Annotated in this window: 59 protein-coding genes and 1 tRNA gene (1 of these 60 cut by a window edge); 23 read left to right on the top strand and 37 right to left on the bottom strand. The window is 46.2% G+C overall.

Annotated elements, in window-relative coordinates; translation table 11 throughout:
• Positions 1 to 809, bottom strand: the 5' portion of a protein-coding gene (locus tag G548_RS0103045) for an NAD(P)/FAD-dependent oxidoreductase (protein WP_022792671.1). It extends 181 nt beyond the left edge of the window; only the first 809 of its 990 coding nucleotides appear in the window; it begins with the start codon at positions 807 to 809; the stop codon falls past the left edge of the window.
• Positions 810 to 899: 90 nt separating this feature from the next.
• Here G548_RS0103045 and G548_RS0103040 point away from each other — a divergent pair, with 90 nt between their 5' ends.
• Positions 900 to 1,709 carry an ion transporter gene (locus G548_RS0103040; protein ID WP_022792670.1) on the top strand — a complete coding sequence of 270 codons (810 nt, stop codon included), beginning with the start codon at positions 900 to 902 and terminating at the stop codon, positions 1,707 to 1,709.
• Between the two features lie 48 nt (positions 1,710 to 1,757).
• Here the strand turns inward: G548_RS0103040 and G548_RS0103035 are convergent, their stop codons facing one another.
• Positions 1,758 to 3,125: an aspartate kinase gene (locus G548_RS0103035; RefSeq protein WP_022792669.1), complete on the bottom strand. Its 1,368-nt coding sequence runs from the start codon at positions 3,123 to 3,125 to the stop codon at positions 1,758 to 1,760.
• A gap of 400 nt (positions 3,126 to 3,525) precedes the next feature.
• On the opposite strand from G548_RS0103035, the gene G548_RS0103030 reads away from it, so the two are divergent.
• Positions 3,526 to 3,834 carry a MerR family transcriptional regulator gene (locus G548_RS0103030; RefSeq protein WP_022792668.1) on the top strand — a complete coding sequence of 103 codons (309 nt, stop codon included), beginning with the start codon at positions 3,526 to 3,528 and terminating at the stop codon, positions 3,832 to 3,834.
• A gap of 205 nt (positions 3,835 to 4,039) precedes the next feature.
• Positions 4,040 to 4,486 carry a cyclic-di-AMP-binding protein CbpB gene (cbpB, locus tag G548_RS0103025; protein ID WP_022792667.1) on the top strand — a complete coding sequence of 149 codons (447 nt, stop codon included), beginning with the start codon at positions 4,040 to 4,042 and terminating at the stop codon, positions 4,484 to 4,486.
• A gap of 19 nt (positions 4,487 to 4,505) precedes the next feature.
• Here the strand turns inward: cbpB and G548_RS0103020 are convergent, their stop codons facing one another.
• Positions 4,506 to 4,961, bottom strand: coding sequence for an SRPBCC family protein (locus G548_RS0103020; protein WP_022792666.1), 456 nt, complete (start codon positions 4,959 to 4,961; stop codon positions 4,506 to 4,508).
• A gap of 56 nt (positions 4,962 to 5,017) precedes the next feature.
• The gene (locus tag G548_RS0103015; protein WP_022792665.1) at positions 5,018 to 5,458 is read right to left on the bottom strand and encodes a YlbF/YmcA family competence regulator; all 441 of its coding nucleotides are present in this window, start codon (positions 5,456 to 5,458) and stop codon (positions 5,018 to 5,020) included.
• Positions 5,459 to 5,586: 128 nt separating this feature from the next.
• Between G548_RS0103015 and G548_RS18685 the strand changes: the two genes are divergently transcribed.
• Both G548_RS18685 and ytvI read left to right on the top strand, forming a co-directional pair.
• Positions 5,587 to 6,099 carry a PaaI family thioesterase gene (locus G548_RS18685; RefSeq protein ID WP_022792664.1) on the top strand — a complete coding sequence of 171 codons (513 nt, stop codon included), beginning with the start codon at positions 5,587 to 5,589 and terminating at the stop codon, positions 6,097 to 6,099.
• A gap of 96 nt (positions 6,100 to 6,195) precedes the next feature.
• Positions 6,196 to 7,260, top strand: a complete 1,065-nt coding sequence (ytvI, locus tag G548_RS0103005; protein ID WP_022792663.1) for a sporulation integral membrane protein YtvI — start codon at positions 6,196 to 6,198, stop codon at positions 7,258 to 7,260.
• 31 nt (positions 7,261 to 7,291) lie between these two features.
• On the opposite strand, the gene G548_RS0103000 is transcribed toward ytvI, so the two are convergent.
• Complete coding sequence (locus G548_RS0103000) at positions 7,292 to 7,846, bottom strand: DUF420 domain-containing protein (RefSeq protein WP_022792662.1); 555 nt, start codon at positions 7,844 to 7,846, stop codon at positions 7,292 to 7,294.
• 253 nt (positions 7,847 to 8,099) lie between these two features.
• Here G548_RS0103000 and G548_RS17190 point away from each other — a divergent pair, with 253 nt between their 5' ends.
• Entirely contained in the window at positions 8,100 to 8,999 is a 900-nt protein-coding gene (locus G548_RS17190; RefSeq protein WP_022792661.1) for a COX15/CtaA family protein, read from the top strand.
• 18 nt (positions 9,000 to 9,017) lie between these two features.
• On the opposite strand, the gene G548_RS0102990 is transcribed toward G548_RS17190, so the two are convergent.
• From G548_RS0102990 to G548_RS0102975, 4 genes are all read right to left on the bottom strand, one after another.
• Entirely contained in the window at positions 9,018 to 10,187 is a 1,170-nt protein-coding gene (locus G548_RS0102990) for a GNAT family N-acetyltransferase (RefSeq protein WP_022792660.1), read from the bottom strand.
• A gap of 3 nt (positions 10,188 to 10,190) precedes the next feature.
• The gene (locus G548_RS0102985; protein ID WP_022792659.1) at positions 10,191 to 11,618 is read right to left on the bottom strand and encodes a cryptochrome/photolyase family protein; all 1,428 of its coding nucleotides are present in this window, start codon (positions 11,616 to 11,618) and stop codon (positions 10,191 to 10,193) included.
• A gap of 204 nt (positions 11,619 to 11,822) precedes the next feature.
• On the bottom strand, positions 11,823 to 15,269 hold the full coding sequence (pyc, locus tag G548_RS0102980) for a pyruvate carboxylase (protein ID WP_022792658.1): 3,447 nt from the start codon (positions 15,267 to 15,269) through the stop codon (positions 11,823 to 11,825).
• A gap of 283 nt (positions 15,270 to 15,552) precedes the next feature.
• Positions 15,553 to 15,828: an Fpa/YlaN family protein gene (locus tag G548_RS0102975; protein WP_094907905.1), complete on the bottom strand. Its 276-nt coding sequence runs from the start codon at positions 15,826 to 15,828 to the stop codon at positions 15,553 to 15,555.
• Positions 15,829 to 16,044: 216 nt separating this feature from the next.
• On the opposite strand from G548_RS0102975, the gene G548_RS0102970 reads away from it, so the two are divergent.
• Positions 16,045 to 16,557 (top strand): molybdopterin-binding protein, encoded by a 513-nt coding sequence (locus tag G548_RS0102970; RefSeq protein ID WP_022792656.1) that lies wholly within the window; start codon positions 16,045 to 16,047, stop codon positions 16,555 to 16,557.
• A gap of 39 nt (positions 16,558 to 16,596) precedes the next feature.
• Here G548_RS0102970 and G548_RS0102965 read toward each other — a convergent pair whose 3' ends face one another.
• Both G548_RS0102965 and G548_RS0102960 read right to left on the bottom strand, forming a co-directional pair.
• Positions 16,597 to 17,919, bottom strand: a complete 1,323-nt coding sequence (locus G548_RS0102965; RefSeq protein ID WP_022792655.1) for a PhoH family protein — start codon at positions 17,917 to 17,919, stop codon at positions 16,597 to 16,599.
• A 44-nt stretch (positions 17,920 to 17,963) separates the two neighbouring features.
• Positions 17,964 to 18,422 carry a pyridoxamine 5'-phosphate oxidase family protein gene (locus tag G548_RS0102960; RefSeq protein ID WP_022792654.1) on the bottom strand — a complete coding sequence of 153 codons (459 nt, stop codon included), beginning with the start codon at positions 18,420 to 18,422 and terminating at the stop codon, positions 17,964 to 17,966.
• A gap of 184 nt (positions 18,423 to 18,606) precedes the next feature.
• Between G548_RS0102960 and G548_RS0102955 the strand changes: the two genes are divergently transcribed.
• Complete coding sequence (locus G548_RS0102955) at positions 18,607 to 18,807, top strand: YlaI family protein (protein WP_027847163.1); 201 nt, start codon at positions 18,607 to 18,609, stop codon at positions 18,805 to 18,807.
• A gap of 83 nt (positions 18,808 to 18,890) precedes the next feature.
• On the opposite strand, the gene typA is transcribed toward G548_RS0102955, so the two are convergent.
• Positions 18,891 to 20,726, bottom strand: coding sequence for a translational GTPase TypA (gene typA / locus G548_RS0102950; RefSeq protein WP_022792652.1), 1,836 nt, complete (start codon positions 20,724 to 20,726; stop codon positions 18,891 to 18,893).
• A gap of 309 nt (positions 20,727 to 21,035) precedes the next feature.
• Between typA and G548_RS19440 the strand changes: the two genes are divergently transcribed.
• Positions 21,036 to 21,209, top strand: coding sequence for a DUF5325 family protein (locus tag G548_RS19440; protein ID WP_022792651.1), 174 nt, complete (start codon positions 21,036 to 21,038; stop codon positions 21,207 to 21,209).
• 20 nt (positions 21,210 to 21,229) lie between these two features.
• Here the strand turns inward: G548_RS19440 and G548_RS0102940 are convergent, their stop codons facing one another.
• Entirely contained in the window at positions 21,230 to 22,021 is a 792-nt protein-coding gene (locus tag G548_RS0102940; protein WP_022792650.1) for an inositol monophosphatase family protein, read from the bottom strand.
• Between the two features lie 128 nt (positions 22,022 to 22,149).
• Positions 22,150 to 22,338, bottom strand: coding sequence for a hypothetical protein (locus G548_RS0102935; protein WP_022792649.1), 189 nt, complete (start codon positions 22,336 to 22,338; stop codon positions 22,150 to 22,152).
• Positions 22,339 to 22,709: 371 nt separating this feature from the next.
• Between G548_RS0102935 and G548_RS0102930 the strand changes: the two genes are divergently transcribed.
• Positions 22,710 to 23,336, top strand: a complete 627-nt coding sequence (locus tag G548_RS0102930; protein WP_022792648.1) for a DUF1054 domain-containing protein — start codon at positions 22,710 to 22,712, stop codon at positions 23,334 to 23,336.
• Between the two features lie 14 nt (positions 23,337 to 23,350).
• Here the strand turns inward: G548_RS0102930 and G548_RS0102925 are convergent, their stop codons facing one another.
• The gene (locus tag G548_RS0102925; RefSeq protein WP_022792647.1) at positions 23,351 to 23,641 is read right to left on the bottom strand and encodes a UPF0223 family protein; all 291 of its coding nucleotides are present in this window, start codon (positions 23,639 to 23,641) and stop codon (positions 23,351 to 23,353) included.
• A 122-nt stretch (positions 23,642 to 23,763) separates the two neighbouring features.
• Here G548_RS0102925 and G548_RS0102920 point away from each other — a divergent pair, with 122 nt between their 5' ends.
• Complete coding sequence (locus tag G548_RS0102920) at positions 23,764 to 25,239, top strand: aminotransferase class I/II-fold pyridoxal phosphate-dependent enzyme (RefSeq protein WP_022792646.1); 1,476 nt, start codon at positions 23,764 to 23,766, stop codon at positions 25,237 to 25,239.
• Between the two features lie 37 nt (positions 25,240 to 25,276).
• Here the strand turns inward: G548_RS0102920 and G548_RS0102915 are convergent, their stop codons facing one another.
• Together G548_RS0102915 and G548_RS0102910 are read right to left on the bottom strand one after the other, a co-directional pair.
• Complete coding sequence (locus tag G548_RS0102915; protein WP_022792645.1) at positions 25,277 to 25,714, bottom strand: hypothetical protein; 438 nt, start codon at positions 25,712 to 25,714, stop codon at positions 25,277 to 25,279.
• A 117-nt stretch (positions 25,715 to 25,831) separates the two neighbouring features.
• Complete coding sequence (locus G548_RS0102910) at positions 25,832 to 26,647, bottom strand: polysaccharide deacetylase family protein (protein WP_040880600.1); 816 nt, start codon at positions 26,645 to 26,647, stop codon at positions 25,832 to 25,834.
• Between the two features lie 386 nt (positions 26,648 to 27,033).
• Here G548_RS0102910 and G548_RS0102905 point away from each other — a divergent pair, with 386 nt between their 5' ends.
• Positions 27,034 to 28,635: a glycine betaine uptake BCCT transporter gene (locus tag G548_RS0102905; RefSeq protein ID WP_022792643.1), complete on the top strand. Its 1,602-nt coding sequence runs from the start codon at positions 27,034 to 27,036 to the stop codon at positions 28,633 to 28,635.
• A 129-nt stretch (positions 28,636 to 28,764) separates the two neighbouring features.
• On the opposite strand, the gene lpdA is transcribed toward G548_RS0102905, so the two are convergent.
• The 5 genes from lpdA to G548_RS0102875 form a co-directional block, all read right to left on the bottom strand.
• Entirely contained in the window at positions 28,765 to 30,180 is a 1,416-nt protein-coding gene (gene lpdA / locus G548_RS0102895) for a dihydrolipoyl dehydrogenase (RefSeq protein ID WP_022792642.1), read from the bottom strand.
• A gap of 3 nt (positions 30,181 to 30,183) precedes the next feature.
• Entirely contained in the window at positions 30,184 to 31,542 is a 1,359-nt protein-coding gene (locus tag G548_RS0102890) for a dihydrolipoamide acetyltransferase family protein (protein WP_022792641.1), read from the bottom strand.
• A gap of 88 nt (positions 31,543 to 31,630) precedes the next feature.
• Positions 31,631 to 32,608 carry an alpha-ketoacid dehydrogenase subunit beta gene (locus tag G548_RS0102885; RefSeq protein WP_022792640.1) on the bottom strand — a complete coding sequence of 326 codons (978 nt, stop codon included), beginning with the start codon at positions 32,606 to 32,608 and terminating at the stop codon, positions 31,631 to 31,633.
• Between the two features lie 3 nt (positions 32,609 to 32,611).
• Positions 32,612 to 33,652 carry a pyruvate dehydrogenase (acetyl-transferring) E1 component subunit alpha gene (gene pdhA / locus G548_RS0102880; protein WP_211218996.1) on the bottom strand — a complete coding sequence of 347 codons (1,041 nt, stop codon included), beginning with the start codon at positions 33,650 to 33,652 and terminating at the stop codon, positions 32,612 to 32,614.
• 483 nt (positions 33,653 to 34,135) lie between these two features.
• On the bottom strand, positions 34,136 to 34,786 hold the full coding sequence (locus G548_RS0102875) for a YkyA family protein (RefSeq protein ID WP_022792638.1): 651 nt from the start codon (positions 34,784 to 34,786) through the stop codon (positions 34,136 to 34,138).
• A gap of 132 nt (positions 34,787 to 34,918) precedes the next feature.
• On the opposite strand from G548_RS0102875, the gene def reads away from it, so the two are divergent.
• The 4 genes from def (at position 34,919) to G548_RS0102855 (ending at position 38,933) form a co-directional block, all read left to right on the top strand.
• Positions 34,919 to 35,464: a peptide deformylase gene (def, locus tag G548_RS0102870; protein WP_022792637.1), complete on the top strand. Its 546-nt coding sequence runs from the start codon at positions 34,919 to 34,921 to the stop codon at positions 35,462 to 35,464.
• A gap of 525 nt (positions 35,465 to 35,989) precedes the next feature.
• On the top strand, positions 35,990 to 36,199 hold the full coding sequence (locus tag G548_RS19530; protein ID WP_022792636.1) for a DNA-dependent RNA polymerase subunit epsilon: 210 nt from the start codon (positions 35,990 to 35,992) through the stop codon (positions 36,197 to 36,199).
• A gap of 3 nt (positions 36,200 to 36,202) precedes the next feature.
• Positions 36,203 to 37,870, top strand: a complete 1,668-nt coding sequence (rnjA, locus tag G548_RS0102860; protein ID WP_022792635.1) for a ribonuclease J1 — start codon at positions 36,203 to 36,205, stop codon at positions 37,868 to 37,870.
• Positions 37,871 to 37,988: 118 nt separating this feature from the next.
• Positions 37,989 to 38,933: an ABC transporter substrate-binding protein gene (locus tag G548_RS0102855; RefSeq protein ID WP_022792634.1), complete on the top strand. Its 945-nt coding sequence runs from the start codon at positions 37,989 to 37,991 to the stop codon at positions 38,931 to 38,933.
• Between the two features lie 54 nt (positions 38,934 to 38,987).
• On the opposite strand, the gene G548_RS0102850 is transcribed toward G548_RS0102855, so the two are convergent.
• Positions 38,988 to 40,061: an undecaprenyldiphospho-muramoylpentapeptide beta-N-acetylglucosaminyltransferase gene (locus G548_RS0102850; protein WP_027847161.1), complete on the bottom strand. Its 1,074-nt coding sequence runs from the start codon at positions 40,059 to 40,061 to the stop codon at positions 38,988 to 38,990.
• Positions 40,062 to 40,123: 62 nt separating this feature from the next.
• Positions 40,124 to 40,609, bottom strand: a complete 486-nt coding sequence (locus tag G548_RS0102845; RefSeq protein ID WP_022792632.1) for an SRPBCC family protein — start codon at positions 40,607 to 40,609, stop codon at positions 40,124 to 40,126.
• Between the two features lie 147 nt (positions 40,610 to 40,756).
• Between G548_RS0102845 and G548_RS0102840 the strand changes: the two genes are divergently transcribed.
• Positions 40,757 to 41,194 (top strand): OsmC family protein, encoded by a 438-nt coding sequence (locus G548_RS0102840; RefSeq protein ID WP_022792631.1) that lies wholly within the window; start codon positions 40,757 to 40,759, stop codon positions 41,192 to 41,194.
• A 92-nt stretch (positions 41,195 to 41,286) separates the two neighbouring features.
• Here the strand turns inward: G548_RS0102840 and G548_RS0102835 are convergent, their stop codons facing one another.
• The 3 genes from G548_RS0102835 to G548_RS0102825 all read right to left on the bottom strand — a co-directional run bounded on the left by G548_RS0102835 (position 41,287) and on the right by G548_RS0102825 (position 43,883).
• Positions 41,287 to 42,480 (bottom strand): cation:proton antiporter, encoded by a 1,194-nt coding sequence (locus G548_RS0102835; RefSeq protein ID WP_022792630.1) that lies wholly within the window; start codon positions 42,478 to 42,480, stop codon positions 41,287 to 41,289.
• Positions 42,481 to 42,594: 114 nt separating this feature from the next.
• Positions 42,595 to 43,260, bottom strand: coding sequence for a potassium channel family protein (locus tag G548_RS0102830; RefSeq protein ID WP_022792629.1), 666 nt, complete (start codon positions 43,258 to 43,260; stop codon positions 42,595 to 42,597).
• A 71-nt stretch (positions 43,261 to 43,331) separates the two neighbouring features.
• A complete protein-coding gene (locus G548_RS0102825) occupies positions 43,332 to 43,883 on the bottom strand; it encodes a peroxiredoxin (RefSeq protein WP_022792628.1) in 552 nt (183 codons plus the stop codon).
• Positions 43,884 to 44,086: 203 nt separating this feature from the next.
• Between G548_RS0102825 and G548_RS0102820 the strand changes: the two genes are divergently transcribed.
• Positions 44,087 to 44,911, top strand: a complete 825-nt coding sequence (locus G548_RS0102820; protein ID WP_027847159.1) for a mechanosensitive ion channel family protein — start codon at positions 44,087 to 44,089, stop codon at positions 44,909 to 44,911.
• 54 nt (positions 44,912 to 44,965) lie between these two features.
• Here the strand turns inward: G548_RS0102820 and G548_RS0102815 are convergent, their stop codons facing one another.
• The 3 genes from G548_RS0102815 to dapD all read right to left on the bottom strand — a co-directional run bounded on the left by G548_RS0102815 (position 44,966) and on the right by dapD (position 48,101).
• Complete coding sequence (locus G548_RS0102815; protein WP_022792626.1) at positions 44,966 to 46,084, bottom strand: N-acetyldiaminopimelate deacetylase; 1,119 nt, start codon at positions 46,082 to 46,084, stop codon at positions 44,966 to 44,968.
• Positions 46,081 to 47,295: an aspartate aminotransferase family protein gene (locus G548_RS0102810; protein WP_022792625.1), complete on the bottom strand. Its 1,215-nt coding sequence runs from the start codon at positions 47,293 to 47,295 to the stop codon at positions 46,081 to 46,083. Before G548_RS0102810 ends, G548_RS0102815 begins: the two co-directional genes overlap by 4 nt.
• A 92-nt stretch (positions 47,296 to 47,387) precedes the next feature.
• Positions 47,388 to 48,101: a 2,3,4,5-tetrahydropyridine-2,6-dicarboxylate N-acetyltransferase gene (gene dapD / locus G548_RS0102805; protein ID WP_022792624.1), complete on the bottom strand. Its 714-nt coding sequence runs from the start codon at positions 48,099 to 48,101 to the stop codon at positions 47,388 to 47,390.
• Between the two features lie 149 nt (positions 48,102 to 48,250).
• Between dapD and rraA the strand changes: the two genes are divergently transcribed.
• Entirely contained in the window at positions 48,251 to 48,724 is a 474-nt protein-coding gene (gene rraA, locus G548_RS0102800; protein ID WP_022792623.1) for a ribonuclease E activity regulator RraA, read from the top strand.
• Here rraA and G548_RS0102795 read toward each other — a convergent pair.
• From G548_RS0102795 to G548_RS17180, 3 genes are all read right to left on the bottom strand, one after another.
• Positions 48,721 to 49,899: an MFS transporter gene (locus G548_RS0102795; protein ID WP_022792622.1), complete on the bottom strand. Its 1,179-nt coding sequence runs from the start codon at positions 49,897 to 49,899 to the stop codon at positions 48,721 to 48,723. The two genes, rraA and G548_RS0102795, sit on opposite strands and share 4 nt — an antisense overlap.
• A gap of 185 nt (positions 49,900 to 50,084) precedes the next feature.
• A complete protein-coding gene (locus tag G548_RS17185) occupies positions 50,085 to 50,480 on the bottom strand; it encodes an HPr family phosphocarrier protein (protein ID WP_169435226.1) in 396 nt (131 codons plus the stop codon).
• A 93-nt stretch (positions 50,481 to 50,573) separates the two neighbouring features.
• On the bottom strand, positions 50,574 to 51,686 hold the full coding sequence (locus G548_RS17180) for a mechanosensitive ion channel family protein (protein ID WP_022792620.1): 1,113 nt from the start codon (positions 51,684 to 51,686) through the stop codon (positions 50,574 to 50,576).
• Positions 51,687 to 51,854: 168 nt separating this feature from the next.
• Between G548_RS17180 and G548_RS0102780 the strand changes: the two genes are divergently transcribed.
• The 3 genes from G548_RS0102780 to G548_RS0102770 all read left to right on the top strand — a co-directional run bounded on the left by G548_RS0102780 (position 51,855) and on the right by G548_RS0102770 (position 52,983).
• Positions 51,855 to 52,118, top strand: a complete 264-nt coding sequence (locus G548_RS0102780; protein ID WP_022792619.1) for a hypothetical protein — start codon at positions 51,855 to 51,857, stop codon at positions 52,116 to 52,118.
• Between the two features lie 235 nt (positions 52,119 to 52,353).
• Positions 52,354 to 52,429, top strand: a tRNA-Val gene (locus G548_RS0102775).
• A gap of 245 nt (positions 52,430 to 52,674) precedes the next feature.
• Positions 52,675 to 52,983 carry a hypothetical protein gene (locus G548_RS0102770; RefSeq protein ID WP_022792618.1) on the top strand — a complete coding sequence of 103 codons (309 nt, stop codon included), beginning with the start codon at positions 52,675 to 52,677 and terminating at the stop codon, positions 52,981 to 52,983.
• 37 nt (positions 52,984 to 53,020) lie between these two features.
• Here G548_RS0102770 and G548_RS0102765 read toward each other — a convergent pair whose 3' ends face one another.
• The 4 genes from G548_RS0102765 to G548_RS0102750 all read right to left on the bottom strand — a co-directional run bounded on the left by G548_RS0102765 (position 53,021) and on the right by G548_RS0102750 (position 54,435).
• Positions 53,021 to 53,242 carry a hypothetical protein gene (locus G548_RS0102765; protein WP_022792617.1) on the bottom strand — a complete coding sequence of 74 codons (222 nt, stop codon included), beginning with the start codon at positions 53,240 to 53,242 and terminating at the stop codon, positions 53,021 to 53,023.
• Between the two features lie 117 nt (positions 53,243 to 53,359).
• Positions 53,360 to 53,758: a DUF3942 family protein gene (locus G548_RS0102760; RefSeq protein WP_022792616.1), complete on the bottom strand. Its 399-nt coding sequence runs from the start codon at positions 53,756 to 53,758 to the stop codon at positions 53,360 to 53,362.
• A 139-nt stretch (positions 53,759 to 53,897) separates the two neighbouring features.
• Positions 53,898 to 54,134, bottom strand: a complete 237-nt coding sequence (locus tag G548_RS0102755) for a hypothetical protein (protein WP_022792615.1) — start codon at positions 54,132 to 54,134, stop codon at positions 53,898 to 53,900.
• Between the two features lie 76 nt (positions 54,135 to 54,210).
• The gene (locus G548_RS0102750; RefSeq protein WP_022792614.1) at positions 54,211 to 54,435 is read right to left on the bottom strand and encodes a hypothetical protein; all 225 of its coding nucleotides are present in this window, start codon (positions 54,433 to 54,435) and stop codon (positions 54,211 to 54,213) included.
• Between the two features lie 142 nt (positions 54,436 to 54,577).
• Here G548_RS0102750 and G548_RS0102745 point away from each other — a divergent pair, with 142 nt between their 5' ends.
• Positions 54,578 to 55,495: an aldo/keto reductase gene (locus G548_RS0102745; RefSeq protein ID WP_022792613.1), complete on the top strand. Its 918-nt coding sequence runs from the start codon at positions 54,578 to 54,580 to the stop codon at positions 55,493 to 55,495.
• The last annotated feature ends 120 nt before the right edge of the window (positions 55,496 to 55,615 follow it).

Genomic DNA, 55,615 nt, shown 5'->3' with positions numbered 1-55,615 from the left:
TTTATTATTTTTTTGTGGTCAAAGAGCGGCCCGGCAATCCGGCACAGTTCTTCGGTAAAAATTTCACCGCTGTCGTCCCAGTGCTCCCTTGACCATTCACCTTCTGCGTGTACGGTAAGAACGCAGGAATCGGAAATGCCTTTCTGATAATTACAACCGACAAACTGAATTCTCGGATCTTTGGTCTGGATGCCTCCTGGCTCCACGAGAGGACTTTCTCCTTCATATTCGATCATTACAGATAAGCACGGGTCGTAGCGGACGGAGGAAAGATCCTTTTCCCACCTGCGCTCCCCGGGAACCTCCTGCAGCATTTCGAGAGACTGTGGCACCGGGGAAGTTAAAAGTACCGCACGCGCTTCCATTTGATTAGTATCTGCATGAAGCAGCCAGCCTTCTTCTCCGGGCACAACTGTCGTAATTTTTGTTTCTTTTTCTATCGTTTTTCCCTTCCATAAATTCTTCATCAGCGGGGCCATACCGGTACGCCCAACGTATCTCGGGTGGCCGTCTCCCTGAAAATGCTGCTTTTGCTCAAGCTTTTCGAGCTGAATAAACCCATTGCTCCAATTGCGTATGTATCCCGCCGCTTCCCATTCTTTTACTGTCTCTTTCATCGATTGACTCCTGGCAGTGAAAAACTGGGCCCCGTGGTCTGCACGCCCGTCGTTCAATCTTCTTGTAGCCATTCTGCCGCCAAGCCCTCTGCTTTTTTCTACGACCGTAGTGCGCAGACCGTGCTTTTCAAGCTCCCGATTCGCACTCCAGCCGGCGAGGCCGGCACCGATAATCATCACATCCGGTTTCATATAATTCCTCCTTACAAAGCTATTTCTTTTCTTTACCTGTTATTTTTTGTACAATCAAAACGGTTCACATCTTTTTAAAGGAGTACACCTATGAGCGAGATATCTACCTTTACCCGTTTTCGGCAGCGTTTAGCTGTCATTTTGGATCAACCTGCCTTCACTGCTGTGGTAACGACACTGATTTTATTTAACGCCCTGCTCGTAGGACTTGAAACCTCTGAAGCCTTGTACAGCCGCTATGAAAATACGTTTTCTGTGTTAAATTACATACTTCTCTGGCTGTTTACCATCGAGGTTATCATCCGGTTTTTAGGTGTTTTCCCCTTCTATCATTTTTTTAAGTCTCCCTGGAACTGGTTTGATTTCTTCATTGTAGCAGCCGGGCACATCTTCGCCGGCTCAGCTTTTATTACCGTGCTGCGGATCCTCAGGGTTCTCCGGGTTCTCCGGGCTATTACCGTTGTTCCTTCTCTGCGGCGGCTCGTGGATGCCCTGCTCCGCACCATCCCTTCGCTAGGAAACATTATGATTCTGATGAGCATTATTTTTTACGTGTATGCAGTAATCGGCACCATGCTTTACCGCGACACGGCCCCTGAATATTTCGGGGACATCTTCCAGTCCCTACTGACGCTGTTTCAGGTCGTAACCCTCGAGTCGTGGGCAAGCGCCGTCATGCGGCCGATCGCAGAAACCAATCCATTAAGCTGGATTTATTTTGTCTCCTTTGTGCTCGTCGGAACGTTTGTGGTGTTCAACCTGTTTGTCGGTGTCATTGTCAGTAACGTTGAAAAAGCAGAAGCAGAAGAAAGCGAAGATAAGCTGCAGAAGCAGCTTGATCATATGGAGAGCGAGCTGAGCGATATTAAACAGCTTCTAAAAGACAAACAAAAGGATTAGCTTTTTTATGTACAAAAGAGGGCAGCCCCGGGGCCGCCCTCTTTATCTTTACTGCAGCACTTCTTTTGTGCTGAAAAATTCTTCATATAAACCACGGATGGCTTCATCCACGTGTTCTTCAGCAATCCCGAAACTGAGCGACACCTCAGATGAGCCCTGGTTGATCATTTCAATATTGATGCCTTTTTCAGAGAAAGCACGAGTCGCGCGGGCAGCTACACCCACTGTTTCATGCATGCCTTCGCCTACGAGCATAATCATCGCGTAGCCTTTTTCAATGTAGGCATCATCTGCATCAAGCTCGTTCATTATCCGTTCGATGATACGCTCTTCTTTTTCCTTGGACATCTGCCCTTCCTCGATAATGATGGAAGTGTCATCGATTCCTGATGGCATATGCTCGTACGAAACCCCTTCGTCTTCAATAATCGCAAGCAGACGGCGGCCAAAACCTACTTCCCGGTTCATTAAGTATTTGCGCACATAGATAGTTTCAAAACCTTTATCTGCCGCAATACCGATAATTGGGTTCAATGAATATTCCCGTTCAGAAATGATCATCGTGCCGCTTCCCTGCGGATTATTCGTATTTTTCACACATACTGGAATCTTTTTGCGAAAAGCCGGTATGAGTGCTTCATCGTGGAAAACAGCAAATCCAGCGTAGGAAAGCTCCCGCATCTCACGATAAGTCATCCGCTTAATCGCACACGGGCTGTCCACCACCGTCGGGTTGGCCGCAAATACCGAGTCCACATCTGTGAAGTTTTCATAAAGGTCAGCCTGTACTCCAGCAGCCAGAATAGAGCCGGTAATATCTGAACCTCCCCTGGAGAAGGTAACGAGGTCGCCTTCTTTTGAATAGCCGAAGAAGCCCGGGAATACTACCACTCCGTCGCGCTCGCGCAGCTTGTAAATGTGGTCATAGGACTCGTTTAGCACCTGGGCATTCCCAGGAGTGTCGCTTACAAACAGACCGGCATCATTGGGGTTAACATACTCGGCAACGGTGCCGATACTTTGAAGATACCTTGCCACTACCTTCGCGTTATTATCTTCACCGCCGGCTTTCATTTGATCAACAAAACGTCCTTCGTTACTTTTGGTGAACTGAATCCGGGCTTCAATATCGCTTTCAATGGTCGCAATAATGTCGTCTGATAAATTCAGTTCGGCTGTAATACTCCGGAAACGTTCCAGCACTCTGTTTTTGGCCTCTTCCACCCCGGAATTCTCCAGGCAGGCTTCTGCAAGGGAGATTAACAGATCTGTCACTTTTGTATCTTCACTGTTTCGTTTGCCCGGGGCAGAGACTACTACCACCCTGCGGTCTTCATCTGTCGCTACAATGTCTGCCACTTTTTTAATCTGCTCCGCACTTGCCAGAGAACTTCCGCCAAATTTAGCTACTTTCATTTTCCAGTCACTCCTGTCATTATTTCCAGTCTTTGTATGAATATCATTCGTGTATATTGCCTGCATGGTTATTAAGAGGTGAATTGTTCAAAAATTTCACAATTAATAGATTATCACATGTTTTATTTGTCAACAATCAGTAATATAAGTGGTTAAAGCCCGTTTGACCCGATTCTTATGTAAAAGAACCCGTGGTCCGATGTATCCTCGTAATCTATGGCAATTACTTTCAATTGATAAGCTATAGTCACTTGTTTATTCTTTCCCTTCTTCTCAAGGGTTCAAGCATTAATTTTATAAATTCACTCTCGTTTATGTAAGGTAATCTAACAAATAACCATACATCAAAAAGTTATTATGGTATATTAGCTTACAAAAGAGATGAAAAGGGGAGCAAACTATGTCGTCATACAAAGATAAAAAAGTAATTACGATTGGAGTTATGAGCGAATTAACCGGACTTTCCGAAAGAAAAATTCGTTACTATGAAGAGCGTAAACTGATTTACCCTGACCGCACCTCCGGCGGCACCAGGAAATATTCTTTTCTGGACGTAGAGCGGCTCCTCGATATTGCAGAAAAAATGGAAGACGGCATGCAGACGTTTGAAATCCGCCGCATGGAACAAAAGAAAATGAAAAACAAAGAGCTGCGGGAGAGAATGCTGCGTGGCCAGCTGAACGCAGCCTTCAATATGCGAAAAGGCTGACCCCATTTTCTTCCAAAAGACAGCTGTTGAGTCGATTTGAATCAACAGCTGTCTTTGGTCTGCCTAAAATCGCCCAGATCACCGTTAATTACGTTTTTTGGAACTTGACGAAAACTTGAAATCCTTTTATTATTCAACATGTCTTTATATCTCTCTGTTGTAGTTATCGTTCTTTTGCTCTAGGAGAAATCAATGAAAGTATGTGATGACAGTGCTTCATGAGTTAAAAAACACAAATATTATGAATCAGGAAATAGCTGAACTGATTATCGGCCACGAAAAAGTAGCCCATGTGCAGGCAGCCAATCCCCTCGATCATGCGCTTTTGATATTAATTAAATCCGGCTACACTGCGGTCCCGGTGTTAGATACGCATTACCGCGTACAGGGCCAGATCAGCAAAGCCCAGGTACTTGATACGATTCTTGGCACAGAGCGAATCGAAATGGACAAGCTTCACGAGCATACCGTGGAATCGGTCATGTCGGAGAAAGTTCCAAAAATGAACGTGGATGATAACTTTGGAAAGGCATTGACGCTCTCCATTAACCATCCATTTGTGTGTATTGAAGATGATGAAGGTGCTTTCGTCGGCCTCATTACACGGCGCGCTATTCTAGTCATGGTCCACCGCGAATTTCAATCTGACTAAAGGAAGTTCCGCTTTTCGATTAAAAAGCGGAACTTCCTTTATTTTTCTTATTGAATTGTTTTATGACAAAGGCTTTGCGGCTTTTAAACATCCCGCTTAAAAAGCACTTCACCATCCAGGCCGGCACCACCGACTCAAATTCGATATAATCATGAACTCCCGTGAGCGGCCCGAGCTCCTGGAAAGTATGAGTATGCTTCCATCCCGTAAATGGAAAAGGCAGTTTTTTTCCTTCATCCTGAAACGCGTTCGGCGCATCCATGTAAGTAATAACCGAGTCCCATACCGTTTTCCATATTCCAAAATAAAGGTACAGCCGGATCTCCGCCCCCGCTTCTGTTTTGCCGGAAGATTCTACCTCGACTTCGGGAAACTGCGTCATTTCTTCAAGCTGCACCGGGTCCTGGAAGTAATTCCAGACTTCTTCTCTGGATGCAGCCACTACAGTCTGGGCTTCAAACACACCTTTAAACATAGCAAAAACCTCCTCTTTAAAGGAGATATACCCTAAAAGAGGAGGTTTTATGTTTATCAGGAGCAGCCGCAGCTTCCCCCGGTCGAACAGCCGCACGACTGGTTATCATAAAACGGATTGCCCGTCGGCACTTTGATGGAAGATGAAACAGACTCTGCTATTAGCGTGGATATTTCTGTAAGTAAATTATCAAGCGCTTTTTCTGCCTGACGGTAGCGGATGACTGTCTCATGCATATCCATTTCCCGTTTTACGACTCTCACCTGCTTAGCGGTTGTCTTATAGTCCGGGTGATATGCTCCGAAGCGCTGCACTTCTTCGTACTGATCCTTCCAGCTTAAAAAATTATTAATTTTTTCCTGGGCTTCGGGATCTTCCTTCATCGCTTTTTTGGCTTCCCGGTATTCAATATATATATCAGACTCTACAACCATGTGTCCTAACTGTTCCGATTGCTCGAGGATATCTACAGACGTCGATGCTTCTATTACAGACATACATTCACCTCCGCTTTCATCTTATCACGGATTGCCTTATTCTATGAAGAACGAATCGTCATATTTGTTCGCTTTTTGTCTTATTGCTACAATATAAACAGAAGCGTACTACGGAGAGGATGACAAACATGACCGAAAAACATTCACCCCAGCTGACAGAACAGGAGATGCTTGAAAATATTATGGCTGATGGCTCCCCCGAAGCCAAAGAGCTGACTAAGCATTACCTCAAGCTGCTTTACGACTGGGACACTTCGGAGGCCAGAAGCGGCGTGGAGCATTTAATGCACACTTCTACCTACTGGGAGGATGAAGAAACGCTCTGCGCCCAGGTTCCCGTTCATTCCGGCCTGCATAATACGCACGGCATCGTCCACGGCGGCGTCCTGACGACGATCATGGATAATTCCATGGGGGTGCTTCTTTCGGAGCTGTCTCCTGTACCCGGCGATATTTTAACGATTGATATTCACGTACAATTCATCTCCGCGGGCACCGGCAGGCAGCTCACCTGTAAAGCGTCCCCGGTTACCGTCGGCCGCCGCATCTCTTACGCTGAAGCCGCAGTTTATGATGAAGAAAACCGGCTCATCGCAAAAGCAGACGGCACCTTTTATTTAAAACAGGCTTCCCGCTCCTGATTCAGCATCCATTAATTTAGTACTACTATCTGTCTAAATACATTATAATGATAAAGTACGTACATACTGCTTCATTTTGATGAAAGGAGTTTCCCTGTGACCGCCCTGCTGACAAAAAAAAATATTTTCCGATTTATCGGCATCGTTCTTGCCCTTGTCGCTCTTTACTTTATTCTTCCTGTTTCAGGCCCGATTATTCTTGCATGGCTGACGGCCCTGGCTCTTTCTCCGGCTGTGCGCCTCGCTATGCGTTCTCTTAAGATCAAACGGCCGTTTTCAGTCATGATCGTTTTCTCGGCTTTTCTTTTACTGTTAATTCTACTCGGTTATTTGTTGATTACGCAGGTGATCACGCAGTTGGTGGCTTTTTCCAAAAACCTACCTACATATATCAGCAATCTTGTGGAAACTGTAGAAAACATTCAAACCGGGCTGAACAATCGCTACGAACAGTGGAACCTTCCGCAGGACACTATTGATCAGATCAATAACCGGATTGCTGAGATGCTCACCGGCCTCCAGGAAAATATCGCAAACGACGATCTGCTGAACCAGGCGACGGCAGTCATTGCTTCTATTCCCGGCTATTTAATTATGTTTTTAGTGTATTTGATCGCTCTGTATTTGTTTATGATTGACCTCCCAAGACTGACGGATAAATTCTATTCTTTTTTAAAGCCTGAAACTACTGAGAAATTTCAATTCATGACCAGCCGGCTCGCTGAAGTCATTCTCGGCTTTTTCAAAGCCCAGTTTCTGGTCAGCTTAATTATACTGGCCGTTACGTTTATCGGGTTAATGATTTTCACCCCGGAAGTCGCGATTGTGATGAGTCTCATTATATGGGCTGTGGATTTCATTCCCATTATCGGCTCGATCGCCATCCTTGCCCCGTGGTCTATCTATATGTATATCAGCGGCGACCTTGTTCTTGGAACACAGCTGCTGGCGCTTGGTGTTGTTCTGCTCATTATTCGCCGTACTGTCGAACCAAAAGTAATGGGACACCATATCGGACTTTCCCCTCTTGCCACATTAATCAGCCTGTATCTCGGGCTTACCCTTCTTGGAGTGGTAGGCTTTATCGTCGGTCCGCTCGCAGTTATTGCTTTTACTTCTGCAAGGGAAGCAGGGCTCATCAAATTAAATTTCAGAGTATAAAAAAGGAAAGCCGCGGCGGCTTTCCTTTTTCTTAGTAATAAGGGGCAATCATAAAATACACCACTACGCCGGTAATACTTACATACAGCCATAGCGGCATCGTCCATCGTGCAATTTTACGGTGCTTCTGCACCTGATACGTAAAGCCCTTTAAAAAAGTATAGATTGAGAGCGGCACAATCAATGCTGCCAAAATAATATGAGAGATCAGAATAAAATAATACACGTACTGCATGACCCCTTCCCCGCCGTAGGATGTGCTCGAGGCAAGGCTGTGGTACGCCAGATACGTGACAAGAAAAAGAGCAGTGGTAGAGAATGCCCCGTATATAAACCGGCGGTGCATCTTAATATTTTTTCTTAAAATAAAGTATAGAGCCCCGAGTAAAAACACGGTCGTGAAGCTGTTAAATATTGCATTCATCATCGGCAGAATGGTCAGATCGAAACCGTTAAATGTCTGTCCGCCGCCTTCTACAAAAATCAAAATCGTTACAAGCCCGTTAATAATCACGCTGAGCAGAATCACGATCCACGTATGCGCACGATTAGTGCGCTTGTGTTCTTCGGCCTTTAATTGCGACACGTATATTCCTCCTCTTCTCTGGTAGCGGTTATATTATACTAAATCATGCAGCTTTTTGCAGAAGTATGAATTAACAATCCAGTGAACGTTTTTTCTTTACCATTCCTGCTTTCACACATTTTTCACATTTCAATATTTGTTCATGGGCGGACCAGGATTAAAAATTGACTTTTTTAGGCTGGAAATCTACGATTAATTATGTAAGAAAAACGTGAAATTTTTAATTGCATTTATATTGAAGGAGTGACTTATTTTGCACTGGGGATTACGCACATTCGGTGTCATTACTTCCATTGGCATGCTCATTGTACTGCTGCAGGGAGCTCTGGTGACTAACACAGGGTCCGGCGAAGGCTGCGGTGCCACATGGCCGCTTTGTTTCGGGGAAGTAGTACCTTCCAACCCTGCCGTCGCCACTATTATTGAATACAGCCACCGGCTCTGGTCGGGACTGATGGGCCTTTTTGTTATTATTCTTGCTATCTGGTCGTCTGTGAAGCTTTCCCATCTGCGGGAGACAAAATTCATGGCGCTGATGGCTGTATTGTTTATTATCTTTCAGGGATTAATGGGAGCCGGCGCTGTCATCTGGGGCAACTCGAGTCTCGTGCTCGCGCTTCATTTCGGCATCAGTGCCATCTCGCTTGCCACCGTTATCATGCTCACGATACTGGCATTTGAGGATAACGAGAAGCCGTCGCTGCAGCCAAAAGTAACGAAAGGCTACCGCAGTTACCTGATCGCTACTATCGTCTATTCCTATGCCGTCATCTATACTGGAGCCTACGTCAAGCACTCCGGCGGATCGGAGATGGCCGGGTGGATTCACCGCGGCGCCGCTGTCGCCCTCATGATTGTCGTTGCCGTTCTGATGATCTGGACGCTAAAACGATTCAAGGCCTATACTTCTCTCGCCGCTATGAGTGTGATGACATTCGTCTTGATACTCGTTCAGGCAGGTGCAGGGATCGCACTCATTTTCGGGGCCCCTCATTTAACATCGGTGCTTATTCACGCGCTGACGATCAGCATCATTTTCACTATCATGACTTATATGCTCGTGATCATTACGAGGCGGCCGGCCGTTTCATCAGCAGAGCTTGCCGGCACCTCCAACAGCATCCAGCAAAAAGAAGCAGGCCTTCATCATTAAAAGGCCTGCTTTTTTGTATCAGAAAAAGTCATACATAAATGGAGTGAATCCCGGGAGAACACGATCAAGCAGCTCCAGCTGCTGCTTATTTCCTTTCACAAGCGACGTGCGCTCAGCCTCCCGTACGGTAATATACCCCATAGCAAGAGCGGTCAATGTGTTAATGGACAGTTCAATACCAGTACGGTTTGAGAGAACCTCTTTGATTTCCGTCCGGCCCTCTTTCGATTTATACAGCTGCCAGCTCGTATTGTTCCAATCGCAGAAGTCATCCTCCACATGCAGCACTAAAGACTCCTCGACCGGCAGATTCAACGGGTACTGGTGCAAAAATGGATACACATCGACAATACGGGCCATGAAGTAGCTTTTTCTCGTTTCTTCAATTTTCGGCTCCGGCAGCATATAACGGCTGGGATCATCAATAACCGGAGAAATTTTAGCGGTTTCAATCATGGAATCATGATTTGCCAGAAACCGCCACAATTCCCTGCGTGCATCTTCATGCCAGGCTACAAATTCATGGACGGTCAGCTGCTGCTCCTTTACCTCATACAGCACATACCCGCTGTCAAAGCCATTCGCATCGGTGTAAACAGCCGCATTTCCTTTTTTCCGCTGGAGCGTCCGGTTTTTCCACCACTGCTCAGAACGTGCAATCATGCCAGCATACTGTTTCGCCCATTTCTGATAGATATAGTCGAGAATCTGCCAGTCCTGCTGATAGATTCGGCGGATGCTGCCCTTTTCAGGCTCTCCGGTTTCCGGAAGCTCGCTTTTCGTTACCGTCCAATGCTTCGTATCACAGAATACCTCCCAGCCGAATTTTCGGTAAAAGGAAGTCGAAAACGGGTAGAGCATAGAGATGGGGACTCCCCGGTCCCTCAAATCCACCAGCGCTTCTTTCAATAATGAACGCACCAGGCTGCCCCGGCGCTTTTCCGGCCACGTTGCCACACCGGAAATTCCTCCCATCGGCATTTTTACATCCCCAAGGTAAACCACCGTTGGAAAAATAGCTACCTTAGAAAGCACCTTCCCCCGTTCGACCGCCACCCAGTTATCCTGGGGAACGATAGTGCGTCTCCTTTCCCGGCGCTGTTCTTCTGTTAAATGAATTTGAAAAGCATATTGGGCCAGATCCAGACTCTGGTCGATTTCTGATTTTTTCATACGGCGAATGTCCATGGCTTACTCTCCTTTAAACATCTCAATTGCTTTCTTTCGCTGTACCGCGTGGTCTACATCGGGCTTTGGGCAGTCCCGGCCGAGGATGCAGCCATATTCCTCTTGTTCCTGTGCATTCATTTTCCACGGAGTGTGAATAAATTTTTTCGGCACTTTATGCAGCTCCGGCACATATTCACGAATATAGTCGCCCTGCGGATCAAAACGTTCACTCTGCCTCACTGGAGAAAAGACGCGGAAATACGGCACGGCATCTGTACCAGTGGACGCAGCCCACTGCCATCCGCCCGCATTCGAAGAAGGATCGTAATCGATCAGCCTTTCAGCAAAATACTTTTCCCCTTCTCTCCAGTCGATCAAATAATCCTTAGTTAAAAAGGAAGCAGCGATCATTCTTCCACGATTGTGCATCCATCCAATCTCATTTAACTGCCGCATACAGGCATCCACAATCGGATAGCCGGTACGGCCATCCTTCCATGTCTGAAGCCTCTTTTTATCGTACTCCCACGGCAGGTTTCGGTACGCCTCTTTCAGCTCTTTATTTTTCAGCTCAGGACGCGTGGCGTGAATCATATTATAATAATCTCTCCAGGCGAGTTCACTTACAAAAGCCTCGGCCCCCGGGTTCCCTTCTTCAAGCTGCTCTAACAGAGCCTGATAAATCGTACGCACTGACAGCCTGCCGGTCTTTAAATACGCAGAAAGCCGGCTCGTTCCATCACTGGAAAGAGCATTGTTCGTTTCATGATACTCCGGGGCGATTTCCTCCACAAACGTTTCCAGCCGTTTTCGTCCGTCCCTCTCTGCAGTACGGTCCCACGTCTTTTCGTTATTGTTCAAATACGAAGACAGCTTTTGATAAGCAGCCTTTTGCGGAAGCTCCAAACGGGCCTGCTGGCTGATTATGCGGTCGAGCCTGCATTCATACGGCTGTTCCTTTTCAAGCTGGCGCCAGGCACGATAATAGGGAGTGTAGACGGAATAAAACCCGCCGTCTTTTTTCTTCACTTCATCGGAGCGGTGGAAATGAGCATCTTTATAAACATGTGTTTCTACCCGGCTCTGCTGCATGTTTTTTAGTACCTGCTCGTCCCGGCGGGCGGCTTGAGGTGCCTCATCTTCATTAAAAAATAGATGCGTAAGCGCCGGGACTTTCTCTTTTAAGTAGGTGAAAGCTTCATCTGCCGAACCGTGCAGAAAATATAATTGTATATGTTGATCATCGCATTCTTTGCGAAATTTTTCTAGATTTTGAAAAAAATAATCATGATGAGGGCAAGAATATTCATAAAAGTTCGGGTCAAGATGAAAAACTAAGAACCACTGCCTGTCTTCTTCTGCTTCCGCCCACCGCTGCATTTCATGCATCGCCCGGTTATCTGTTAACCTCAAATCCCTTCGCATCCATAAAGCACTTACCTCCGTCATACACTCCGCTCCTTTTACACCGTGGTTCGTTCTCTTCAATTCTATACCTTTTTTCCGTTTATTTTACGCTTTTTCCTGAAGAAAACATTTTCCCCAAAAGATTTTTTCTTTCCAAAAGTATTCTTTAAAGCGCCGGGAAAGTTCACTTTCCTTTTTGTATTACCATAAAAAAAGACCGGCCCGCCGGCCGATCTTTTTTACCTGTTATTCAAATTCGAGAAGAAGATCTCCCGATTCGATCGGTTCATTATTTCCTACATACACGCCTTTGATTTTCCCATCAAACGGTGCCTGTACGGTCGTTTCCATTTTCATCGCTTCTGTAATCATGAGCTGATCGCCTTTAGCTACTTCATCTCCCTCTTTTACAGAGGTTTTCAGCACGGTTCCAGGCATCGTTGCTCCGATTTGGTTAGGATTTGATTTATCTACTTTCGGACGCACATTGGCATCCACCTTAGCATTTTTATCCTTAATAACCACTTCACGGGACTGCCCGTTCAATTCAAAGTACACATTTCTATGGCCGGTTTCATCCGGCTCCGATACGGAAATGAGCTTCACGATCAGTGTCTTTCCTTTTTCGATCTCCACTTCCACTGTTTCCCCGAGCTCGAGCCCGTAGAAAAACGTCGGTGTATCAAGCACAGATACATCACTGAAGCTTTGACGGAACTGTTCAAACTCCATGTATACCTTCGGATACATCGCGTAGGAAATCATATCATGGCTCGTCACTGGCCGGTCAAGCGTATTAAAGAGCTCTTCTTCAATAGCCTTGAAGTCGACCGGTTCGAGGTTTTCACCCGGACGGTTCGTAATCGGGGTACGGTCCTTCAAAATAATTTTTTGAAGTTTTTCCGGGAATCCCTGATGCGGCTGCCCTAAATACCCCTGGAAGAATTCCACCACGGAGTCCGGGAAGTCGAGGTTCTGGCCGTTATCGTAAACATCCTCTTCTGTCAGATCGTTCTGTACCATATACAGAGCCATATCCCCGACGATTTTGGACGACGGTGTTACTTTTACAACGTCCCCAAACATATCATTAACGCGGCGGTACATTTTCTTCACTTCGCGCCAGCGGTCGCCGAGGCCTACTGCTTTAGCCTGCTGCTGGAGATTGCTGTACTGACCGCCCGGCATTTCATGCTCATACACTTCAGGCGCAGGTGAACGCATACCGCTTTCAAAGCCCTGGTAATATTCACGCGTCGTATCCCAGAAGTCACTGAGCTCCTGCAGGGCACCAACATCAACGTTCGGCTGGCGCTTATTACCGGCCAGTGCATAGTACAGACCGTCTGCGCTTGGCTGTGAAGTGAGACCCGCCATGGAGCTTTCAGCTACGTCGACAATGTCTACTCCTGCTTCAACGGCCCGGGCATACGTGAAAATACCATTGCCGCTTGTATCATGCGTGTGCAGGTGAACCGGAATCGAAATCGAATCTTTAAGCTCAGAGACAAGCTGATACGCTGCTTCCGGCTTTAACAGCCCTGCCATATCTTTGATGCCCAGAATGTGGGCGCCTGCGTTTTCAAGCTCTTTTGCGAGATTTTTATAATATTTCAGGTCATATTTGTCGCGTTTTGGATCGAGAATGTCCCCTGTATAACACATCGCTGCCTCAGCAATTTTGTTTGTCTGACGCACTTCATCAATCGTAAGCGTCATCCCTTTAAGCCAGTTAAGAGAATCAAAGATACGGAAAACATCAATGCCGGCATACGCTGATTTATGAACAAATTCTTTGATCAGGTTATCCGGATAGTTTTTGTATCCGACAGCATTGGACGAACGGAAAAGCATCTGCAGAAGCGTGTTCGGCATACGCTCACGAAGTTCAAGCAGCCGGGTCCACGGATCTTCATGCAGAAAGCGCATCGCCACATCAAAGGTGGCCCCGCCCCACATCTCCGAGGAGAACAGGTTAGGGAGCATCCGCGAGGTCGGCTCTGCAATACGCTTCAGGTCATCACTGCGGACCCTCGTGGCAAGCAGCGACTGATGGGCGTCACGGAACGTGGTATCGGTCAAAAGCACTTCGTTTTGATCCTTCACCCAGTTCGCGAGACCCTCCGGCCCCTGTTCGTCGAGAATCTGCTTCGTCCCTCTCGGTATCGGCTTTTTCTTATCGATTTTTGGCACCACCGGCTTGTTGAGCGTCGGCTTTGGTGTATTTTCAAGCCCAGGGTACCCGTTTACAATCGTCTCACCGATAAATGTGAGCATCTTTGTACCACGGTCCTGGCGTACTGGAAATACAAACAGCTCCGGACTCGAATCAATAAACGAGGTGTCGTAGGTGCCCGTAATGAATTTTTCGTGCTGGACAACATTTTCGAGGAACGGAATGTTTGTACGAATACCGCGGATCCGGAACTCCCGCAGGTTTCGGAGCATTTTTTCAGAAGCCCCTTCAAATGTGCGTGCCCACGTGGATACTTTTACGAGCAGCGAATCGTAGTACGGGGAGATGATCGCTCCCTGGAAACCGTTACCGGCATCGAGTCTTACCCCGAAGCCGCCGCTTGAACGGTAAGCCATGATCCGTCCTGTATCCGGCATGAAATCATTCGCAGGATCCTCTGTGGTTACACGGGACTGGATAGCATATCCGAACGTTTTAATATCCTTTTGCTCCGGAATATCTATGGAAGCGTCGTGCAGCGTACCGCCGTCAGCAATTTTCAGCTGGGACTGCACGATGTCCACCCCGGTGATCATTTCTGTAATTGTATGCTCCACCTGAACACGCGGGTTCACTTCGATAAAGAAAAACTCGCCCTTGTCGTTTACAAGAAACTCTACTGTTCCCGCATTAACGTATTCAATATTTCTGGCCAGCTTCACAGCGGCATCGCAAATGCGTTCACGCAGCGACTCGTCGAGCGCAATACTCGGTGCTACCTCCACTACCTTCTGGTGACGGCGCTGAATGGAGCAGTCCCGCTCGTATAAATGTATAACATTTCCTGCTTTATCACCGAGCACCTGCACTTCAATATGCTTTGGATTTTCCACGAATTTTTCAACATAAACAATGTCGTTGCCAAAAGCAGATTTCGCTTCGGATTTCGCCCGGTCGTAAGCATCCTCGAGCGATTCCGCGTCGCGGACAATACGCATGCCGCGCCCGCCGCCGCCAAGGGAAGCTTTAATCATAATCGGAAAGCCGTGCTTGTCAGTGAAGTCTTTTACTTCCTCCACACTGTCTACCGGTCCGTCGCTTCCTGGAATAACCGGAAGATCGGCAGCGATAGCTGTTTCTCTTGCTTTAACTTTATCCCCGAACATTTCGAGGTGACGGGTTTCAGGCCCGATAAAGGTAATTCCTTCTTCGTCACACCGTCTGGCAAAGTCAATATTTTCAGAAAGAAAGCCGTAGCCCGGGTGTATAGCATCGACGCCATTTTCTTTTGCTGTACGGATAATATCTTCAATATCCAGATAAGCATCAATTGGCTTCTGCCCTTCCCCGACTAAGTATGCTTCGTCTGCTTTATAACGGTGAAACGCCCCTACATCTTCATTGGAATAAATAGCCACGGTGCGTATATGTAATTCGGTGCACGCCCGAAATATGCGTATAGCAATTTCACCGCGGTTTGCTACTAATACCTTTTTAATATTCTCTAGACCGTTCATCCTTCTCCTCCTCTTATCTAATACAGGATGTATCTATCTTATCCCGATAGGTTCAATCAGAATTATCTTCAATAACTGATAATTCTAAATATAAATTATCATACGCAAGAACCAGTCCGTCTGTCAAAGTAATATTCTCATTTTTTGAAAATTTGTGCCTATTTTGATTACGTGATGCTCATGCGTAACGTTTATTTACCCTGTTTTTCGCCTGCATAAAACTTTCAATTAAAAATAAGCCCGTTTGTAAAAAAACCAAGCTATTCAATTAGAATAGCTTGGCTCATCCACCGACTGTTGCTTCATGAAAAGCAGCAAGTTTCCGTTCGAGTTCAGAAAGAATTTGTTTACCGGTATGTTCGTCGATGAGATTCAAACGAATGGCAAAATCAATTTCTCTTGAAAGGCCAAACATTTGTGTATCAAGCACCTCTTCGTAAAGCGGGCATTGAGGCATTGTCAGGTTGTCCATCTGTACTTCAATAAGTTTTCTAATTTTCTCAGCATCTGCTTTTAACAAAGCATATGCTTTCTCACTATGTTCTGTTGCTGCCCTCATGCTCAAGGCAATCCCTCCTACAAGCTGACTCCTTCTATTCATCTTATCTGTTCATTTCAAAAAAAGCAAGATGGTTTGCGTATAAAATCTTGATTCTTCAGACTATATGCTACAATTTCCGGGGACAGCAATAGCTTCTGCTTTTTCTCTATTACCCGGTTGTGGTAGCATAAAAACCAGTTCCTATCAGCAGCTATTAAATTGGAGGAGTTCCTCATGAATTTCATTGTAATGATCCAGGGAAATGTGCATTTCCCTATCACTCTCGATCCGACTACATGGATCTTTGACGACCGTAAAATTGATCTCGACACGTATTTTGATACCGATCCCTCCGCTGAAGAGCAGCCTTCCACAGAAGCTGATCATACAGCCAGAAGGTTTGCAAGAGACCGCGAAGAAGGGTCAAATGCACCGGACCCGGACCCTGGGCGGGGCCGCACCAACAAGGTCCGAAACAAAAAAGAAGCGATCATAAATGGCTCATTTGGCATCAGATTCGAGCCATTTTTAGAAAATGCTGAGCCAAAGGATGACGCCGGCCATGTTGTGGTGGAAACTGAAGCACAAACTCATCTCGTTTCTCTTGAAGAAGCAAAAAATTTCATTGTAGCCTTTTCTCATAAAGGCAGTCCGTTGAAAGAAGACGGCCCGGTCCACATATACTACGGCGACGGCTCCAATAAAGACAATCCCATCCGTCACGTGACAGGATTCCGGGTAAAGTAAACAGAAACGACAGCTGGAAGGACTCCAGCCGTCGTTTTTTTATAGTATATCTGCCGCAAGCTGAGCCAGGCCCGAGCGTTCTCCTTTTTCCAGCTTAACATGACCACTGATGCCCTGATTTTTGAACATTTCAACCACGTAGGCCAGGCCATTGTTCAGTTCATCAAGATACGGATGATCGATCTGGGCCGGGTCGCCGAGAAAAACAATTTTACTGCCTTCCCCCACCCTCGTCAGTATCGTTTTCACTTCATGCTTTGTCAGGTTTTGAGCTTCGTCAATAATAATATACTGATCCGGAATGCTCCGGCCCCGGATATAAGTTAAAGCTTCCACCTGAATCGATCCCATCCCGGCGAGAATGGAATCAAGCTCTCCGGGCTTCTTAGCATTAAATAAATACTCCAGATTATCGTAGATAGGCTGCATCCAGGGCCGCAGTTTTTCATCTTTTTCTCCCGGAAGATATCCTATATCTTTTCCAAGCGGAACGACAGGCCTTGCCACCAGCAGCTTATGGTAGCGCTCCATATCTTCAATCTGAAGCAAACCGGCTGCGAGCGTTAAGAGGGTCTTTCCCGTTCCTGCTCTGCCGGTTAACGTCACAAGCGGGATGTCTTCTCTTAGCAGCAGTTCAAGTGCCATCTTCTGTTCGACATTTTTTGGACGGATGCCCCAAACGTGGTCGATATCGGAAGTAAACTTACGAATTCTTTTTCCGGATTCATCGACTTTTGCAAGAGCCGAAGAGCTGCTCAGGGCGTCTCTTAAAATGAGGAATTCGTGAGGACAGAAGCCTTCTTCTGAAACCTCCTCAGAAGCGAGGGACCCCTCCTCGAAAAAAGCGTCAAGCAGCGGCCGGTCAACCGTCAGCGTCTGGTGGCCCTTGTAAATATTGTCGTACTGAGTGACGCGGTCATTCAGAAAGTCTTCGGCCGTTATACCGAGGGCATCTGCTTTCACGCGCACAAGAGCGTCTTTGCTGATAATGACGACATGGTAGTCTCCCATCAGCTCGTATTCGTCCTTTAAATTTTGAGCCACTGCCAGAATACGATTATCATTGGTCACCTCGATAAAGGTATCCTTCATACTTTCATATGAACGGTGGTTCAGCTCTACACGCAGCGTGCCTCCTGATCCGAGAGGTACTCCTTCATGGAGCCTGCCTTTTCCACGGAAGCGGTCCAGAATTCTTGCCGTTTCTCTCGCATTCCTGCCGAGCTCATCCATTAACCGTTTTTTTGAATCAATTTCTTCCAATACTACAGCGGGAATTACGACATGATGTTCATCAAACTGGTAAATTGCCTGGGGATCTTGGAGCAGTACGTTCGTATCTAAAACGTAAATTTTTTTCATATCAGGTGCTTCCCCCTATCTTGTCTCTATCGGGATATTTACATTCAGTCTATTTTCTTCATTGCCTCGAGTACTTTATTGTCTAATTCCTCTGCCGCCTCCGGGTCATATGTCTTCTCAAACACCGGACCGCGGAGCATTCTGGAGCCGTAAAACATGACGTCCTTCACTTTAGCAACGTCCACTTCTATAATCGCAAGCGGAAATGAAATTCCATTTACTTCGGTTGTTAAAATTTTTCCCCTGCCTGCAATCGAATACGTGGTGCCTCCGCCGATGACAGTCATTGCCATACCAGGGGTCTCCCGCAGATTTTTCACTGCAGACGCCCGGGCATCAACGGCAAACCGGAGAATCCGCGGAGAAGCTGCGTACACCCATGACACCGCGTGAACGTCCGGGGTGGAATTTTTCGGTTCGATAGTAGAAACCGTCACATATTGTTCCTGCTTTAATAAATGGACGATTTCTTCGGGTAGTTCGTCAAACACTCGACTAGCCATATGTATCCCCCCTTATATGTATAATAGTACCATTTCGATCAGAAAATTTGTCCAATCTTTTTCCGATTCCTGTGTTTATTTTTTCTGAATCAATCGTCTGACGCTCGTTCTGTTATCAGGGCAGCGGGCGTGTTATACTTGAAGCATATCTTTTGGTTGAACAAAACAGAGGTGAAAAGAAATGATGCGGGTAAAGTGCGTAATCTGCGATGAAATTCATAAATTGGACGATGAGAATCCTGAAGCAAAAAAAATTCGGAACCGGCCGATTCACACGTATATGTGTCCCGAATGCCATGACCGGATTTCAGACCGGACAAATGAACGAAAAGCCACCGGCCATTTCCATCTGTACCGGGACCCGGTAAAAAATAACAACTGGTAACAGTGGAAAGCCCTGGCTTTCCGGCAAAATGTTCGTTAATAAAAAATGCCGGCTGCAGTAAAAACTGCAGCCGGCATTTTTTATTATTTGGATACGCTCTGGCGTTTTTCTTCGCGCTCGCGCTCGCCTTTTTGGAGAATTTTCTTTCTAAGCCGGATTGAATCCGGAGTAACTTCGCAGTACTCATCTGCGTTTAAATACTCGAGAGCTTCTTCAAGTGTCAGAATCCGGGGACGCTTCATCGTTACGGTCTGATCCTTGTTAGCTGAACGAACGTTTGTCTGCTGCTTCGCTTTTGTCACGTTTACAGCCAGATCATTTTCGCGGCTGTGTTCGCCGACAATCATACCTTCATAAATTTCAGTGCCGGGCTCAACAAACATCGTACCGCGGTCTTCAAGCTGCATCATGCTGTATGGAGTCGCTTTTCCATTTTCCATGGAAACGAGCACTCCCTGACGGCGGCCGCCAATCTGTTCCTTAATATACGGACGGTATTCTTCAAACGTATGATTCAGGATACCGTATCCTTTGGTCTGGGACAGGAATTCATTCGTATATCCAACCAAGCCGCGAGATGGGATCATAAAATCAATCCGGACCTGGCCATCGCCTTTATTGACCATATTTTCCATTTCGCCTTTACGTTCACCGAGAGACTCCATAACCGCTCCGGTATAGTCCTCCGGCACATCAACCTGCAGACGCTCATACGGCTCGCAGAGAACGCCGTCCACTTCTTTAACGATTACCTGTGGTTTGGATACCTGGAGCTCAAAATCTTCACGGCGCAAGTTTTCAATTAAGATGGAAAGGTGAAGCTCACCGCGTCCGGAAATCAACCACGCATCCGGGCTGTCCGTTGGATCGACCCGGAGACTGACGTCTGTCTCAAGCTGCGTCAGCAGCCGTTCTTCAATTTTACGACTCGTAATTTTAGAGCCTTCACGTCCGGCAAACGGGCTGTTATTCACAAGAATAGTCATCTGAAGCGTCGGCTCATCAATACGGAGCACCGGAAGCGCTTCCTGATGGTCAACTGGACATATTGTTTCCCCAACCATGATATCTTCGACACCGGAAATAGCTACGAGATCTCCGGCCTTGGCTTCGCTGATTTCTTCTTTCTTCAGACCGAAGAAACCAAACATTTTGGAAATCCGGAATTTTTTCACCGTGCCGTCAAGCTTGACCAGCGCGGCATGATCGCCTGTCCGGAGTGTCCCACGGAACACTCTACCAACGCCGATCCTGCCAAGGTAGTCATTATAATCAAGCATCGCTATCTGGAACTGGAACGGCTCGTCGCTGTTATCAAAAGGAACCGGCACGTTGTCTGAGATCATGCGGAAAATAACGTCCATATCCTCGTCCTGTTGTTCAGGGTCTTCGCTTGCTGTTCCGTTAATAGCGGAAGCATAAACAACTGGAAAATCGATCTGGTCTTCGTTCGCTCCAAGCTCGATAAACAGGTCCAGCACTTCATCCACAACTTCTGACGGGCGGGCCATGTCCCGGTCGATTTTGTTTACGACTACCACTGGGGTTAAGTTCTGCTCCAGTGCTTTTTTCAAAACAAAACGCGTCTGAGGCATGCAGCCCTCGTAGGCGTCTACCACAAGAAGTACGCCGTCCACCATTTTCATGATGCGCTCTACTTCCCCGCCAAAGTCCGCGTGACCGGGGGTATCAAGAATATTGATACGAGTGTCATGGTATTTCACTGCTGTATTTTTGGCCAGAATCGTAATACCACGTTCTTTTTCAATATCGTTGGTGTCCATTGCCCGCTCGTCTACCTGTTCATTTTCCCGAAAAGTTCCTGATTGACGAAGAAGCTGGTCGACAAGGGTGGTTTTCCCGTGGTCGACGTGGGCAATAATCGCGATATTGCGAATATCTTTGCGTAAAACTGTCACTATAAATCTCTCCTATTCTCTTGCTGCAATCATAACAAACCCTGGCGCTCGACGATATCGTCTTCCATAAAGCCAGGGTTCTCATTGCCATTTTTATCTGAGTTCCTACCATTTACATTTTACATTGTCAGTATAACATATGCCGGGTTCCACTAAAGGAACGCCGACTGGCAAGTTACCATCACAGACACTACTTTTTCCAATATAACATAAACCAGCCCTGAATCAAAGCCGACTGTACTTATTTGAGTTTTCTTTCCAAAGCCGATAAAATAATAGTAGTACCATTTTAAAGGAAGAAGGGACTCTATGACAAAAGTACAGTGGTTATACCTGCTGCTTGCAGCGTTAGCTATTTTCGGCATCGCCTCTATCGGGATTGCCATAGCCGAAGCGTCCATTATTATCGCCGTTATATCCATCGCCGTAACTTGCTCAGCCTTTTATTTTGCCAGAAAGCTGAAAGCAAGTTCTTCAGCGTAGTCAAAAATCAGTACGGGGGATCAGCTGTTCAGCATCCCCCGTACTTTTTCCTGAAGACCCGGCCGTCCCGCCAGGTATGGCCCTTTTTCAAGCATCGATGGCCGCTGGTTATCGATCGTCGAGATATCCGCCCCGACTTCCCGTAACAACACTTCCGCCCCGGCAAAATCCCACGGCGCAAGCCACAGGTTTACATAGGAATCAAGCCGGCCGCATGCTACGTAACAAAGCTCGAGGGCAGCCGAACCATAGGCCCTGGTACTTCTTGATTCATCCACAATGTTACGCATCTGCCTGGCATAAGGGATTTTTTCATTTTTAATCCATCTGGCGTTAATACCTACAATTGCTTCCTTTAATTCTGCAGACTCCAGCTCCGGGAGCCTGACATCGTTGCGATACGCCCCTCTGCCTTCCAGTGCGGTAAACCACTCATCTGCCATCACGTCATAGACAATGCCCACCTTGCCGATGCCATTTTCAAAAACAGCCAGTGAGACAGCAAAATTAAACTGCTGATGAACAAAATTCGTTGTGCCGTCTATAGGATCTATAATCCAGATAATGTCGTCGGTGTCCGTAATGTCCGCTCCCGCTTCTTCTTCTCCTAAAATACGGTGTCCAGGGTATTCCTCCATAATCTTTTTCGTTAACAGCCGCTCAATTTTGAAATCCATTTCTGTTACTAAATCATTTGGATTTGATTTTGTTTCTATAATTAAGCTTTCCTCCAGGGAAGCTCGAAGCAGCTCCCCGGCTTCCTGTATCCATTGTACAGCCTTCTGCTGCATTTCTGACCAATTCTCTTCCATTATAATCCTCTCCGCTTCTTCCTTATGTATATGAGTTCTTGTTCCCTCAATACGGAAAAATTATGCACCAATTTCTGCATAAAAAAGCCCGGCCTGCTGTAAAGCAGCCCGGATCTTCTTACTTTATATTACACTTCCAGCCGAATCCACTCCTGGCGTAATTGCTCCAGGCGGTATTTGCTGGCGTGAATGGATGTTAAATCTTCCTCTGCCATGGCGTCATGAAGGGTTACCAGTTCATAATCAATTTCTAAGCGCAGTACCGGGATTCGTTCTTCTGCATCTCTACGTTTAAACGCCTGAATTACTTGTTCCAAGTTTCCCACACCCCTTAAATGGAATAATAATGTCACGAGCTGAAAGTTAACTGACGCTGGCAATTCTTCTCAGAATGTTCAGAAAATACAAGATGCAGAACTATCTCTATTGTTCTGAAATTATATTCTGTAACAGTCTCTCCCTACTGTCTTCCTGTGTATCTAACGATATACTGACAACGTTTGAGTAATCGTTATTCTATAAGGATTATTGGAATTATAAAACCTTTTTACCGGAAACGCAAGAAAAACACACAAAAATTTTCAGTATTTTTAAATAATTGCGTTTTCCACTGGAGTTGATTGGTTGCCGGAGACCTGGATTTTCAGTATGCTTGTGACAGACCAATTGGAAAAGGAGCAGTCATTACATGAGCAGACAGCATTTCACTAAAAATGATTTTTCTATTATGCAGGCAGAAGGTCTTGAAAACCGCATGACTCAAATCCGGAATGACATCCAGCCAGTTTTTTCCCACCTGGCAGAACCGCTGGCTGAAGATTTGGCAGCAGATACTGGCGAAGAATTGTTTATTCATATTGCAAAGCATGCCAGACGATCTGTTCATCCTCCAGAAAGCACCTGGTTCGGTATTGCACCGGATAAGAGAGGCTACAAAAAACATCCTCATTTTCAGGTTGGGCTTTTTGATGACCATTTATTCGCCTGGTTGACCCATATGTACGAGGTGCCGGACAAAGCGGATATCGGGAAAATGTATCTGGACCGCTTCTCTCAGCTCACTTCTTTGCCGGAAGACTATAAAATTTCCCCGGACCATACGAAGCCGGACGCATTTTTTATTCATGAAAACAAAGATAAGGTCATTCACACTCTTGAACGTGTAAGAGATGTCAAAAAAGCGGAGCTTCTAATTGGACGTCAGTTTGACGCGGAAACGGCCACTTCCTGGAATGACGACGAAACGTACGATTACATTTACAGTACATTCAAAGAACTCCTTCCGTTATATCAGCTGTCTTTGCAGACGGTATAAAAATGCCGGACGCTCTATCCCGAGCGTCCGGCCATATTAATTTTTTCCCCTGCTTCTGCTTTTCTTGCCGCCTGCACGGTCTTCCAGCAGTTTACTTCAGCGTCCTCATCAAATTGACGAAACATCTGCTTTTCCTCACTTTTACTCGGCACAATTTCTTTAAATTTCCCATACAATCCTAAAATGTCCTCCCGGGGCACAGCTTTATCGTGCGCTGTTTCAATCACTTGAAAAAAGGTGGTCACATCGATAATTTCCTGTGTAGTCCACTCCATGGAGATAGGTATATTAACATTTTCTTTCATTACTGCTTCCCCCTTCGATAATATTCTAGCAAATCCCGATCGGAACGTCTCACAAAGTTATTTAATGAAGGCATGAAATCTGCTATAATTTGAATGTTTTTGAACGCATTGGAGGGACGCATATGAATAGACAGCAGCTTACTCCGATATTCACCAGATTAAAAGATCATATTCAGACGCAGCCTGTGCCTTTTCATATCCCCGGACATAAAAATGGCACCGGAATGGATGAAGAGTTTCGTGAATTTATCGGCAGTAATATATTAAATATGGACTTGATTAACATCGAACCGCTTGATGATCTGCATCACCCTTCCGGCGTTATTGATGAAGCACAGAAGCTTGCCGCAGAAGCCTTCGGGGCAGACTATACTTTTTTTTCCGTTCAGGGTACAAGCGGTGCCATTATGACAATGATCTTATCTGTTTGTGCTCCGGGAGATAAAATTCTTGTGCCGAGAAACGTGCATAAATCGATCATGAATGCGATTATTTTTTCAGGAGCCGTCCCGATATTTATGTATCCAGCGCTCGATGAAGAGTTTGGCATATCGCACGGGATTACACCTTTAACAGCGCAGCATGCTCTCGAAAGGCACCCGGACGCAAAAGCGCTCCTGGTAATAAACCCAACTTACTTTGGGTTTTCCTCCGACCTTGGTGCCATTGTAGAAACCGCCCACCAGTATGATGTACCCGTCCTGGTCGATGAAGCTCACGGAGTGCATATTCATTTTCACGAAAGCCTCCCTCCGTCAGCCATGGAAGCAGGAGCTGATATGGCTGCTACGAGTGTGCATAAACTCGGGGGGTCGATGACCCAGAGCTCTGTATTAAATGTCCAGGGCGCACGGGTTTCCATTGCTCACGTCCAGGCAGTCTTTAGCATGCTTACAACAACATCTACATCGTACCCGCTTCTGGCCTCACTCGATACTGCACGCAGGCAGCTTGCATTAAAAGGGCACAGGCTGATAGATGATACGCTTGAACTCGCTGAAGAAACCAGAGCCTCTATTAATTCTATTAACGGTCTCTACTGTGCCGGAGCTGAGATGCTTGAACAGAATACCGTCACCGCCATGGACCCAACCAAGCTGTTAATTTCTGTTCAACAGCTTGGCATCAATGGCTACGAAGCTGAAAAATGGCTGCGAAAGCATTATCGTATTGAAGTAGAATTGTCCGATTTGTATAACATTCTCTGCATCATCAGCTTTGGCGATACAGAAAAAGAAATATCGCTTCTTGTGCAGGCAATGAAGGAGCTTGCCCGGCAGCATTATGCTCCAGAGGCCTACACGGCTCCGGCAGTATTAAAGCTCCCGTCTATCCCCACTCTATCTATTGCTCCACGTGATGCATTTTACGCCGAAAAAGAGACCATCGCTCTTTCAGAAAGTGCCGGCCGGATTATCGCAGAGTTCATTATGATCTATCCGCCAGGCATACCGGTGCTTCTTCCAGGTGAAATCATTACCGAAGAAAACTTAACGTACATTCAGGCGAACGCAGCAGCCGGCCTTCCTGTCCAGGGCCCCGAAGACCCCTCCCTTCAAACCATACGGGTAATCCAGGAGCAGAAGCCAATTCAATAGAAGCAAAAAAAGCAGCTGCGGCTGCTTTTTTGCTTTTTTACATATAATTGGGCAGTTTGGCATTAATAAAAGCCATGATTTCCTCGAGAAGCCACACTTCTTCTTTTTCCAGTTCTTTCATTTCTGCCTCTCTTGAAACTATAATGCCCCCGGCAAACACTTCGTTATCATAAAATGGAAGCACCCAGTGATACATCCCCTCTTCCTGACAGCAAAACACAGTTCTTTCTATATCGGCTAAAAGCAAAAGACCGTTTTGGATGTCCATTTCTTTCATAAATACCGGATGCACGTCCCCGTCCTGCCATTCAAAATGCGTCCATTTATTAACATATAACGAAATCAGGTCTTTATGCGGCCAGTATTTTTGAAATGCATTCATAACATAGTGCAGGAAGCCTTCAGGCGTTATGGAATAATCATGGGCAAGGCCTACGTGCAGCCTTATTTCATCATACAGTGCGGAATGGTCCATAGAAGTTCCCCCTTCGTGTGAATCCTATTCATTTTTAATCAATATAGCATTAATACAGCGCCAAATAAAAATTTTCAACAAAATTCGACATAAAAAGCATCTGTATCAAGCATTTTTCTACTCTTTTTCTATATATTGGGGATCAATAAAGGAATAGCCCTTCTCATTAAATCCTTCGATAATTGGGCCGAGCGCTTCTTTCGTCCATTCCCGGTCGTGCATAAGAATATTTGCACCGTCCGTTAACAGTTCCGTATTCAGTGTAATATCCGTAAGTGCCTCTGCATTCTGGTATTCAGTCTCAAAATCATACCCGTACGTCCAATTCATTTTTATCATGCCATTATTTTTGACGTATTCGTCACTAAATGAAGTATTCTGCCCGAATGGTGCACGGAAGAATGCCGGCTTTTCCCCGGTTATTTCTTTTACAAGTTCATCGGTTTCTTTTAATTCTTCCAGCTGTTCCTCCTCTGATAAATCCGGAAGCGAGGCGTGGGTAGTCGTATGATTACCTATTGCAAATCCCATATCGTTTATTCGCTTCAGGGCATTTCTTCCTTCTTCATCTTTTAGAAACATTCCATTAACAAAAAAGATAGCCGGCACCTTGTTTTCTGCTAAAGTCTCCGCGATTTTTACAGCATTTCCGTCCGGAGCATCATCAAACGTAAGAAGAACTTCATCGCCTTCGCTTTCCTCTGACTGGATCGTCCAGTTTGCTTCGTTAACTTTATAAGTCACTTCTTCCTCCTTTGAGCCCGCTGCTTTTTGATCTTTTTGCTCTTTCTGCTCCTCTTTTTTCTCATTCTGGTCCTGGTTTTCTTCCTGGGCTGCAGTACCTGCTTTTTCCTTCTGTTCTGCATCTGCATTATCTTCTCCAGCATTCGAACATCCTGCAAGAAGCGCTGCCAGCGATGATAATATTAACATTTTTTTCAACCCGGACTCCCCCTGTTTAATTATTCCCTTTTATATTTTAGCAAAATTTCTGTAAAGGCAGGGCTAAAAGTCTAAAAATTTTCTATAAAATGTTAATAGTAACGTTTGAATGGAAATATTAACGCTGCTTATTACCTGTAGGTATTTTTTAACATTAATATATGAAGGCTTCTGGGTTTGGAGGCCTAGGTTTAGGGTATAGATTATTCGTACGTGTTGGTTGCGTATGAAGTTATGAGTGTTATAATAATCATCGTTGTCATTTTTTAAATAGGTATGTACTTGCTTACTGAAATTGCAACTATCCCCTCTTTTGCCGAGTACCGCTGCCTAAAAATCGAATATCCCGCTAAAAGAAAGGTGGAATGTAAAAAGTCATGAGAAAATTAACAAGCGTCTTTTTTGTGACCCTGATAGCGGCGCTTGCGGTAATCATCTGGGGTGTTGTCACGCCAGGAAATTTAAATACAGTGACCGGTGAGATCCAGGGATGGATTGTTACTAATCTCGGATGGTTTTATCTAATATCCGCAACGTCTTTCGTTATCTTTTGTATTTACTTAGTCTTCAGTCCATACGGAAAAATTCGTTTAGGGAAACCGGACGAACGACCGGAGTACAGTTACTTAACATGGTTTGCGTTTCTATTTACAGCCGGTATGGGGATCGGCCTTGTATACTGGGGAGTTGCTGAGCCGCTTTATCACTATTACGGTGCCCCGGAAGCAGAACCCGAAACCCAGGCGGCTGCGTCTGACTCAATTCGTCTTTCGTTTTTCCACTGGGGGCTGCACCCATGGGCGATTTATTCAGTGGTAGCGCTCGCCCTTGCCTATTTCCAGTTTCGCCACAACGCACCAGGAATTATAAGCTCGGCTTTCCGGCCGCTTCTCGGTGACCGCGTAGATGGATGGATAGGTACTTTAATCAACTTTATTGCAGTATTCGCCACTATTTTTGGTGTTGCCCAGTCTCTAGGATTTGGGGCCACTCAGGTAAACGGCGGGTTAAGTTATATTTTTGCAGGAATTAATAACGACCTGCCGACGCAGTTGATTATTATTTTAATCTTTACCATTCTTTATCTTGCATCGGCTACTACAGGCTTGAATAAAGGCATCCGTTACCTAAGCTGGGCAAACATAGCTTTAGCGGCAGTACTGATGCTGTTTGTGCTCTTTGCCGGGCCAACGACCAGCATTCTAAACTCTTTCACTGGTGGTATTGGTAATTATATCCAAAATCTTCCGGATCAAAGCTTTACCACGTATGAATATACTGGCGATCGTGCTTGGCTCGACTCCTGGACAGTATTCTACTGGGCCTGGTGGATTGCCTGGGCGCCGTTTGTCGGAACCTTTATTGCCCGTGTATCCCGCGGCCGGACAATCCGTGAATTTATTACCGGCGTTCTGCTCGTGCCGTCGCTCTTTTCATTCGTATGGTTCGCCGTTTTTGCGACCACCGGTATTGCTGAAGACAATGCCCAAAACGGCGGCCTTTATGAGTTAATGACAAGTCAGAGTGATGAGATTGCTCTGTTCGGTCTGCTTGACACCCTTCCTTTCGGAGCAATTACAGGTATCATAGCATTGCTTTTAATTATGAGCTTTTTCATTACCTCTGCAGACTCCGCAACGTTTGTGCTGGGGATGCAGACGACGAACGGAAGCTTGAATCCACCGGTTTCCATTAAATTCATCTGGGGACTTGTTATCTCCGGCTCCGCAGCAATGCTGCTCGCTTCCGGAGGTATTGGCGGCATACAGATTGTTATGACCATTGCGGCCCTGCCGTTTACCATCATCATGATCTTAATGTGTGTATCGCTGTTAAAAGCTCTCCAGACTGACCGCACCATTCTTAATAAAGAACGCAAGCTGCGCCAGGATGATGAAACAGGGCTTTCCCGCCGCGAACGTGAACAGCTTCGCAAAGAGCAGGAAGAACTTCGAAAAGATCTGACTGGCAAAGAGTAGCTTCTAAACAAATTAAGAAATCCCCGGCCTCAAGTGCCGGGGATTTTATTATGCTGCCGCGAGTGACAGCCCTTCTCCCTTATACGAAAAAAGCCACGGCTGTGATAAGCCGTGGCCTTCTTATTTTTATTACGTGATGTGAATTGGCATTCCAAGTGCTGCTTCTGCTGTTTCCATTGTAATCTCGCCTAACGTTGGGTGAGCATGAACGGTCATCGCTACATCTTCTGCTGTCATACCTGCTTCAATTGCCAGACCTGCTTCTGCAATCATGTCAGAAGCGTTAGGACCAACGATTTGAGCCCCGATGACTAATCCATCATCCTTGCGTGTAATAAGCTTCATGAAGCCTTCAGAGACGTCCAGAGACAACGCCCGTCCGTTCGCCTGGAACGGGAACTTCGCAGATTTTACATCAAAGCCTGCTTCTTTCGCATCTTCTTCTGTATATCCAACGCTTGCAAGCTCCGGATCTGAGAAAACCACCATTGGCATGCCGAGATAATCGACTGCTGCTGCTTCACCTGCGATGGCTTCTGCAGCTACTTTCGCTTCGTAGGAAGCTTTATGAGCAAGCGGGAGGCCAGGTACGATGTCACCGATTGCGTAGATATTATCTACACTTGTACGGGACTGCTCGTCCACCTGAATCAGGCCGCGTTCACCGATCTCTACGCCAATCTGCTCAAGTCCCAGCTCTTCTGTATTTGGACGGCGTCCAACAGCAACGAGTACATATTCTGCTTCAAACGTTTTTTCTTCGCCTTTTACTTCAGCTGTCAAGGTTACACTGTCCTCAGATTCCTCAACGCCCTGCGCAAATGCTTCGGTTTGAATATCCACGCCCTGTGCTTTTAATTTCTTTTGCACCGGCTGAGTCATCTGCTTTTCAAAGCCCTGGGAAAGAATACGATTTTCTCCTTCAAGCACAGTAACCTCTGTACCAAGGTTTGCGTACGCTCCAGCCATCTCGATGCCGATGTAGCCGCCACCGACCACAATCATGCTTTTCGGAATTTCTTCGAGGTTTAAGCCGCCAGTGGAATCAAGTACACGTTTCCCGAAAGGAAGCGGCTTGAGTTCCACCGGACGGGAGCCCGTAGCAATGATGCAGTTGTTAAATTTATACGTCTGGGAACTGTATTCATCCGTAGAAACTTTTACCTGATCCTTGTCGGAGAAATAAGCTTCACCTTTTACAATGTTTACCTTGTTTGCTTTCAGAAGAGATTCAACACCGCCAGTAAGCTTTTCAACGACGCTGCCTTTCCACTCCTGTACTTTCGTGAAATCTACCTCAGCACCCTTCGAGGTGATACCCATATTTTCAGCGCCTTCGTTGGCTTCGTGAAAACGGTGCCCCGCCTGGATTAATGCTTTGGACGGTACGCAGCCTACGTTTAAGCAGACCCCGCCCAGATTTCCTTTTTCTATGATCGTTACTTTTTGTCCAAGCTGGGCGGCACGGATGGCTGCAACATAGCCACCCGGACCGGCACCTACAACTAGCGTGTCAATTTCTTCTGCAAAATCTCCTACTACCATGAATTATCCCTCCATTGAGATTAGTTCTGGTTCATTTAACAAGCGTTTGATGTGATTTAATGCATGCTGTGCTGTCATACCATCAATCAGGCGGTGGTCATAGCTTAAGGAAAGAGCAAGCATTGGCGCAGCAACAATTTCACCGTCGCGTACTACCGCTTTTTCTTCAATACGGCCAATACCAAGAATAGCTACTTCCGGATGATTGATGACCGGAGTAAAGAAAGCACCTTTCGCAGATCCCAGGTTCGAAATTGTAGCGGAACCACCACTCATTTCAGCTGAGGAAAGCTTTCCGTCTCTTGCTTTTGTAGCAAGTGCGTTGATTTCGTCGGCCAGAGTAAAGATTGGCTTGCGATCCGTGTCTTTAACAACTGGTACGACAAGTCCCTGCTCTGTATCAGCTGCAATGCCGATATTGAAGTAATGCTTATAAACGATTTCAGAAGCTTCATCGTCGATAGAAGCATTCAATACAGGGAACTTACGAATGGCGGAAGTCAGGGCTTTTACTACGTACGGCAAGTACGTAAGCTTGATGTCCTGCTCTGCAGCCATTGGCTTGAATTTTTTACGGTGGTCAACCAGCGCACTGACGTCCACTTCGTCCATATGAGTAACGTGTGGAGCCGTCTGTTTTGATTGTACCATTTTTTGAGCGATAGCTTTACGGATACCTTTAAGCGGCACGCGCTCTTCCATAGCGCCCTGATCCTGGGAAGGTGCTGCTGCACTCGCTGCTGTTTTGCTTTCTTCAGCGTCGGAAGCAGCTTCTGTTGTTTCTTCTTCCGCTGACTGATCGCCGCTCAGGAATGCGTCAATGTCTTCACGAAGAATACGTCCGTTTTTGCCCGTCCCTTTGACTTTTTGAATTGTTACGTCGTTTTCACGCGCGTATTTGCGGACAGACGGCATGGCGATAACGCGTGCGTTTTCATCTACATCCGCTTCTCCTGAAGTACTGGCACTTTCGCCGCCTGCTGGTGTCGGGCTTTCTTTTTCCGCTTCTGTGGAAGCCGGCTGAGCGTCATTCTGTTCCTGCTCGTCTCTTTCCGATTTACCTTCCGCACTCTCATCCCCGGATGCATCTTCCGCAGAGTCGTCTGAAGGAGCTTCCTCGCCGCTGCCATCATCGATAGTGAGAATCACTTCACCGACGGTAGTTGTTGTGCCTTCATCCACTTTCAGTTCTAAAACTTTTCCGTCTACTGGAGAAGGGATTTCCACAACTGCTTTATCGTTTTGTACTTCACAGAGCACGTCATCTTCTTTGATCTCATCGCCGGGCTTAACCTGCCATGAAACGATCTCGCCTTCGTGAATTCCCTCACCAATATCGGGAAGTTTAAATTCATAAGCCAAAACAAATGCCTCCTTTTAGTTTACATTCGATAATACGCGTAGCAAACAGGTTGATTTCATCCATCAACCTGTTGCAGTCATTTAAAATTTAGAAGTTGAGTACTGCTTTCGCTTTTTCAATAACGTCATTTTCATTTGGCAGCCATACGTCTTCAGCCGCAGCAAATGGGAAAACAGTGTCAGGAGCTGCTACACGAAGAACCGGTGCTTCCAGGTGAAGAATCGCACGCTCATTGAGATCGGCCATAACGTTGGATCCGACGCCTGCCTGCCTTTGCGCTTCCTGCACCATGACAGCGCGGTTGGTTTTTTTCACGGATTCAACAATGGTGTCCATATCGATCGGGCTGACAGTACGGAGGTCAATAACTTCTGCTTCGTATCCTTCCTCTGCAAGCTGATCAGCTGCTTTCAGGCATGTGTGTACCATAGCGCCGTAAGCAATCAGGGTAACGTCCTTTCCTTCACGCTTCACGTCCGCTTTGCCGATTTCAACTGTATATTCTTCTTCCGGTACTTCTTCCCGGAAAGAACGGTACAGCTTCATGTGCTCGAGGTAAAAGACCGGGTCATTGCTGCGGATAGCAGAAATAAGCAATCCTTTTGCATCGTAAGGAGTCGACGGAATAACAACGGAGATGCCCGGGGACTGCGCAATAATGCCTTCCAGACTGTCTGCGTGCAGCTCCGGAGTTTTCACTCCGCCGCCGTATGGTGTACGGATCGTTACAGGCGCACCGTATTTGCCGCCTGTGCGGTAGCGCAGACGTGCAATCTGGCCGACAACTTCGTCCATTGTTTCAAATACGAAGCCGAAAAACTGGATTTCCATTACCGGACGGAAGCCCGTAACAGCCAAACCGAGCGTTAAGCCCCCGATACCAGATTCTGCGAGCGGTGTATCAAATACACGCTCTTCACCAAATTCGTCCTGCAGTCCTTCCGTAGCACGGAAAACACCGCCGTTCTGGCCCACGTCTTCACCATAGACGAGTACGTTCTCGTCATTTTTCAGTTCCGTACGCATTGCATCTGTAATTGCTTGAATCATCGTCATTTGCGCCATGGCTTACTTCGACTCCTTCTCTCTGTATTCTTCGAGCTGTTCCTGCAGATTCTGCGGAAGCTTTTCATACATAATTTCAATTAAATCGGAGGCTTTCTGTTTCGGTGTATCGTCCGCCTGTTTAATCGCTTCTTTAATATCAGCTTTTGCCTGATCTACTACTTCGTTTTCTTTTTCTTCATTCCAAAGGTCTTTATCTTCAAGAAACTTCCGGAAACGAATAAGCGGATCTTTCTTTTCCCATTCGTTATCGAGTTCTTCTGTGCGGTAACGGGTCGGATCGTCCCCGGCCATTGTGTGCGGACCGTAACGGTAACACACAGACTCAATCAGGGTAGGTTCTCCGTTTAAAGCATTCTTACGGGCTGTTTCCGTTACAGAATACATAGCAAGAATGTCCATACCGTCAACCTGCACGCCGTGAATACCAGCAGCAACAGCTTTTTGGGCAATGGTTTTAGCTGCGGACTGTTCTTCCACCGGTACGCTGATGGCAAACTGGTTGTTCTGCACAACAAAGATCGCCGGAGCTTCATAGGCGCCTGCAAAGTTCATGCCTTCGTAGAAGTCGCCCTGGGAAGCACCGCCGTCTCCGGTATAAGTAATCGCAACGTTATCCTTATGACGGCGTTTTAGTCCAAGCGCGACGCCTGCTGCCTGTACGATCTGCGCCCCAATGATGATTTGAGGCGGAAGAATGTTTACGCCTTCCGGAATCTGGCCGCCGTGGAAATGGCCGCGGGAATAAAGGAACGCCTGATACAAAGGAAGGCCGTGCCATACTACCTGCGGTACATCACGGTAACCCGGAAGAATCCAGTCTTCTTTTTCCAGTGCGTAGTGGGAGCCGATCATGGAAGCTTCCTGCCCTGCTACCGGGGCATAGAAACCGAGCCGGCCCTGACGGTTCAAAGAAATTGCACGCTGGTCCCAGATGCGCGTATACACCATGCGATGCATAATTTCCTGAAGCTGCTCGTCGGAAAGGTCAGGCATTGCATCCTTGTTAACTACCTCTCCGTTTTCATTTAAAATTTGAAACATTTCAAAGTGACTTTCGACTTGTTCAATCGTTTTTGTCGCCACAAATGTTCACCTCTTCCTCTCTTCTTAAAATACACCGGCTGTATCCAGTAGTTGTGTTTATCTGTTCTTCAATTATCGCTTGAATTTTCACACTCTGCTGATAAAATATTTTCACGCGCGGGTTCATTTAAGACCACATCATCTTTTAATACCCTTCACAGCCGTATTGTAATCAAGGATAATTTTAACAAAGAACAAATAAGTAACTGTTTCAGTTTATTATATCATTTCAATGAAACAATACTTTTCAATAGTTAGAATATACCAAACGAAAAAGATACGTCAATCCTTTTTGCTCAAAGGATTATCCTGCCATTTGGCATATTCAATTTTTTGTAAATAAGCTAATCTGTTATATATCATCGCTCCTTGCGTATATAAACAGTTCAGCCGTTTTTCTCCTTCCAACGCTTCTACCCGCCGGATTGTTATAAAACTGAATTAGCTCTCTTCTTCCATCATTTCTCCGAAGGTGTTTTTAGCTTCATTGAATGCTTTCGTTTCGGCATTAAATGTTTTCCTGTAGCTCTCCACCTCTTCATAGGAGCTGTTAATTGTATCAAGCTGTTCTTCGAGTGCTTCAAGCTCTAAATTTTCATCGTTAAATGATTCGTACATATCAATTTCTTTATCCGCTGCTTTCATGTAAGCATCGTGAACACCGTTAAATGCTTCGTTTCTCTTTTCCATTGCCTGCTGGGCCTGCTTTGCTTTTTCGCTCATTTCTTCATCTTCCAAGTTTTCAATAGGCTCCTCTGCTTCCATTGCTTCATCGTAAGCCTGATTGATCTCTTCCTGTTCTTTTTCCATTAATTCTTTACGCTCGCTCACCGAGCTTACAGCTTCCTCTACAGATGACTCGATTTTTTTCTGCTCATCATCTTTATAGGAGGTTAAATTTTCAAATGTACTTTGTTCTTCCTTGGCCAGTTCAGTCAATTCTTCATCTTTTTCGGGAAAGTCCTCTTCGGCTCCAGCTGCTTTACTCCATTGATCCTGGATGTTGCCCTCCGGAGACCCGCATGCCGATAACACTAGAGCAGATAACGTAACGACTGCTGCTCCTGTCACTTTTTTGTTCAATTTGTACATATGTATTCCTCCTGTAAATTTTTTTGCGGTCAATTCACGTTTTAAAGCTGTTTTAGCTGAATTTTTTTTGCTATACTAATACACTGTTATTAACGATTATCATATGTAAGCTTGATTGGAGGCAGTTGATTCATGTTAACAATGAAAGATATTAAGCGTGAAGGAAGCCCAGCGCTCCGCAAAGTATCTGAAGAAGTCCCGGTTCCTCCGTCTGCTGAAGATCTGCATACCCTGCAGGAAATGCTGGATTTCTTAAAAAACAGCCAGGACGAGGAAACCGCTGAAAAATATGAGCTCCGTTCCGGCGTCGGCGTGGCAGCACCCCAGCTTGGCATTAATAAAAGAATGTTTGCCATGCATGTGACCGACGACAAGGATGAGCTTTACAGCTACGGGTTCATCAACCCAAAAATCCTCAGCCACTCTGTAGAAACAACTCATTTGGAAGGCGGAGAAGGATGCCTTTCAGTCGATCGGGAAGTTCCCGGAAATGTTCCTAGATATTCGCGTATTACACTGAAAGCACAGACACTTGAAAACGAAGAGGTGAAGCTGCGCCTCCGGGGGCTTCCGGCTATTGTTGCCCAGCACGAGATTGATCACCTGAACGGGGTTATGTTTTACGACCGTATTGAAGATTACGAGGACGAGTACAAACGGGAGCTGCCCAAGCTATAGTCTGCAAAAAGAGCGTTTTCCTCCGGGAAGATGCTCTTTTCATCTTCTCAGTCTTTTTCCTGTAATACTTTCTTTCTCTGTTACTAGTTTGGAAATAATTTCTATAAAAGAAATTTTATACATTTATAGAAAATTATTCTCTTTCTATCCTATCATGGTTCTTTAGTACCCGTATAGTTACTTTCTTTTGTCTTTTTCCTGGCCTGAATCCGGATGATTTTTGGACAGAAGTGATTAAAAGGATGAAAAAAACAGTTTCATGCTTTATAATATGAAGTATTAATGGTTGGTACGTACACTGTGGTGCTGTTCAGCTTGAGTTCTTTGGCCGGAAGCTGAGTAGAGCCGCTCTGGATATGAAGTCATTTTTGTTTAAACAGCCAGTCTGTTGCAACGATTACTTCCTGTCCTTCCTGCATTATTTTGCTTTTTCCTATCTACAGGACTAGTTTATGCCAAAAAACCATTTTTTCTACAGCAGCTATAAATGCCGCATTTACATTTCAAGAAGGAGAGATATTTACGATGATTTACAAAGTTTTTTATCAAAATAATTTTACAGAAGCTCCTGTACGGGAGAACACTCATTCACTATACGTAGAAGCAGAATCTGAGCGGGAAGTCCGCCGCAAACTCGCCGATAAGCAATTTAACATTGAATTTGTTCAGGGGCTTACTGACAAGCAGCTTGAATTCGAAAAAAGATCTGAAGACTTCCAAGTGGAGAATTTATAACGTATGAAACAAATAAAACAAAATCAAGTTGCTGTTTTTGCCCTGGGCGGGTTAGGTGAAATCGGCAAAAATACGTACGTGGTTCAATACCAGGATGAAATAATAGTCATCGATGCCGGAATCATGTTCCCGGAAGATGACCTGCTTGGAATCGACTATGTTATTCCCGACTACACATACCTGGTGCGAAACAAAGAAAAAATCAAAGGCGTCTTTATCACCCACGGGCATGAAGACCATATCGGCGGCGTGCCGTTTCTGCTCAAAGAATTAAACGTCCCTATTTACGGCGGTCCATTGGCAATTGGTCTGTTAAAAGGAAAGCTCGAAGAACGCGGGCTTTTACGCAAAGCAAAATTAAATACCATCCAGGAGGACCAGCCTGTTGCTTTCAACCATTTAAAAGTGGATTTTTTCCGGACTACCCATAGTATTCCTGATTCTCTTGGTATCAATGTGCACACCCCAGAAGGAAATGTCGTCCATACTGGAGATTTCAAATTCGATTTCACTCCTGTAGGGGAACCGGCCAATTTGGCCAAAATGGCTGACATCGGCGAAAAAGGCGTGCTCTGCCTGCTCTCGGACAGCACGAATGCGGAAGTTCCAGGCTTTACTGTATCCGAACGAAAAGTCGGAGATAATATCCGTTCCATCTTCCGTCAGGCCAAAGGAAGAATCATCTTTGCTACATTTGCTTCCAATATCTACCGGCTTCAAAAGGCGGTTGATGCTGCTGTAAAAGACGGGCGTAAAATTGCTGTATTCGGCCGCAGTATGGAATCATCCATTACGATTGGCCAGGAGCTCGGATATATTAATGCACCAAAAGGAACGTTTGTTGAGCCTTCCCAGCTAAATAAACTGCCGGATGATCAGGCAGCCATTTTATGTACAGGAAGCCAGGGAGAACCGATGGCTGCCCTCTCCCGCGTAGCCCACGGCACGCACCGTCAGATTCAGATTATTCCTGGAGACACTGTCGTATTCTCGAGCTCTCCTATTCCCGGAAATACGACTTCCGTGCACAAAATTATTAACCAGCTCTACCGGGCAGGCGCACGTGTCATCCACGGATCGCTGAACAATATTCATACTTCCGGTCACGGAAGCCAGCAGGAACAGATGCTTATGCTGCGCTTAATGCGTCCGAAATATTTCATGCCGATTCACGGCGAATACCGGATGCTGAAAATGCACTCGAGACTTGCCCGGGACTGCGGCGTGCCACTCGAAAATTCCTTTATTATGGAAAATGGTGAGGTTCTCGCCCTGACCCGGGACAGTGCCTCTGTCGTAGGTAAGGTGCCTTCCGGTGCGGTTTATGTCGACGGTCACGGTATCGGAGACATTGGCAATATCGTCCTCCGGGACCGCCGCATTTTATCTGAAGAAGGACTCGTCGTAGTCGTCGTAAGCATCGACATGAAAAACTTTAAGGTTTCAGCAGGCCCGGATTTAATTTCACGCGGCTTCGTTTATATGCGTGAATCCGGAGATTTGATTAACGATGCCCAGAAAACATTAAGCAGGCATCTTGATGAAGTGATGAAGCGTAAAACCAGTCAATGGTCTGAAATTAAATCAGAAATTATCGACAGCCTGGCGCCTTATTTATACGAGCGCACGAAACGGCGTCCAATGATTCTCCCTATTATTATGGAAGTGTGAACCACTTTGCCTCTGCCTCCGCCATCGGTGCGGGGGCTTTTTTGTGTAGATTTCTCTTTTGTTTTTCGTTACAATAGTGATACTGAAAATCATTATCATTTATACAGGGGGGATTCTGATGCATTTACATAAGTTTATTGGACGATGGGCTATTTTTACAGCTGGGGCTGCTATACTCGCCTCCTGCAGCAGTGGAGAAAACAACTCTTCTGCAGATAATACAGACAGCGAAGAGGAAACCAGAACATATGAAACAGAAAAAGGCGAGGTCTCGATCCCATCGGATCCTGAGACAATCGTAACTGATTATTATGCCGGGGAACTGCTTGCAGTCGATGCAGATGTTTCCGGTTCCGGTCCCGACGCTTTTTCCAACCCTTTTCTTGAAGAACAGCTGAACGGCGCAAAAAATGTCGGGGACCCGGTTGATCCTGAAGAAGTACTCGAGCTTGATCCCGATTTAATTGTCGTCATGTACGATGACAATTACGAACAGTTATCTGAAATCGCTCCAACAGTTCATATTCCATACAACCCGGATACAGATGTTCAGGAAACACTCGATACATTCGGGGAATTGACTAATAATCAGACAGAAGCTGAAGATTTTAAAGAAACCATCGAGGAAACTGCGGCGGATGCAAAAGAACGTCTTGAGGGAACCATAGATGAAGACGATACCTTTGGAATTTACGAACTGACCGAAAATGACGAGCTTTACGTTTTCGGTGCCAATGGCGGTCGCGGCGGCCAGGCTATTTATAACGCCCTTGATTTAAACGCTCCTGAAAAAATTCAGGAGGAAGTTATGGGAGAAAATGCGCAGGAAATTTCAATGGAGGTGCTTGAGGAATACTCCTCTGATCATATGTTTATGACTGTCTATGATCCCGAAGACACGGGTGAAAGCAGGGAAAACATTCAGGAATCCGATATTTGGGCCAATCTGGAGGCTGTCCAGAATGATCAGTTTTATTTCCTTGATTTCGACACCTACTATCCGTACGACCCCATTTCCGTGAATGAACAAATCGATTTAATCGCCGATGAACTCACTGAATAATACGCCGCCTTTCATATATAAAAAAAGCCCTCCGGCGCTGCCGGGGGCTTTTAATTAATGGTAGACATACAGCTCTTTAATAATAAGATCCAAAGGATTTTCAGCCATGTATGTTTTCATCTGGGCGATGGTATTGTTTCGATTGTCTTCAATGTTCTGCAGGGCTTCACGCAGTGTCTCTTCTGTCAGCTTTTCTTCTTCGAGGACGGCTGCATACCCTTTCTCCTGAAATGACTCAGCATTCAGGATCTGGTCTCCCCTGCTTTGTGCTCGTGTTAACGGCACAATCAGCATTGGCAGGTGCAGCGTCAGAAATTCAAAAATAGAATTGGAGCCGCCCCGGGTAATGATTGTATTTGTGGCAGCGAGCACATCCGGCAGTTCTTCATTGACGTATTCGAACTGGCGGTAGTTCCGCTGGTCTTCAAGACTTTCATCTGTATGGCCTTTACCGCAAAGGTGCACCACCTGATATTTCTCCGTAAGCCACGGAAGCGCAGCCCGCACCGTTTCATTAATTTTTTTGGCGCCAAGGCTTCCTCCCATAACGGTAAGTACCGGCCGGGAGTCCCCGAACTGAAGAAAATCGAGGCCTTTTCTTTTATCTCCACGCGTGATTTCTTTCCGGACTGGAGAGCCGAGAGCCTTTGCTTTTCCGGAAGGAAAATGAGCTGTCGCTTCGTCAAATGAGGTGAATATTTTTGTCGCAAACCGCTGGGCGATTCTATTGGCGAGTCCCGGCGTGATGTCACTTTCATGAATAATGACAGGGATATTTAATGTTTTAGCCGCGATAATTACTGGTACAGTGACAAAGCCGCCCTTGGAAAACACTACATTCGGTTTAACCTTTTTTAAATACTTACGTGCTTCGAGGCAGCCCTTCACTACACGGAAAATATCAGTAATGTTCTGCCAGTCTATGTAACGGCGCAGTTTACCGGAGCTGATAGAATGGTACCGTATGCCTCTGCGCTCGATCAGCTCTTTTTCAATACCTTCTTTTGAGCCAACATAGTAAATGTCCCAATCACTTTGATCAAGCTCATTAATCACAGCAATATTTGGCGTAACATGACCGGCGGAGCCGCCGCCGGTAAATACGATCTTTTTCTGCATTTTCTTCATCATCCTATACGTCGTTAAGTCTGTAAGGGAAACATTCTCCCAACTTTTATAATATCATACGCTTACGAAGGTGTAAGTTGTTTTGATAATAAGGAAAACATTTCGTGCCAGTATTTTTCCGTCCGGAGCCTTTCTTCCCTTAAATGCTCTTCCACGACTTTTCCTTCCAGCTGCTCATGATGAAGAAAAACTACGTCCTGGGTTACAATTAACTGGCTTCCATTTAAGATAGAATTAATTTCCACTGTGATTTTTTCGTCCTGGCCGCCTGTCTCTTTGCGAACGAGCGTTTTTTTGATTCGTTCTGGCGGATTTATTTCTAAATACGTCCCGTGCGCCCTGTACGTTTCCTCCTGGCTTTCATTCACCACACTCCATGCACCGCCTTCTGATACATCGGCCTCTGCCTCTGCTTCTTTGTCTCCCCCTGACGGAAACATCCACGTTTTCATCAGCTCGGGATTGGTCCAAGCTTCATATACCTGAGCGGGCTCAGCATGATGGATGTGGCATCCTGCCTGGGCAATAATTCTACTGTACTTTGCCATAATCGATTTCTCCTTTACAATTTGCTTTTTATCCCATTCCCTAAACGAAAGCTGAAAAAACGCAACTTAGAGGTCGACGCCCCTATTGTTTATCTTAATAGGGGCGCGGGTATAGCGTAGTAGTTCTAACCAAAGGAGTGAATAAACATGGCTAATATGGAATTTAACGTAGAAGGAAACGCTAAAAACTTTCAGACCGACCTCTCCACAGGTACTCATGAAATTACGATCGATGAGCCCGAAAACCTTGGTGGAAATAATCAGGGCATGGACCCTTTATCCGCTCTTCTCTCTTCTCTGGCAGGCTGTGAGAACGCCGTCGCCAATTTCGTGGCTAAGGAAATGGATTTCGACCTCCAGGGTATTTCATTTCAGGTAAACGGCAATATTGATTCAGAAGGCATGATGGGCAACCCTGATGTCCGTCCTTATTTTCAGACAGTTTCGGTAAAAGCGAAAGTACAGACATCTGAAAGCGATGAACGCGTTCAGGAACTTCAGGAGAAGGTTGATGCCCGCTGCCCGGTATTTACTACTCTGCACGCAGCCGGGGTAGAAATGAATGCTGACTGGAGCAAAGCTTAATCAAAAACCATAAAACACACGCCCGGTTTATTTATCCGGGCGTGTGTTTTATGCGTACTGCTTTTCATGTAACCTCGTACATCCGGGCTCTCTCAGGAAGAAAATTTCTGGGCCAGTGGGTAGACCCCAAGGCTTTGAATAACAAGGGACAGCAGAATGGCTGCAAACGTTAGAGAAACGACGAGATCCGCACTGCTACTGGACTGCACTTCGATACTCAGCAGCAGGGCCACAGAAACAGTTCCTTTCAGCCCAGACCAGGTCATCATGAATACAGAGGACCACTGAAACCGTTCTTTAATATGCGGGGACAATTTTAGAAATCCGCCTAATACAATGAAGCGGACGATTAACGAAATAATAAATACTCCAATCGCGAGCAGCCAGTGTCCAAATGCAAGATAGTCAGCTGACTGAATACCGATCAATAAAAAAAGCAGAGACAATACGGCCGGCTCCACCACTTTCCAAAAACCATCCAAATAGGAGTGAAGCTCCTCCTCCTTTTCAGATTTCTGGAAGGCGCGGGAGAGCATAATACCTGCCGACACGGTGGCTAAAACACCGGAGGCCCCCAGGCCTTCAGCAATATAAAAACCGCCGTAGGCAAGAATCACACTGAGCATCACCTGATACACATGATTATGCATGATATGAACCGCTTTTGTAACAAGCCACCCGCCTGTCATACCGACAGCCACACCGCCAAGCGACACCAGCAGAAATTCACCCAGAAACGAAAAGATGGAAAAGGATTCATTGTACAAAAACATGGAGGAAGCAATCCCGAACAATACCACGCTGGTCCCGTCATTGATCATTGATTCCCCTTCCACGACTTTTGGAATATCCGAATCTCCGAATACGTTTTCGAGAATGGCTGTCACAGATACCGGATCTGTCGGTGTCAGTATCGAAGCAATTAAAAATGCTGCAACGAACGACAGGCCGGCAGCGGGGCCGCCCACAAGATATATAAGTACTGCCATTAAAAATACGGTCGCCATCAGACCAAGCGTTCCAAGTGTGGCAATTGGCCAGATGTTTTTCTTTAATGAACGTATCGGGAAACTGTAGGCAGACACAAATAATATCGCCGGCAGCAGCAGATCAAAAATTATATCATGATTCAAACCGAGCCTGTTAAACACGGGAATAAAGGAGAGCCCGAGTCCAATAATTAAAAGCACCATCGGGACCGGGAAATAATTGCTTTTCACATCAAATATATAAACAATCAGTCCGATGGCTAACAGTATCACAAGCAGGGATGCATATAACAGCACCTGACTCACCTCCTAATATAATATATGCAGCCAATATCCTTATTTACCCTTTGTACGTAATGAAAAACTAAAAAAGCCCTTCCGCATTCTCATGCGAAAAGGCCAAATTGTTTTTCAGTTATCATCAATCCACCGGGATTCGAGTCTTGCAATATCTCCGTCTGCGCCAACGATAATCAGAATATCACCCTCGCTGATATCTACCTCCGGCCGCGGGGACACATGTACATCCTCCCCGCGTTTAATGGCAAGTACGTTACATTGATACGTTTCACGTATATCTAAATCGAGCAGCGATTTTCCGTCAAGCAGCTGTCCGGCTTCGAGTTCTACGATGCTGTAATCCTCGGAAAGCTCCAGGTAGTCAAGCACGCTTTTAGAGACGATGCTGTGTGCTACTCTTACTCCAATATCGCGCTCCGGATGGATTACTTCATGAGCACCGATGCGCCGCAGCACTTTTTCGTGATAGTCATTTTGTGCTTTTACCGTAATGTGCTTGACGCCAATTTCATCAAGCACGATGGTAGTCATAATGCTTGCCTGAATATTATCGCCGATAGCTACAATGACATTGTCAAAATTACGGATGCCAAGACCACGGAGCGCCTTTTCATCCATACCATCCGCGATGACCGCCTGAGCGACAACCTGGGCAAATTCATTGACCCGGTATTCATTGGAATCAATAGCAAGCACATCCATTCCTTCGTCGGCCAGCGCGTTGCATATGCTTCCGCCGAACCGGCCGAGACCAATGACTGCAAACTGTTTCTTCATTCCGTTCTCCCCTATTCTTCTCAAGTCCTTCAGCTTTTTTGACGGGCCTCTTCAGGCCGAAAAATGGGCGCTCAGGTGTTCAGCGTGTCCTGTCCCGGCTTCCAGTTCGCCGGACACATTCCACCCATCTGCAGAGCCTGCAGTACGCGAAGCACCTCGTCAACGTCGCGTCCGACATCGTTGTGATGAATCATCGAATACTGCAGTTCCCCGTCCGGATTAATGATATACAAACCACGCAGCGCTACTCCCTCTTCTTCGATCAACACACCGTAATCCCGGCTGACCCGGTGATTTGTATCAGCTGCAAGCGGAAATTTCAGCTGCTCAAGGCCATTCTCTTCCCGTGTCATATTGATCCATGCTTTATGCGAATGGATGGTATCTGTCGAAACGCCTATCACTTCTGTATCGAGTTCTTCAAACTCACCGTAATGGTCACTCATTGTTGTGATTTCTGTCGGACAAATATGGGTGAAATCCATTGGATAGAAAAAAAGCACCGTCCATTTATCTTCATTCATAACTTGCTCAAGGCTGATCGTGCCAAACGAGGTGTCCGGCATGACGGCATCCATCTCGAAGCGCGGAGCCTGCTTTGCCACCATACGCTTTTCACTCATGCATTCCACTCCTTTAGTAATTACGATCCTGCATTCTATCCTTCATTATATGGACCACCAATTTTAAAGTCAATTCAACGCTCTACTCCTGTTTTCGCGACAGTTTAATTCATAACTATTACATATTTTTTGGTACAATCGGTTATGTTATACTAATCGGGTTAAATTGGAAACTATAGGCTGGGGAGTGTTATAAGTTGAACATGGAATCATTTAATGAAGGAATTTTCTGGACAGCTGCGATTATTTTAATTGTGCAGTTAATCGGTGTGCTCATCGGCTATATTATAGTACGTGCCATCGGGAGTAAAATTATCCACCGCGCCTTTAACCGCATGGAAAAGCAGCGGAATATGCACCCGGGCAGGGTTAAGACCCTTTCGAGGCTCGCTATCAGCATCTTTACCTACATTTTGTTATTTATCGTAATTACCATTACTTTAGGTTTGTTTGATCTGGACATCGCTCCGCTGATCGCCAGCGCCGGGATTGTCGGGCTTGCGATTGGTTTCGGGGCCCAGGGCCTTGTGAGCGACGTTGTTACCGGCTTTTTTATTCTGCTCGAAAAGCAGATTGATGTAGAAGACTACATTGCAATCGCCGGAATAGATGGTATCGTCGAAGAGGTGGGACTGCGCACAACTCAGGTGCGAAGCTTTGACGGTACGCTTCATTTCGTACCAAACCGGGAAATCAGTGTTGTTAGCAACTATTCGCGTGGTAACATGCAGGCAATCGTCGATATCGGTATTGCTTATGAGGAAAATATGGATAAAGCAATTGCCGTCATTCAGGGGGCCTGCAACCGGGTGGCTGAGGAACAGGGGGTTTTCAAGGAAGGACCCGACGTGGTAGGAGTAAACGCCCTTGGCGCTTCGGAGGTTACTATTCGTATTATCGCCAAAACAGATAACATGATGCAGTGGGCTATGCAGCGGGAACTGCTGAAAGCCTGTAAAGAAGACCTTGATGCTCATAATATCGAGATCCCTTACCCGCATCAGGTGAACGTCAGTAAAGAAGCGTAAAGCAAATAAAAGACGGCGGGGGCTTTTAGAGCCCCGCCGTCTTTTATCGTTTTATTACCTGCTGTGCAGAAAATCAGTGAAAAACTCTACCGCGGTGTCCATCGCTTTTTCAGAAGGGCTGATCCGGTTGTCATGCAGGCCGTACGGCGTGTCTACCCCGAGCCAGACCATCGTCCCGGGGATGTCCCGGAGAAAATAGCCAAAGTCTTCTCCAGTCATTGCTTCCCGGCTCTCCACAAAATTGGCCTGCCCGTGGCTCTCTGCAAACGCAGCCAGATCCGCTGTTTTTGTTTCATCATTATACACCTGGCAATAGTTCGCTCCCCAGTCCACGTCTGTTTCACAGTGGAAGGAGGCTTCAATCCCTCTCAGCATTCCGGTTATTCTTTCTTTAATCAGCTTCATGTTGTCCATCGAAAAGGTGCGGATTGTCCCTTCCACCCGGGCAGATTCTGCAATGATATTCTGCTTGGTTCCTGCTTCAATCATACCAATTGTCACGACTGCCGGATCGAGTGGATCAATGTTTCTTGCTACAATTGACTGAAGCTGAGTCACAAAATGGCTCGCTGCCACCACCATATCCTCTGTCTGGTGGGGACGTGCCGCGTGTCCACCTTTGCCGCGAAGGTTAATAAACAATTCTGAGGTATTGGCAAACAGTACCCCCGGCTTTGTCGCAATCGTGCCCACCGGGTGCTCTGGAGCAATATGAAGCGCATAAATTTCGTCCGGCTTCCATGTTTTGAATTCCTCGGACCTGAGCATCGGTTCTGCCCCCCCGGGTCCTTCTTCTGCCGGCTGAAACAGCATCACCACATTTTGGACCGGCCGGTGCTCCGCAAGGTTCTGCAGTATGCCGAGCGCGATCGCCATGTGCATGTCGTGCCCGCAGGCGTGCATCATTCCTTCATGCTCCGAAGGAAAATCCAGGCCGGACTGCTCCGGGACCGGCAGGCCGTCCATATCCGTTCGGTAGCCGACGGTTTTTTCCGGGTCAGAGCCTTCGATACGAACGAGAATACCGGTCTTCCACGTTTTATATGACAGGTGTCCCTGAGGCAGGGCGCGAATCGCCTCAAGCAGATACTGCTGCGTTTTGACTTCCTGGAATCCCGGCTCCGGGATGCGGTGCAGGTCACGGCGGAACCTCGTTAAATCAGTGGAGTTCATTCCTGCACGCTCCTTTCTTTTAAGGCGTTCATTTCTGCGGCAAGATTTTCAATAAAAGCGTCCACCTCAGCGCGCTCAAGGGTCAGCGGGGGCAGGAGGCGGATAATGCGCTGCTGGGTAATATTAAACATAAATCCTTTCGCAAGCAGTCTCTCCTGCAGTGTTTTCACAAATGAAGCGTCTGCGTCCAGTACCACCCCGATCATCATGCCAAGCCCGCGGATTTCCTGCACGAATCCCTCGCTTTTATTCTTCCACTCTTCCAGACGGGACCACAGGTATTCGGCCCGTTCACGTCCGTTTTCCAATTCATTTTGATCATACAGGACGTCAAGCACTGCATTTCCCATGGCAGCGCTGAGCGGGGAAGGCCCGAAGGTTGTGCCGTGATCGCCCGGGTGAAATACTTCCTGCACCTGCTCTCCTGCAATCATTCCTCCAAGCGGCAGGCCTCCGCCAATGCCTTTAGCAAACAAAATAACATCCGGCATAATATTTGCCCGCTCGTAGGCGAAAAATGTTCCGGTGCGCCCGATGCCAGTCTGAATTTCATCTACGATAAACAGCACATTGTATTTTTCACAGAGAGCTTTTGCTTCTTCCATAAACGAAGGAGAGACCGGCTGAATGCCGCCGGAGCCTAAAATCGGCTCGAATAGAAATGCTGCCGGCTGCTTCGTCTTAAGCACTTCTTCAAGGGCCACCAGGTTTTCTGCTCCCACTTCATACACAGGATAGTCCGCTGCCGGAAAATCCTGATAAATTCCGGGCTGGCGCGTCAGCTGAATAACGCCCAGCGTCCTTCCGTGAAAGCTTTTTTCCAGGACAGCAATTCCCTTTTTCGGCGTTTCCCGGCTGCTTCCCCACTTATGGACAAGCTTGACCGCTGCTTCAGTGGCCTCCGCTCCGGAGTTTGCAAAGAACACCTTTCCGGGGATACTGAGTTCAATTAACCGTTCCGCCAGGCGGACCGCCGGTTTGTTAATAAACATATTGGAAATATGCAGAAACTGGTCTGCCTGTTCCTTTAGCTTACTGAGCAAATATGGATGCGAATGACCGACAATATTTACGGCCAGGCCGGTAAATAAATCGAGGTATTTGTTTTGTTCACTGTCGTATAAGTAATTGCCTTCCCCTTTTTCGACCACGATAGGAAGACGCTGGTACGTAGACATTATATAGTGCTGGTCTTTTTCAAGCCAGTTCATGCTGTTTGCCCCTTTCGCGTAAATGAAAAAAGAAAGGCCCCTTTTGGAACCCGTCCCAAAAGGCAGCCTTTCACCGTTACGTTGCAGCGTTGTTATTTTAAGCGGCGCAGTTCCTGTTTGATTTCTGTTTTTCCTTTTGTCTGCTCATCAATTTCTTTGATGACACGTGCAGGAGTACCGGCCACGACCGTGTTTGGCGGCACGTCTTCTGTTACTACGGCGCCGGCAGCAACGACTGCGCCTTCTCCGACAGTAACTCCTTCAAGGATCACGCAATTGGCACCAACTACAACGCCGTCTTCAACAACGACCGGCTGGGCGGATGGCGGCTCAATGACGCCGGCAAGAACGGATCCTGCCCCGATGTGGCAATTGTTACCTACGGTGGCACGTCCTCCCATTACAACGTTCATATCAATCATCGTGCCTTCTCCAACAACTGAACCGATGTTGATGCTTGCGCCCATCATAATAACGGCGCCTTTACCGATCTCCACCTGGTCGCGGATAATCGCGCCCGGCTCAATGCGTGCTTCGATGTCTTTTAGATCAAGCATTGGAATCGCGCTGTTTCTGCGGTCGTTTTCTACAATAAAATCTTCAATTTTGTCTGCGTTCGCTTCGATGCCTTCTTTAATATCCTCCCATTCACCGAACAATACACCAGTGTTTCCTGTAATAAACCGCTTCGTTTCATTTCCAAATCCGATAGCGTCCAAATCGCCGGTAATATGTACTTTCACCGGAGTTGATTTTTTACTATCTGAAATGAACTGGATAATTTCATTTGCGTCCATTTGATTCATGTTTTACATCCTCCTTCAAATTTCTCTTTCCTAGATTATCATATCGCCCTTTGAAAACAAAATAATAGTGGCATCTTTTTTCTGTTGTCCTGCTATTTTCTTTCTTCTGGGAAAGCCTTACAATGAAAATAATAAAAGGAGGCATACATATGGGTAGAACAGCTGATATCTGTGATGAATATGGAAACGAAGTTTTTGTCGCCAATGAGCCGTTTTTATCGCACGGACCGGCACGTTTTTTTGAAGGGCCAATAGAAACAGTACGGGTTTTTGAAGATAACGTGCTTGTTGAACAGGCGCTTGGTGATATTCCCGCCGGTAGTGTTCTTGTAGTTGACGGAGGCGGCTCGTCCCGGCGCGCCCTGCTCGGGGACAACCTGGCAGAAATCGCTGTTAAGCGCGGACTCGCGGGTATTATCGTAAACGGCGCCATCCGTGACAGTGACGAGCTGCGAGAAATGAATATCCGGGTGTTTTCCCGCTTTACCAATCCGCGAAAGTCCGTTAAGGAAGGACGCGGCGAGCGCTCTATTCCTGTCGACTTTGCCGACGTCACCTGGACGCCCGGAGACTACGTCTATGCCGACAGCGACGGCATTGTACTTCTCCCTGCCAGAAGCTAGCCTGCTTCCACCGGCATCAGACGGCGCACGCTTGTAAGTGTGACTATTAACAGAAGCAGACCGCCGGCAATGACCCCGATCCAGCCAGCCACAGGCCACAGCAGTCCGAAATAAATACTGCTGAGGCTGCCGCCCAGATAGTAAGAAGTCAAATAAAGTCCGGAGGCACTCGCCCGGGCTTTTTTGGCGTTTTTTGTCACCCAGGAGCTCGACGTGGAATGCGCAAAGAAAAAGCCAAAACTCAGCACTGCAAGCGATGTAATAACCACCCACAGCTGCGGTACAAGCGACAGCAGCAGGCCGCCAGCCATAATGAGGATGCCGGTCTGCATACAGTCCGTCTGCTTAAAGCGCTGCGTCAATTCCCCGGCAAGGCTTGAGCTGAACGTGCCCGCCCCGTATGTTAAAAAAAGCAGACCCAGGACCGCTGTACTGACGAAAAAAGGGTCGCCGTCCAGGCGGTACGTAATAAAGTTGAACGTGCCGATAAACACGAAAAAATTCAATCCGCCGATAATATAAGCGAGGCGCTGAACCGGATCTTTCAGGTGAAAAAGCGCATTGTTCCACGTATCGCTCCACTCCAGCGGCTTTGGCTTGAAGTTTTTTGATGCCGGAAGCAGCAGAATCACGAGCACGGCGAGCAGTACGCTTGCCCCGGCCATGAAAAAATAAGCCGTCCGCCAGTCAAACCAATCGGCAAGCACACCGCTCATCACTCTCCCGCCCATGCCACCGAGGCTGTTCGCGCTTACGTAAAATCCCATCGCTACCGTCATGGCACGCGGAGTGAATTCCTCCCCGATATAGGACATAGCCGCAATCGGAATACCGGCAAGCCCGACTGCCTGGACCATCCGCAGCAGCAAAAGCATCCAGAAGGAGCCGGCAAATGGTATGAGGAGCGTTGCTATGGTCCCCCAGATCATCGCATACACAATGATTTTCCGTCTCCCTTTTGCGTCGGAAATCGCGCTGATAAAAAAGAAGCTTATGCCAAGCATTAAAAGCGACAATGAAATAACAAAGCTCGCTGTGGCTTCGCTGACGTTGAATTCTCCAGTAAACAATGGAAGCAGCGGCTGCGGATAATACATATTGGCAAAAATGAGCAGCGATGCAAGCCCGAGGGCAATGGAGGCCCGCCAAAACGTTCCGGTATGCCGATCGATCATAAAGCATTCTTCCTTCCGTGTCATTCGTCATTACTGCTTGTATGATACAACCAGTACGCATGAGTCATTCCCTTTTTTAGTTTACCCTATTTGGCCTGTGATATGCTTAGCATTTTCCAGGATTAGAAAACGTTTCCTGATACAGCTGAAGACCCGGACGCTTTTCCCGGCGCCGGGCCTTCCTGTTAACTGCGTGTCGTTTTCAGATACGAGCGTGCAATATTTCGTACATTGGGATTCCAGTGGGTCATGCATCCGGCCATTGCCCGTTCCACATGCTCCGCTGCTTCGTCTTCCCAATAGCCGTTATTATTCTCATGCTCTACTGCTTCTCCAAGATATCCAGCCGCCACTCTGGCCACCGCTTCTTTATCCTCTCCGTACACCTTGAGTTCCACTTTGTCACCCAGTCTGATGCTTGTAAACAAAGACATCATACCGAGTACGCTTTTTCCGTTTGCGGAGGTTCTCCGCTTTTCAAAAAACACATCTGCTTTAAATGTTTCCAGTTCATGCACAAACGACAATACTTGACTGGCATTCAGTCCACGGGTTAACACGAATGTTTCCACTCGTTCCATCGAATGCATCGGCTCCTTTTTTACGTACATATTCCTTCTGACAAACATTCTTATTATAACATGTACGCTTCGTTTGCCAACCGTCAATCCCGCTTAATTATTGTCGGACATGTGATAATTTTCTTCAGGTGATTTTTCAATATAAATAGACTGTGTTGGATAGGCAAATTGAACGCCTTCCTCCTGAAGGATACGAATAATTTCAAGATTCAGCTCTTCCTTGATTTCCGCCCACTCCAGGAACGCGGTCGTTTTGGTAAAGCAGTAAACCCACAGGTCGAGCGAGGAGCTGTTAAATTCTTTAAATTGTACAAGAATCAGTTCTTTATCAATGTCATCACGGCTGTTTAGCATCTCCTCGAGGCGCTCCCGCAACTGCAGCACCTGCTCCCGCGGCGTCTGGTATTCAATGCCAAGCGTCATATCTATTTCGCGCTTACGCATTTCACTCCAGTTCGTAATCGCCTCGTGGGCAAGTGTGTTGTTTGGAACGATGACGATTGAGTCAGCGAAGGTACGCACCTTCGTGCTCCGAAACGAAATATCCTCCACAATTCCTTCCACCGTCGGCGTATAAATCCAGTCGCCCCGCTTAAACGGACGTTCCACTACAATAATGATGCCGCCGATGAAGTTAGCCACCATGTCCTGGGCGGCGAGGGCAAAGGCCAGACCGCCAAGGCCGAGCCCTGCCACAAAGCCGTTAATATTAAAGCCCCAGGATGAGAGAATAATGGTAAACGCGAGCGCCACGATAATAATGCGGAGCACCCGGGAAAGAAACGGCACCAGCATATTGTCTTCCTTGCCCTCAAGCCTTTTAATCATCGGGTTAAAGAGCATCGAAGACGTATTCAGCAGCTTGTATGTCCCCCATGCTGCGAGTACGATTAAAATTGAACCGTACAGGCGGTTGATAATCGTCATAGAATCCCACGGTATAGGGAGATACAACAGTGCCAGGTAGATGCCGAACACGGCGAAAAACATACGGATCGGCCGTTCAAACGATACTAAAATATTGGTGAACAGCTGTGATCTCGATTGGTGGGTCATTTTTAAAATGAATCTGAAAATGTATTTAGTAAATAGCTTCCGAAAAGCAAACACGAGAAGCGCAATCAAAACAGCTACGCCTATATCAATCCAGGGCAGCTCCACAATACGTGTCTGCCATTCCATCCAAAAGTCTGCATATGCCTGCATGAACATCCCTCCACCTTTATCCCATTCTCTCTATATTTTAAAGCTGCCGCCATTCAGTTTACTGCAGAAGCCCCACTTTTCGTATTTGTAGATATCTTTCAAACCTAAGGTATGGTAGCATGTAAATCGGTAAAAGACATCATCACAAAGGAAGGTTCAGATAGTCGCATGAATTTACTTATTTTACTGCTAATTGGTTTTGCTGTAAATACGCTCATATACCAGCTTGCCCGTTTTATGCAAAAAATCTCCGGGCGAAGCCTGCCGCTTCTCGGCACCACCTATATTGCTTTTTTCGGCGCGCTGTCGCTTGGCATTTTTAATCAGGGGCCGCTCGGCTTCATTCTTTCCAACCTCAGTCTGGGCATGCTCGCCTTCTGCCTCTTTCTATTCCTTCAGCAGCGGAAAGAAAAACAGCAAAAGGAAAATTAATTCACTTTTTAACATATGTACTGCAGACGATAAGGATTTCTGTTTCTGCCGCCTGGACTTTGAATGCTTTAGTATTCCGGCAGGAACCTGAAATCGGTAGATTCCGTAAACTTCACTGCGCGGAAGAAACCAGGCTGCGTAGCTCCTGCCTTCCCTGCAAAAATTGACCACGGAAGGATTGACACTGGTCTTTTCCTATTGTATATTATTTCTGTCGCTTCATTCCATATAAATTGTTCCGTTAGCTCAGTAGGGAGAGCGCCACCTTGACAGGGTGGAGGTCACTGGTTCGAGCCCAGTACGGGACACCATAAATAATAAACTACAGCAGGAGCCAATGGCTTCTGCTTTTTAATTTGCCCGCTCCACCCTGTTTGTTATCACCAGGCCTTCCTCCTCCCTTCAAAACAAAACTTACCCTGTCAATTATTTTACAATAATTAGTTACTTTCATAAACGTTTACACGTTTCCCCTTCATTCCTTTTATCTCCTCTGCTTTTATTAAACCGTTTTAGGGTATATTATGGGAAGCAACTATTGAAAGGAGGAAGATGGATGAGTTCATCAGCAGACAGTTCTAATTTCGTCGAGGTGTATTTTGATCCTTCTGCCATTCCGCTTTTTGATTTGAATGGATTGCAAAGCGAAGGTACATTCGAAGAGCATTCAAGCTACGTTAAAGCAGTAGTGTCCGCAGAAAACTGCGGTATTGAAGAAGCGGGTGTGTACTTTTACCAGGAAAAAGCTCAGAAGACCTCTGGCGGCAGCCGCACCATCTTTATTCCGATGCGTTTTGTTCTTACTGTGGTGGAGCATTCCGAATCCCGGGGCCCGATCGGCTATACGGATCCAAATACTCTTTAGCATGGGCAAAGGCAGAAACCTGCGCGCTTCTGCCTTTTCACCGCAGAACATATATATGCCGTCCAAGCTGGATAATCTCTTCATTTTCAGGAAAATAAACCCGCTCAAACGTCGGATGAAAACCGCTGTTCTGCATGGAGTGTATATCGGCGACCCATCCCCCTTCCCCCGGCCAGACAAGACAATGCAGCATGTGTCCTTCACTACAAATAATCACCTGTACCTGGCGAATATGCCGGTCAATATAAACAACCCCCATGGCGTATACCCCCTTAATGACAATATACCCATTCGAAGGAAATCAAGACTTATTTCCCTATTGATTATTTAATATTTTTCAAAATAAAAAAAGCGCCGCAGCGGGCGCTTCTTCATTTTATAGTCCCAGTATATCACCGAAGGTATTTTTAAGGTGGTTCCGTACAATATCCATATTGAATTCTTTCTCTTCCTGCTGACTGTACATTTTACCTTCCTGGACGTAGATAACATCAAGTTCATTGGTCGTATCGTCTGTACTCTGCGTGACCTGAATGTGATAATTTCCGTCGTCTGTAACAGTTTCAAAAAGCACCTCGCGGTTATCGATGGTCATATAGCTGCGGTGCTTTGAACCGTAGCTGCTGAACGAGTCATTTTTCACTTCACCGATCTCTTTATTCAGATTATTAAAGTATTTGGCAATTTCCCAGTTTACTTCGTTCATAATATTTGCGTCTATATCTTCTTTTAAATACTCTTTTGCTTTAGCTACGAACTCATCTTCAAAACTCATTGCCATCACCCTCTTCTTTAAAGTAATTCTCTATTTTACAGATTATTCGGTACCTTCACTACAGCAACGGAGAATTTATGTAAAAATTATTTATTAAAAAATAGTTATGTTAACTGCTCATGAAAACAGTTAACATAATTTATTTCACTTCAACTACATATACGCCAGCGTCAACATATCGGATAAGCATCAACTGTCCGTTGCCTACCATCGAATCAATTGTTTTTAAAGCAAAGGAACTGTCAATGCTGTTTCTATCTTTTAATATAGCGGCGACATCCTGATTAGTCAGCGGCTTTTCATTATCCTGAATAATATTCTTTATTGTTTTAGCCCCTCTGGTTTGTAATATAATGCTCACCCCTTTGTTTATCATTAATGTCCTATTTCCGAAAAGTCTGCAGGGTAATCATTAAATTATTACTATTTTTGAATTCATGGGGCTAAAACTACTAATCGTTCTCATACAGTTGGTTTTCTTTTTCCTGTTTAACCTGTAATTTCCCTCTGCGTATAGCTTCCGTTATGATTAAACACAGCGCGCCCGCCAAAACATGAATGGACGCCCAGACATAGCTTTGCAGTACGAGACCAACAATAATCCCGAGACCTATATTCCATATACCGATAATAAGCCAGAATAGGATAAAATAACTGTTTATTGTTCTTCGTTTCATTTCTGACATCCTTTAACGTTTTTCTACAAATTACCATATTTATGTGTGAAAGTCATTTTTTATATTTTTTGACAGCGTTATCATGCTCATGGCACACCCGTCATGTTACACTATTCTTATCCTGAAAAAAAGAGGTGCTCAGATGAAACAAATGCAGTTAGGCAGCAGTTCTCTTCACGTATCCAATATAGCACTCGGGTGTATGCGCATGAATAAGCTTTCCATCGGTGATGCTGAAAAAGTTTTCCGTACCGCTCTTGAAGCAGGTGTGAACTTTTTTGATCATGCCGACGTTTACGGCGGCGGGGATTCAGAAGATATTTTCGCCAAGGCAGCCGGAATGAACGATGACCTGCGTGAAAAAGTATTTCTTCAGTCCAAAGCAGGCATACGCGGAAATTCTTTCGACTTTTCTAAATCCCACATTTTAAATACGGTCGACGAAAGCCTGAAGCGTCTTCAGACAGATTATCTGGATGTACTGCTTCTTCACCGTCCCGATGCACTTATGGAGCCCGAAGAAGTAGCCGAAGCGTTCGACAGCCTCCACGCCTCCGGTAAAGTCCGGCATTTTGGCGTCAGCAACCAGCATCCAATGCAGATTGAGCTTTTAAAGCAGCACGTTAAACAGGATCTGATTACCAATCAGCTGCAATTTGGTCTGATGCACTCCCTCATGATAGATCAGGGATTGAATGTAAATATGAAAAATGATGCAGCGGTAATGCGTGAAGGCGGCCTGCTTGAGTACAGCCGGTTGAACAACATGACCGTCCAGGCCTGGTCCCCGTTTCAGTATGGCATGATGGAAGGTGTTTTTGTCGGTAACGACAAATTTCCGGAAGTAAATAAAAAACTCAGCGAATTGGCCGGGCGCTACCAAATTACTGAATCGGCGGTGGCAGCGGCCTGGATCCTGCGGCACCCTGCCCGCATTCAAACCATTGTCGGAACAATGAATCCCGAACGGCTTGCGGGCATCGCCGAAGCTTCTGAGATCACTTTAACACATGAAGAATGGTATGATCTCTATCAGACGGCCGGCAATGAACTCCCATAATAATAAAAAACCCCTTTCTCCTGTATCATGAAGTGACCTAAATAAATGAGACAGATAAAAGCACCTCCCACGTCGTATTCGTAGTAAGATCGACAAATGGAGGTGTTTTTCTTATGGGAG

This window comes from Marinococcus halotolerans DSM 16375 (genome assembly GCF_000420725.1).
GTDB classification, from domain to species: domain Bacteria; phylum Bacillota; class Bacilli; order Bacillales; family Marinococcaceae; genus Marinococcus; species Marinococcus halotolerans.
The sequence above is the reverse complement of the archived record's forward strand: the minus strand, read 5'-3'. Positions and strand labels throughout refer to the sequence as shown.

What these genes read in the sequence shown, in the direction of transcription:
- G548_RS0103040 (WP_022792670.1), top strand. Translation starts at nt 900, where the DNA reads ATGAGCGAGATATCTACCTTTACCCGTTTTCGGCAGCGTTTAGCTGTC.
- G548_RS0103035 (WP_022792669.1), bottom strand. Translation starts at nt 3,125, where the DNA reads ATGAAAGTAGCTAAATTTGGCGGAAGTTCTCTGGCAAGTGCGGAGCAG.
- G548_RS0103030 (WP_022792668.1), top strand. Translation starts at nt 3,526, where the DNA reads ATGTCGTCATACAAAGATAAAAAAGTAATTACGATTGGAGTTATGAGC.
- cbpB (WP_022792667.1), top strand. Translation starts at nt 4,040, where the DNA reads ATGACAGTGCTTCATGAGTTAAAAAACACAAATATTATGAATCAGGAA.
- G548_RS0103020 (WP_022792666.1), bottom strand. Translation starts at nt 4,961, where the DNA reads ATGTTTAAAGGTGTGTTTGAAGCCCAGACTGTAGTGGCTGCATCCAGA.
- G548_RS0103015 (WP_022792665.1), bottom strand. Translation starts at nt 5,458, where the DNA reads ATGTCTGTAATAGAAGCATCGACGTCTGTAGATATCCTCGAGCAATCG.
- G548_RS18685 (WP_022792664.1), top strand. Translation starts at nt 5,587, where the DNA reads ATGACCGAAAAACATTCACCCCAGCTGACAGAACAGGAGATGCTTGAA.
- G548_RS0102990 (WP_022792660.1), bottom strand. Translation starts at nt 10,187, where the DNA reads ATGGACATTCGCCGTATGAAAAAATCAGAAATCGACCAGAGTCTGGAT.
- G548_RS0102985 (WP_022792659.1), bottom strand. Translation starts at nt 11,618, where the DNA reads ATGACGGAGGTAAGTGCTTTATGGATGCGAAGGGATTTGAGGTTAACA.
- pyc (WP_022792658.1), bottom strand. Translation starts at nt 15,269, where the DNA reads ATGAACGGTCTAGAGAATATTAAAAAGGTATTAGTAGCAAACCGCGGT.
- G548_RS0102975 (WP_094907905.1), bottom strand. Translation starts at nt 15,828, where the DNA reads ATGAGGGCAGCAACAGAACATAGTGAGAAAGCATATGCTTTGTTAAAA.
- G548_RS0102970 (WP_022792656.1), top strand. Translation starts at nt 16,045, where the DNA reads ATGAATTTCATTGTAATGATCCAGGGAAATGTGCATTTCCCTATCACT.
- G548_RS0102965 (WP_022792655.1), bottom strand. Translation starts at nt 17,919, where the DNA reads ATGAAAAAAATTTACGTTTTAGATACGAACGTACTGCTCCAAGATCCC.
- G548_RS0102960 (WP_022792654.1), bottom strand. Translation starts at nt 18,422, where the DNA reads ATGGCTAGTCGAGTGTTTGACGAACTACCCGAAGAAATCGTCCATTTA.
- G548_RS0102955 (WP_027847163.1), top strand. Translation starts at nt 18,607, where the DNA reads ATGCGGGTAAAGTGCGTAATCTGCGATGAAATTCATAAATTGGACGAT.
- G548_RS19440 (WP_022792651.1), top strand. Translation starts at nt 21,036, where the DNA reads ATGACAAAAGTACAGTGGTTATACCTGCTGCTTGCAGCGTTAGCTATT.
- G548_RS0102940 (WP_022792650.1), bottom strand. Translation starts at nt 22,021, where the DNA reads ATGGAAGAGAATTGGTCAGAAATGCAGCAGAAGGCTGTACAATGGATA.
- G548_RS0102930 (WP_022792648.1), top strand. Translation starts at nt 22,710, where the DNA reads ATGAGCAGACAGCATTTCACTAAAAATGATTTTTCTATTATGCAGGCA.
- G548_RS0102925 (WP_022792647.1), bottom strand. Translation starts at nt 23,641, where the DNA reads ATGAAAGAAAATGTTAATATACCTATCTCCATGGAGTGGACTACACAG.
- G548_RS0102920 (WP_022792646.1), top strand. Translation starts at nt 23,764, where the DNA reads ATGAATAGACAGCAGCTTACTCCGATATTCACCAGATTAAAAGATCAT.
- G548_RS0102915 (WP_022792645.1), bottom strand. Translation starts at nt 25,714, where the DNA reads ATGGACCATTCCGCACTGTATGATGAAATAAGGCTGCACGTAGGCCTT.
- G548_RS0102910 (WP_040880600.1), bottom strand. Translation starts at nt 26,647, where the DNA reads ATGTTAATATTATCATCGCTGGCAGCGCTTCTTGCAGGATGTTCGAAT.
- G548_RS0102905 (WP_022792643.1), top strand. Translation starts at nt 27,034, where the DNA reads ATGAGAAAATTAACAAGCGTCTTTTTTGTGACCCTGATAGCGGCGCTT.
- lpdA (WP_022792642.1), bottom strand. Translation starts at nt 30,180, where the DNA reads ATGGTAGTAGGAGATTTTGCAGAAGAAATTGACACGCTAGTTGTAGGT.
- G548_RS0102885 (WP_022792640.1), bottom strand. Translation starts at nt 32,608, where the DNA reads ATGGCGCAAATGACGATGATTCAAGCAATTACAGATGCAATGCGTACG.
- pdhA (WP_211218996.1), bottom strand. Translation starts at nt 33,652, where the DNA reads ATGTTTCAAATTTTAAATGAAAACGGAGAGGTAGTTAACAAGGATGCA.
- G548_RS0102875 (WP_022792638.1), bottom strand. Translation starts at nt 34,786, where the DNA reads ATGTACAAATTGAACAAAAAAGTGACAGGAGCAGCAGTCGTTACGTTA.
- def (WP_022792637.1), top strand. Translation starts at nt 34,919, where the DNA reads ATGTTAACAATGAAAGATATTAAGCGTGAAGGAAGCCCAGCGCTCCGC.
- G548_RS19530 (WP_022792636.1), top strand. Translation starts at nt 35,990, where the DNA reads ATGATTTACAAAGTTTTTTATCAAAATAATTTTACAGAAGCTCCTGTA.
- rnjA (WP_022792635.1), top strand. Translation starts at nt 36,203, where the DNA reads ATGAAACAAATAAAACAAAATCAAGTTGCTGTTTTTGCCCTGGGCGGG.
- G548_RS0102855 (WP_022792634.1), top strand. Translation starts at nt 37,989, where the DNA reads ATGCATTTACATAAGTTTATTGGACGATGGGCTATTTTTACAGCTGGG.
- G548_RS0102850 (WP_027847161.1), bottom strand. Translation starts at nt 40,061, where the DNA reads ATGAAGAAAATGCAGAAAAAGATCGTATTTACCGGCGGCGGCTCCGCC.
- G548_RS0102845 (WP_022792632.1), bottom strand. Translation starts at nt 40,609, where the DNA reads ATGGCAAAGTACAGTAGAATTATTGCCCAGGCAGGATGCCACATCCAT.
- G548_RS0102840 (WP_022792631.1), top strand. Translation starts at nt 40,757, where the DNA reads ATGGCTAATATGGAATTTAACGTAGAAGGAAACGCTAAAAACTTTCAG.
- G548_RS0102830 (WP_022792629.1), bottom strand. Translation starts at nt 43,260, where the DNA reads ATGAAGAAACAGTTTGCAGTCATTGGTCTCGGCCGGTTCGGCGGAAGC.
- G548_RS0102825 (WP_022792628.1), bottom strand. Translation starts at nt 43,883, where the DNA reads ATGAGTGAAAAGCGTATGGTGGCAAAGCAGGCTCCGCGCTTCGAGATG.
- G548_RS0102820 (WP_027847159.1), top strand. Translation starts at nt 44,087, where the DNA reads ATGGAATCATTTAATGAAGGAATTTTCTGGACAGCTGCGATTATTTTA.
- G548_RS0102815 (WP_022792626.1), bottom strand. Translation starts at nt 46,084, where the DNA reads ATGAACTCCACTGATTTAACGAGGTTCCGCCGTGACCTGCACCGCATC.
- G548_RS0102810 (WP_022792625.1), bottom strand. Translation starts at nt 47,295, where the DNA reads ATGAACTGGCTTGAAAAAGACCAGCACTATATAATGTCTACGTACCAG.
- dapD (WP_022792624.1), bottom strand. Translation starts at nt 48,101, where the DNA reads ATGAATCAAATGGACGCAAATGAAATTATCCAGTTCATTTCAGATAGT.
- rraA (WP_022792623.1), top strand. Translation starts at nt 48,251, where the DNA reads ATGGGTAGAACAGCTGATATCTGTGATGAATATGGAAACGAAGTTTTT.
- G548_RS0102795 (WP_022792622.1), bottom strand. Translation starts at nt 49,899, where the DNA reads ATGATCGATCGGCATACCGGAACGTTTTGGCGGGCCTCCATTGCCCTC.
- G548_RS17185 (WP_169435226.1), bottom strand. Translation starts at nt 50,480, where the DNA reads ATGGAACGAGTGGAAACATTCGTGTTAACCCGTGGACTGAATGCCAGT.
- G548_RS17180 (WP_022792620.1), bottom strand. Translation starts at nt 51,686, where the DNA reads ATGCAGGCATATGCAGACTTTTGGATGGAATGGCAGACACGTATTGTG.
- G548_RS0102780 (WP_022792619.1), top strand. Translation starts at nt 51,855, where the DNA reads ATGAATTTACTTATTTTACTGCTAATTGGTTTTGCTGTAAATACGCTC.
- G548_RS0102770 (WP_022792618.1), top strand. Translation starts at nt 52,675, where the DNA reads ATGAGTTCATCAGCAGACAGTTCTAATTTCGTCGAGGTGTATTTTGAT.
- G548_RS0102765 (WP_022792617.1), bottom strand. Translation starts at nt 53,242, where the DNA reads ATGGGGGTTGTTTATATTGACCGGCATATTCGCCAGGTACAGGTGATT.
- G548_RS0102760 (WP_022792616.1), bottom strand. Translation starts at nt 53,758, where the DNA reads ATGAGTTTTGAAGATGAGTTCGTAGCTAAAGCAAAAGAGTATTTAAAA.
- G548_RS0102755 (WP_022792615.1), bottom strand. Translation starts at nt 54,134, where the DNA reads ATGATAAACAAAGGGGTGAGCATTATATTACAAACCAGAGGGGCTAAA.
- G548_RS0102750 (WP_022792614.1), bottom strand. Translation starts at nt 54,435, where the DNA reads ATGAAACGAAGAACAATAAACAGTTATTTTATCCTATTCTGGCTTATT.
- G548_RS0102745 (WP_022792613.1), top strand. Translation starts at nt 54,578, where the DNA reads ATGAAACAAATGCAGTTAGGCAGCAGTTCTCTTCACGTATCCAATATA.